Here is a 57671-nt window from a genome sequence, read left to right as displayed (position 1 = left end):
TACGTCACAAACCTCCCAATTCTCTAGAGAATTGAAAAGTCTACTCCCTGTATGCTCCAACTCATCAACCTATATATGCTCACTTTGGCCTATCTAAACATCCAATCTGCACCCGTATTTGGCACAAAAAGCCCGTTTTTATGTCGAATGAATGTCGAATTATGTCGAATGAATGTCGAATTATGTCGAATGAATGTCGAATTATGTCGAATGAATGTCGAATGAATGTCGGATGAATAATAGTTGGAAAGAATATAAATGCCTTAATATCAGATAAATACAAAGGCTACTATGTCGAATGTCATTTGTTTTTATGATTTCACGAGTTATTATCGTCAAAATTCGTCGAGTGGTGTCGTCGAGGGCTGCGACGGTAAGAGTCAAATTTCCAGAGTGCGCTCGTTTCTTCTTGCTCATGAAGTGTCTGTTCATAGCCCACGGAGTCTCAAAATAAACAAAAACGGTTTCAAAATAAACAAAAAATGAATCTTTTTGTGTTCTGTGCATTGTTATTTGGGAAAATTGATTATCTTTGCAAACAGATATTTACTTTTTGATTAGAAACTAAAATTATTATTATAACTAACGAAATGAAAACAATAAAGAGATTCCTGTGTGGCGCGATGCTTTTGATGGTGACCGTCATTGGTGGCAGTTGCCTGACCTCATGTAATAGTGATGACAATAATGCTAAGTCGGAAATGACACTTGAGGACGCCCTGAAGAATGAGACCATTGTGGCTCTGACTTTTAATGTGAACGGCGAGGACTACTATGTGGCCTTCGTCAGGGTGGGCGACACCTACGAATTGCTGGACTATGACAAGGTGGCGTGGACGCGTGGTGACGAGCCGGCCATCTCGGAGAAGAACTGCGACTTCTCGATGGAGCACGACAAGGCCAACAACCTGCTGAAGTTCTACGTGAATGAGAAGAAGACCTCCAAACTCATATTCGCCGCTATCTTCAACATCAAGGAGAGTACCATGGAGGTGATACCTGGCGACTCGGATATCAAGGTGACGGGCCTGAAGATGAAGGTGTCTAACGTAGAGATTACCAAACTGTTGAAGGACGTTTCGGGAGAAGTAACCCTGGCCGATGCACTCGTGAAGGGCGCCAAGGTGGAGGTGGCCTATTACTGGGGTGGAAGCAAAGAACCAACCCTCTTCACTTTCATCAACGAAGGTGGAACATTCTCTTGCAAGATCACTGGCAACAGTCCAGATACCTTCGAAAGGGGTAGTCTGAGGTCGGAGGGCAACTTACTCCGTTTCAGTGCTATCAACTATGATTTTTATAGCTCCCTCGAGATCGACTTCAATACAGTGACTAACTCCTACAAGTTCTTCACGGTCTTTCATGACAATTACGACTCCTTCAAAATCAGCGTGAACGGCACCGACATCACGTCGAAACTGACCAAGGAGTAAAACAGAAACTTGATTATCTTTGCAAACAGATATTTGCTTTTTGCGTGGAAATTAAAATTATTATATAGCTAATCAATATGAATGATTATAAAGTTACTTTGAATGGTAAGACTCTGATTATCGAGCTCGGTAGGGCTCTTAATACTGCTAATGCGCCGGCCTTGCAGGAAGAACTCACCAAGTATGTGGGACAAGACATCGAGAAGGTCTATTTCGATGCCTCGGAGCTGTTGACACTTTCCAGTAGTGGTCTTAGGGTGGTTTATTACGCCAAGCTAAGGTTGGGCAACAAACCCGAAATAGCATTCGTGAATTGTGCCAAGGAGATTTATTCTGTACTGAAGATGATTGGCCTGGCTCCTTCTATTAAGTTTCTGAAGGCAGAGAATCGGAGGACTTTACACAGCCAGTCGACCTTCGACGATTTTGCTGCTCATAACGATGTGGTGTGCTACTCCATGAAATTGGGAGAATGCGAGGATTGACGAACGTGTATTGAGGTAAGGCCATGACCCGATTGCATTTTCAACCAATTCAGGGCAAGACGCCCGACATCATTGATGCCATCCTTCAGGCAGAAGAGGTGGCGTCGGTGGGTGAATTCTGGAATGTGCTCAATGTGGTGGCCGAAGAGCTTGTGGTGAATGTCGTCAGCTATTCCCATTCCGACTACCTCGATGTGGACATCATACGCGATGAGAAGAGTATCACACTGCGTTTCCACGATGGTGGCGTGCCGTTTAATCCGCTTAAGAAGGATCCTCCTGATTTCTCGATACCGTTTGAGGAACGTGAAATCGGCGGGCTTGGAATCTTCATGGTTAAAGAGTATATGGATACCGTGGACTACGAATATACAGGGGGAGAGAATATACTGACAGTCATGAAATTAATTGAAACCAAATAACTATGTCATATCTGAAAAAGTATTAACACATAAAACGAATGGCTTATGGAAACAAGATTCAAGAAACGTGCCAAGATCTTTGACATTGTCATAACCTCAGTGGCAGCAATCCTTTCGGTGGGCATGATGCTCTATGGCGTGTTTTATTTCGGGCTGAGCGAATCATGGCCCGAACTGACTCTCAACATGTTCTATATCGCTTGTCTTGTGATGATCGGGATGTATTTCTTCAACTACCGTATCACCACCGACCAATTCAACTACTGGTGTTCTATCTCAGTTGGTATTACGGTGCTGCTACGCGATATCCTCTTTGCGCCACCCTTGGCTTTCTACGCACTCCATCTGTTGTGTCTTGCCCTCTCGGTGCTGTTGCTCTGTACGCTCACCTATTTCTATGCACGCAAGAAATGGAAGAGTTACTCCAAAAGCGACCTCTGGATGATTTTCATCATCGATGCGCTCATTGCCATACTCTACAACATCGCCATCTATCTTGAGCCCATCGACGAGTACACCAACTATCTGCTTACGGAAATCTGGATTCGTCCCACTATCACCTATGGACTGGTGGCTTGTTTTGTAACCGAAGTTGGTAAATAAACATTGCCGCACCCACATCTGGCGCCAGGTATGACTGCATTTATAACCGTACAAAGCGTCCCGCCCTCAGATCCGTAACTTTATGTATAACATTAATATAATTATAAGATTTATGAAAAGAAAACTAATGTATGTAACGATGGCCATAGCGGCCATGACTGCACTGAACAGTTGCAGTGAAGATGGCTTTGAGAAAGCCTATGATGAGAAGACCTCACTCGACTCACCGTACCTCTTCTCTGAAGGCTATCAGGACACGATCGTCGTTTCCTACGATTTGCCTACGCCGGCTACCGACTGGCTGGGTATGGTGAAGGATGATACAAAGGTGTGTAAGTTGAGCATCCCCGGCACTCATGACACCATGACCGGCATGGGATTCTATCAGCCCGGGCTGAAGTACATCTTCAATATGACGGCCATCAGTCAGGTATCCACACTTGAGGAGCAGATGAACAGCGGTTTGCGTTTCTTCGACATCCGTCCTGTGGTGAGCACCGACACCATTGCCAAGAAGAAGATTCTGCGCCTGACGCACGGCATCAGCGAACTCGACGTTACTTTCGAGCAGACTATCGACTGGCTGCAAGCCTACCTGAAGGCCCATCCGTCAGAGTTCTTCATCGCCAAGCTGCAGTTCGACAACGGTTTTGAGGATCAGAAAGACTTGTTCTCCCTGCTCAGCAATGTATTGCATATGCCGAAGTACCAGGGACTGTTTATCGAGAACTGGCGTCCGGACATCACCGTGGGTGAGATGCGTGGCAAGATACTGTGGCTGAGTCGCTTTGACTTGCGTCCGTATAACGCAGCCTTCCATTACCCCATCGTGTATTGCAATTGGCCCGACGAGGATCCCGACATTAAGGAGGATCTTGATCTCGAGGCCCAGCGTAGCTGTGCCATGTATAACATGAACGATACCACGATAAAGGCAACGCTCTATAAGCAGGACTACTACAAGACCACTACCGAGAAGCGGATGAAGAACAAGCAGAAGACGGTTATCGACATGATGCACAGTGCCCGAGAGGTGACTGCCAAAGACGATAACATCTGGATTGTGAACCACTGTTCGGCCTATACCGAGGTGTCACCACGTGGATACATTACCAATGCCGCCAACCTGCACCCGTTGGTCATTGAAGACCTGCAGAAAAACGAGGGTACCGTGGGCATCATACCGATGGACATGGCCTGCCACGACTATGTACACTGTATCATCAATGGTGGTACGCCCTACACCAGCGACTATCTGTACGGATTCCATCCGTTGAGCCTGTCGCTCACCAACCTACTTATCAAGTCGAACAAATCATACTTCAAATAAAATATGACAAAGGATATGAAACACTATATAGACAAACTCATCATTCTCTTAGCGGTTATGTTTGCGGCAACTGGGTCTAAGGCTCAGAATGTGGACAAATTACATGCTCAGGACGGCCTGTTCAACCACCTTTCGGTGGGTCTGAACACTGGATTTGCAGGCTCTGGTGTTGACGTGGTGATGCCTGTCCACAAGTTAGTGACGGTCAGGGCTGGCATTGCCGGATGGAATATTGGCGACATTAAGTTCAACGCCATCAACACCGCCGCGGAAATCAATCAGATGCAGATGGTGGAGGATGATGCCGTCAAGCGCTCACAGATGGTGGATAAGGTGGAACTGGCCATCAAGCCAAATTTCTGGAACTTTTATGTCCTGGGCGAGATACATCCCTTCAGGAACCAGCCTTTCTACTTCTCGGCAGGTCTGTTCATCGGCAGTCAGAACTTCGTCCACTTTCAAAACACCAACGAGAATGCCCTGGGCTTCCTCTATGATGCCAATCAGAAATTACAGGACTACAACAACGTCTTCCGTACGAACTATCCGCCCATCGGACTGAAGTTCGGCGACTATGTGTTCACTGCCGACGAGGATGGTAACATCGACGTACGCATGAAGACCAATGCCGTGAAGCCCTATCTTGGTATAGGTCTCGGCCAGCATCTTGCCAAAACCCATCGCGTCAGTCTGGCTGTCGATTTGGGCCTTTTGTTCTGGGGGACGCCGAAATTCCTGCTTGACAGCGGAACAGAGATCGAGTCGACAGGCAAGAGCTCCGGTCTCCTCGGCACACTGTCATGGTTGAAGGCATGGCCCAACCTGCAGATACGAGTAGCTTACAAGATTTTTTAGGATATTATCTAATATGTTTCTATTCTCCGGATATCGTCTTCGAAAGTAGATTTAGACTTTGCCCTCGACTTGAGTTTTGAGCGGTAGGTGTAGATCGTGGTGATACTTGAGCGGAGAATATCGGCAATCTTCTGATTGTCTGTGATGTTCAGACGAATAAGTGCGAGGATGCGGAGTTCGGTGGTGAGCTTGCCACCCTCTTCGTGTACCTCAAACTTATTGTCGTCTGTCAACAGTTGGTTGACTTCGGAGATAAAGGTGGGATAGATGTTCAGGAAGGCAGTGTCGAAGTTCTGGTGGAACAGATGTATGCTCTCGTTGAGTGGCTTCTGACTTTTCAGTTCGGTATACAGGAGCTCTAGCTTTCGGTCGCGTGCCAACCGGTTCAGCACTTTCGAACGCTCCTCGTTCTTAATAATTAGATTACTGCTCAGTTCCAGGAAACGTCCGATATACTCGTCTTTAATACGATTACTCTCCTTCATCTGGTTGTTCATGCGCTCTATCTCCTCGTTATGGAGCGACAGTTCAGCGTTCATCTTGCTAATCTTGATATTTGCCTGATGTCGCTTTTTGATGAGCGATAGGGTATAGATGACGGTGCCTATCAACAACAGCGTGATAAGCGACAGAACTATCAATAGCAGATTGGTGCGATGTTGGGCCAGGGCACGCTCCATGTCATAGGCTTGTGTAATCAGTGGTGAGATGCGGGCAGCCTGCATACTGCGCAGTCGGCTGCCGTATTGTCGGGCGTCGTTGCTGGCACAGAGCAGGTATTCATAAGCCTTCTTGAAGTCACCTCGGTCGAGCAATATGATGGACAATCGGCGGAGGGAATTGTTTTCAAGGATAGCTCCTTTCATATCGCTGATGGCACTCAGTAGGAAGTAGCGCTCCTGAAGCTGGGACTCGCCTTTCTTCGAATAAAAATAAGCCAGTGTGCTGGTAACGATACTATAGCGTCGTTCTCCCTGCTTCAGATTCCTCATATAGGCCTCAAGCATCCTGATGGCCCCGTCGTTATCACCTTTTTCACTGATATAGGTGGCCTGATTGAAGATATAGTCGTACGAATCCTTGGGGGCTATCTGCAGGATGAGCTGCCGATAGTATTGTGAGCTATCGGTATATTCCTGGAAATAGGGTGTGTATTCAGCCATTTCCGAACGGTAAAGGTTCAGTTCGCCGCGCTGGTTGTAGTATTCCACCTTGCACTCTGTGCTCAGTTGGCTGATGTCTATCTGATCGAGCATACGGTCGGCCTTATCGAATAGCCCGGATACTGCCAGGATATGGGCCATGCGTATCAGGCTACCTGCTGCCATGTTGGGATTGTCCAGCGATTGCTGAACATCCACATTCTTTTTAATATAACAGAGAGCCGAGTCGAAGTTAAAGGCCAGATACTCATCATACAGTTTGTTGTTCAGGCTAAACTGCTGCTCAGGTGTGAGCATGAGGTTGTTTATGCCATCCGTAATCACCTGTATGCGGCTTTTCTTCTGGGCAATGATTTCCGACTGGTGCTCAATCAGACTGTCGAGCGTTTGATACAGGATGCCTAGTTCTTCTGCACGTTGGCTAGCCATTGTCAATGCCGGGGCCATGACAATGAACATGTTTAGTAATATGTGTCGATGTTTCATCATAAGAGTTAATTATTGAGGGCAAAGTTAAGAAATTAATCTGATATCTCCAAATTCCAGATACGTGAAAACTGCTTTTTCGGGCTCTTTTGGGCTTGCAATCGTTTTGATTTATAGAGAGTCTTTAAATTGTAAAATACTGATTATCAAGTAACTGCGTTTTGCATGATTTTGATTTTTGCTTGAGCTGCTTGATAATTCTTGATTTAGTCTCTACCTTTGCAGCCGAAATCTTGAAATAATAAAAATCTGTTTTCGATATGAATAAGTTAGGATTAAGTTTGGTAATATTTGTTAGTAGTTGTTCCACTGCTGTCAGCAGCGCGAAAGATGTTTTGGTTAGTTCACCTGATGGTGCCGTGACGGTTACTGTCGGCGTGAAGAATAGTCAACCTTATTATACCATGAATTACCATTCTAAGATCATAGTTCCGCCCTCACACCTCGGATTCCAAGTCGACAGTAGTTATATCGGCAACCACGTGAAGATGGTTGGTAAGCATTATGCTACGAATGACGAGACTTGGGTCCAGGTTTGGGGTGAGGACGAGCAGGTACGTAACCATTACAACGAACTGACGGTTGACTTTCAAGAGCAAACTGGAGAAAAAAGGAAGATGAACGTTCAGTTCCGTGTGTTTAACGACGGTATAGGCTTCCGTTATATTTTACCAGAAAGAAATAAAGGTGAAAGGTATTGTGTTCAGGAGGAATTGACCGAGATCGCCTTGGCGCATGATGCCAAGGCCTGGTCGATTCCGAGTAACCACACCGAGTACTTTGAAGGTATCTATACTTGCGATCTCCTTAGCAAGAAAGATACGGTATGTACGCCCCTCACCATTGAATACGAGGACTCGCTGTTCCTGGCCATCCATGAGGCGGCCCTGAAAGACTATGCGAGCATTAACCTGACGCCGCGTACAGTAGAAAAAGGCATCAAACTCCTGACAACACTGACGCCCTGGCAGAGTGGGGTAAAAGTGTACGTCGAAGGAGAGCTGAAGACGCCTTGGCGCACGATTACCATCGGCAAGACTGCTGGTGAACTGATGACTTCGCGTCTGATGCTGAACCTGAATGAACCAACACAAATAGAAGATACGTCATGGATAGAGCCAGGCCGTTATATTGGCATCTGGTGGAGTATCCACAAGAAGCAGAATACCTGGGAGATGGGTCCTCATCACGGTGCTACCACAGAGAATGTGAAGCGCTACATCGACTTTGCTGCCCGTCACGGCTTCAGTGGTGTGCTGGCCGAAGGCTGGAACCCAGGCTGGGGACAGGGTGAGCAGGTAACCTACCTGAAGAGCTATCCCGATTTCGACATCAATGAAGTATGCCGTTATGCCCGGCAGAAAGGTGTGCGCTTCATTGGCCACATGGAGTCGTGGGGACGCGCCAGTCTGATAGAGCAGGAGATGGATGAGGCTTTCGCTTGGTATCAGAAGTTAGGTATCCGCGTGGTGAAGACCGGATACGTGGGGCATCTGATGGATGGTAAGGAACTGGCTAAGTCGCAGTACGGCATCCGTCACTATCGCAAGGTGATAGAAACGGCCGCGAAATATCAAATTATGATAGACAACCATGAGCCTGCCATGCCCACGGGTATTCAGCGCACATGGCCCAACCTGATGACCCAGGAGGGTGTACGTGGACAGGAGTATAACGCTTGGGACCGTCGCGGTGGCAATCCGCCTAGTCATACCGTGACACTGCCCTTTACACGTGGTCTGGCTGGACCTACCGATTTTACACCGGCAATCTTTAATTTCTCGGAGATTGTACCCGGTACCCATCCACACTCTACACTGGCCAAACAACTCGGAGAGTTTGTGGTAATCTATAGTCCACTGCAGATGGCTGCCGATGCCATCGAGAATTATGAGGGACAGCCGGCACTCTCGTTTATTGAGAGCTGCCCTACAACCTGGAGCAAGACTCTGGTACCCAATGGAGAGATTGGACAATATATCACCGTGGCCCGCAAGGAGCGCGGCGAGAGTGGCAGGTGGTTTATCGGTAGTATCACCAACGAAACCGCTCGCCAGATAGCGTTGCCGCTCAGTTTCCTCGATGCCGACACCTCTTATCGCGCCATCATCTATGAAGACGGTCCGCAGGCCGATTACGAGTCCAATCCCTATGTCATGACAATCCGTCAAATAGAGGTGAACAGTCGGAGCGTGTTGCAATTGAATCTGGCCCGGAGCGGTGGGGCTGCCGTTAGGATTGAGAAATTATCTTATTAAACTATTTTATAATTAAAAACCCAAGTAAAATGAAAAGATTAATGAAGAGTGTCGTCATGGTTTTGACGATCATGCTGTTTGCCTTGGATGTCTCTGCACAGACCACCATCAGTGGTCATGTGAAGGACGATACCGGTGAAGATGTTATCGGTGCCAGTGTCGTGGTCAAGGGAACACAAAATGGTACTGTGACCGATTTCGACGGTCGATTCCAACTGAAGTGTGAATCAGGTGTCACACTTGTCATCTCCTACATTGGCTTCACCCCGCAGGAAGTGAAAGCTGCCCATAACATGGAGATTACTCTGAAAGAAGATGTAGCCCAACTGAATGAGGTCGTTGTGGTGGGCTATGGTTCACTGGCGAAGAAAGAGATCTCAAGCTCTGTCGTGCAGGTGAACAAAGACCAGTTCAACCAAGGCGCTGCCAGCGATGCCATGGCCCTGATTGCCGGTAAGGTGACAGGCTTGAACGTGTCGGCAACTGCCGAGGCAAACCCCAATGCCATGACCGATATTCAGGTACGTGGTGCTGGTTCGCTGACAGCCTCCAACGGCCCGCTGATTGTAATCGATGGTATTGCCGGTGGTGACCTGCGTAACATTGCTACCCAAGATGTAGAGTCGATTACCGTTTTGAAGGATGCCGGTTCGGCTGCTATCTACGGTACGCGCGGTGCCAACGGTGTCATTTTGGTTACGACAAAGAAAGGTTCGGGCACTGCTGGTGTCACTAATGTGACCTATGACAGCTACATTGCTCTAAACGTGGCCAAACCTCACCCTGAGATTCTGTCGACCGATGAGTTCCGTCGTTCGCGTCGCGGCCAGGATTATGGTGCCGACACCGACTGGTGGGATGAGATTACACGTCCTGTGAGCTATAGCCTAAACCAGTATATATCTATCGACAGCTCTACCAAGAACGGCTACTTTGGTCTGTCGGCCAATTATAAGAAAGGTAATGGTCTCGACATCGTGAGTGGCCGCGAGGAGTATGGTGCCCGTTTTGTGGGCGAGCAGCGTGTGCTGAATAATCGTCTGCAGTTTAATGCCTCGCTCTCTGGCCGTAAGGTACATGAGGACTGGGGTAACAACGGCCTGTTCGACACGGCTCTGACCATGAATCCCACTATCCCCGTGAAGAATCCCGACGGCTCTTATTATCAGCCCAACTCTCCGACAGATATCCATAATCCGGTGAATGACCTGAAGGAAAATATCTCACAGGGCGATCGTATCTACCTGTTGGGCAATGCCGACGTGAAGTTGAATATCCTGCAGACAGAGCAGCACAACCTGAACACCTCGTTGAGCTATGCCTTGCAGTACAACGACCAGAAGTCTAATTTCTATACCCCCTCTACATCAAGCGAATCGTTCTGGAACGGTTATGCAGGCCGTGCCAACGTGAATTATCAGAAATGGTGGACCAACCGTCTGGAATGGCTCGTGAACTACACCCTGACCCTGAACCAGCATCAGCTGAAGGCTGTACTAGGCTATTCGTGGGAGCGTTCCAAGTGGGAGCAGAGCGGCAACGAGAACAAAGACTTTGTGTATGATTCGATGGGCTGGTATGGTATCGGTAATGGCACGGCCCTACAGGAAGGCAAAGCTAATCTCTGGGGTGGTTCTTCAGAATCGACACTTATAGGCTTCTTTGGCCGATTGAACTACAATTACAATGACATGCTGTTTGCATCGGCCTCTTTGCGTCGTGAGGGTAGTACCAAGTTCGGGGCCAACACCAAGTGGGGTAGCTTCCCCTCTGCCTCTCTCGCATGGGAAATCACCCAGACACCTTTTGCCGAGGGCGTGAAGACTATCTTCCAGAGTCTGAAACCCCGTGTCTCGTATGGCGTGACGGGTCGTTCGGACTTCGATGCCTACCGTTCCTTGTCAACCTATAGCAGCTATGGCGCCTATTTGATAGATGGTGAGTGGATCAATGGCTATGCCCCTTCACTGAACGCCAATCCCGACTTGGCATGGGAGAAGTCGACAGCCTTCAATGTGGGTCTTGACTTCGTGGCAGCCAATAGTCGTCTGCGTGGTAGCGTGGAGTACTTCGATCGTCGTTCGCAGGATCTGCTCTACAATTATACAGCTCCTCAGCCGCCGTTTATCTACAGCACCATCCTTGTGAACGTGGGAACGACCAAGAATACGGGTATTGAGGTGTCTCTCGACTACGACGTGCTGGCTAAAAAGGACCTGAAGTGGACTACTGGCATCAACTGGAGTATGGGTGAGACGAAACTCACAAAACTGTCGAGCGATGTCTACCAGATGGCCTACCTTGACCTGTATCAGAAACCAGGACCTGGTAGTAGCGAGTACTTCTTCCGTGTGGAAGAGGGTGGCAAGATTGGTCAGTTCTATGGTTATGAGCATGCTGGTATCGACGAGAATGGACTACTGCTGATTTATGACAACGAAGGCAATAAAGTCAATGCCTCACAAGCTGATCCCTCGTACAAACGTAACATCGACAATGGTGCCCCCAAGCATTTCCTTTCATGGAACAACTCGTTTAGGTATAAGAATTGGGATCTGAGTATGCTGTTCCGCAGTGCCTTAGGTTATCAGATCTTCAACATGCGTAAGTACGGCATGGGTCTGCAGGGTGCAGGTACCGACAATGTGCTGCGTACGGCCTATACGAAATACGGCAATGTAATGTCGAGTGGTGGTATTATCTCCAGCTATTTCCTGGAAAACGGTGACTATGTGAAGCTCGACAATGTGACCTTGGGCTATAACTTCACACCAAAGAAGCGTGAGCTCATAGAGAGTCTGCGTGTCTACCTCACAGCTAAGAACCTGTTTACACTCACAGGCTACGAAGGCAACGATCCCTCAATTGTCACCTCTACAGGTATTACCCCGGGTATCGACACCAATAGTGCCTATCCGCAGGCCACTCAGCTTAGCTTGGGCGTGACGCTGCGCTTTCACTAATTGAAAACTGATAATTGAAAAATGAATAATATGATGACCATTAAATGCAAAATATTCGGTGTTGTCTGTCTGATGGCAGGACTCACCGCTTGTACTGACCTCGACGAGAAGGTGTACGACCGTATCGATGCCAGTGTGTACTATCAGAATGAGGCCAGCGTAAAGGGTGCCGTGGCTGCCATCTACAATCAGACATCTTCAACCCTGGCTGGTGAGAACTTCTTTCACCTCTCAGAATATCCTGCCGACCAGATTACCTGGCGCGTATGGAACGGTGGACAGTGGGGATGGGACGAGGCCATGAAGACCGTACTCTCGTGGCACAACTGGACGTCGGAATCTACCATTATCAACAACGCATGGAAAGGAGCGTGGACGGCCGTAGGACTGGCCAACCTGCTGCTCAACGACCTCGAAGGCCTCGATGCCGCCAGTCTGGGCATCTCTCAGGAAAGGCTCGAACAGTATGTGGCAGAGGTTCGTACGCTGCGCGCCTGGAATTACTACTGTATCTTCGAACTCTGGGGTGGAGCACTGCCGCTGAATACTTCGGCCAGCAGTGAGGTGCCAGGAACAGCTGATGCCGACTGGAATACCTCTTGTAAGATTATCTATGACTTCATCGCTACTGAGCTCGACGAAACAGTGAAGGCGTTGGCCAAGGAAGACGGCAGTCATGCTACCGTGAATCGTGCTAACCAGGGTATGAACCGTATGCTGAAAGCCCGTTTGTTGCTGAATGCAGAGGTGTTTATCGGGGAGAATCACTATGATGAGTGTGAGGCACTGTCGAAGGAGATTATCAATGGTACTTACGGTTCGTATGGTCTGGACAGCAACTACCGTAACCTCTACAGTATCGACAACGTGAAGAGCCCAGAGGTGATCTTTGCATTAGCTGCTGAAGACGGACAGGGTGCTGCCAATGCCATCTCCAATGTCCGTACGATGGTGGGCATGTGGTATGGTTATGCCGACTACTTCGGACAGTCATACGATGGTATCGGTGCTTGGAACTGTGTCTGCCTCGTGCCTTCATTCGACAATTCGGGTAATGTGCTGCCCACAGGTGGTACCGACCATCCTGTCTGCTTCCTTGATGCCCCTTACGGTGATAAGCTCGGTGCGCCCTATGAGCGTTTCGACAACCGTGATATCCGTAAGCAGAACTACGTGTACGATGCTGCATCGAAGACCCACGGACCGGGTATGTTCCTGAAGGGAGAGGTCCGTGCAAACTTTGGTAAGGGTGATGTCCTGTTGGCCGATGCCGACCGCGATGGTCAGGCTCTGGTGTACGTGGATCAGTTGGGTACCTTCCTTAATCAGGGCCGTAACCTCGAGACGGTGATGAATCCCCGTTGGGGCGAGACCAACTCTGGTGTCCGACTTGTGAAATATCCGCTCTATCCCAACGACGATCAGGGAGGCTTCAAGAGCATCGACGATGTACAGTTCCGACTGGCCGAGGCTTATTATAACATAGCAGAATGTGAGATGCGCAAGGGTAACAGCAGTGAGGCCAAGAACTATGTAGATCAGGTACGTCAGCGCTACTTTACCAGCAGCAACCGGGCGGCTGCCCTGAGTGTACCCGGACCTGGCTTCACCAACTTCGACATGGACTGGATGCTCTCTGAGTGGGGCAAGGAATACCTGGGCGAGGGCAACCGCCGTCGTACCGACCTGCGCCGATTCGACAAATTTACCCAGGGTACCTGGTGGTTCTGGGGACGTGCTACAGAGGATGGCGTCAACCTGCCTGCCACACGCGATCGTAAATACGAGTGGTATCCGTTGCCACAGTCGGCACTTTCTGTAAATCCCGGACTCGTTCAGAATCCCAACTATTAAACAAACCAATTCAATAAATTCAGAATATTATGACCAAGAAATTATATAGTCTGATGCTTACACTGCTCGCGCTGTCAGGACTGATGAGCAGCTGTTCTAAGCAAGATGACATCGTATTCGATCATGAGCGTCAACAGTTTGAAACACGGGCAGACCGTATACTGTTGGAGTTTATTGCCCCCTTCGGCACGACTGCCGATGAGGAAATCTACATCATTGGCGCTTTCAATGGCGACAGTACCGCTATTGGACAGCAATCCTATCTGCTGACGAAGGCTCCCAACAGTGATGTCAAGTGGGGCGTCTATCTGGATCCAAACAGCTTTGTGGGAGGAAAGAGCCTGGCCGACGGATTCCGTTTCTACTCTGCAACACAGGGTATGGAGCAGACCGTCAAGGGTGAGAAGGCTATACATAACGACAATCCCAGTGTTGGCACTTTCACCAACGTTTGGGGACAGCGCTGGGAGAGTTACTACTGGCAGGGCGGTGAGGCACCGGAGCCCGCTCACGACGGATTCTGCGTCTATGTAGACGACCAGACCGGATGGAATGCACTGACCCTCTATATGTGGGGCGACGTCAACAACCTGAATGGAGGCTGGCCTGGCATGTCGGTTACAGGAACCTGGAATCACGATGGCGTCAGTTGGAAATACTTCGACATGGGTGCCGCCAATAGCGGCCTGAATGAAAACCTCATTTTCAACAATGGTGGCAATGGTGTGCAACTACCCGACTTCAACTTCACCATCGACCGTAACATCTATTTGCGTATCACTGCCGATGGAGTGGAGGAGATTGGTGCTGAACCCAAAGTAAAACATGACGGTTTTGCCGTGTTCGTTCTTGATGATACAGACTGGGATGTGCTGACCCTCTACATGTGGGGCGACGCGAATAACCTGAATGGCGACTGGCCAGGTATGCAGGTAACGGGAGAGCAGACCATCAATGGCCAGACCTATAAATACTTTGATATGGGCGAAGCCAACACAGGTCTGAACGAGAACCTGATCTTTAGCAATAACGGTTCCAGTCAGTTAAGTGATTTCAACTATACAATCGACCATGATGTGTATCTGCATATCACTACATCGGGTGTAGAGGAAATACAACCTTAATTAGAGTTAATTATTGAATCGTGGGTTGGCTGCTCTGTGAAGAGCGGCCTGCCCTTTACAAATGATAATATATGTATATGAAAAGGATTTTTCTTTATCTTTTGGCTCTTCTGCCTATTCACCTTTTGGCTGCAGACTACGTAGAGGTCATCAACACAGCCTCGGTGAAGCATGAGGCAGGTCGACGCGTCATCTACGAAATGAATGTCGGATCGTTCACATCCGAAGGTACCTTCTCTGCTGCAGGCCGTCAACTCGGCGAACTGAAGAAGCTGGGTATCGACATTGTCTGGCTCATGCCTATCTATCCCCGTGGCGGTGGTATCAACAGTCCGTATGCCGCTATCGATTTCCGGCAAACAAACGCTGCCTATGGTACTATTAGCGACTTGAAGAACTTCGTCAGTCAAGTTCATAACCTGAATATGGAGGTATGGCTCGACTGGGTTCCCAACCATACCGCTACCGATGCTACTTGGGTAACAACTCATCCGGAGTATTACGTGAAGAATGGGTCAGACTTTATGCACCCTAATAACTATGGAGATGTCTATCAGTTGGATTATAGCAATGCCGACTTGTGTAAGGCGATGACCGACTGTCTGAAATTCTGGATCGACCAGACTGATATCGATGGCTATCGTTGCGACTATATCAGTAGCAGTTATATCCCTGCCTCTTATTGGCAGACAACCATCCCGGAGATTAAGAACTATAAGCGTGGTAAGACGATCACTTTCCTTGGCGAGGCTAACATCGTAGGCGATGCAACCCGTCTGAAAACGGTAGGTTTCGACTATGACTATGCCTGGAGTTTCCAGACTTCATTGGTGAGATTTGGTGGTAGCGGTGTTTATACTGCCTCCCTGAAAACCAATGTCGACAAACTGATTACTGCCCAAAGCGACATTAGTTTTGGTCGTATGGTCTATCTGACCAACCACGACCAGAACTTTAATGAAAAAGAAAAAACACTGACAGAGAAATATGGTGAAAACCGTTATCCTCTGACCGTACTGGTAGGAACGGCGTGGGGTATGCCTTTGGTCTATAATGGTCAGGAGGTTGGTGGCAATCAGGCTTTGGACTATTTCCATGATACGAAAATCGATTGGACCTTCCCCGATGCAAAGATGTACCATACACTGCGTACATTGTCTGCCCTTAAACATGCCGTGCCCGCCTTCCAGGACGGACCAACCCTTGACACCCATCATACGCTGACCTGGCTTCTCTCTGACAGTCAGAATGTGCTGGCCTATACCTGCCAGTATGGCGATAGTGAGGCATTAGTGGTGTTGAATTTTGGTACAACGGCAGTCAATGCAACAGTCAGTGGTATTGCTGCAGGGGACTGGAGCCTATGGCTCGACAGTCAGACCATCAGCGAGGGTGTCAGTCGAAAACAAGTCAGACTGAACGAAACAAACAACTTCGAACTCGAGGCCAAAGGCTATCAGGTGTACGTTAAAGGCACTTTCTCTGAAGAAAGCTCGTCAGAGCAGTCATCAAATATCAGTCGTGTACTGGATAGCCATTTTCCTAACGACACCATCTACTCTCTGAACGGGCGCGTGATGGATCATTGCTCGCTGATGCCCAGAGGGATTTATATCCAGAACGGTAAGAAGATTATTTATCGTAGGCGTGGACTGGATAATCGGTTGTGAAGTGCAGACCTCGGCACTCCTTGCGCTCGAGGGCCCATCGGGTGATGAGGTAGCCCACATTGATCATGTTACGCAGTTCACAGATATCCTTTGACGCTTTGACGCGCTTGAAGAGACGCTCGGTTTCTTCGTAGAGCATATCAAGACGGTCCCAGGCACGATGCAGACGGAGGTCAGACCGGACGATGCCCACGTAGTTGGCCATAATCTGGTTGACCTCCTTCACGCTTTGTGTAATGAGCACTTTCTCCTCGTTGGTCATCGTGCCCTCATCGTTCCATTCGGGTACCTTCTCGTTGAAGTCGTAGTAGTCGATATGCTCCAGCGAGCTTTTCGCTGCCGTATCGGCATAGACTACAGCCTCTATAAGTGAGTTGGAAGCCAGACGGTTGCCGCCATGCAAACCTGTGCAAGAGCACTCGCCCAAGGCATAGAGGCGCTCGATGGAGGTCTGACCGTTGAGGTCGACCTTGATACCACCACACATATAGTGGGCTGCAGGGCGTACGGGGATATAGTCGGTGGTGATGTCGATGCCGATGGAGAGACACTTCTGATAGATGTTGGGGAAGTGTTTCTTCGTCTCGTTAGGATCCTTATGGGTGACGTCGAGACAGACGTGGTCGAGACCGTGGATCTTCATCTCCTTATCGATGGCGCGGGCCACGATGTCACGTGGTGCCAGGGAGAGACGTTCGTCATATTTCTGCATAAACTCCTCACCATTGGGCAGCTTGAGGATGCCGCCATAACCTCGCATGGCCTCAGTGATAAGGTAGGCTGGGTGGGTCTCCTTGGGATTATGGAGCACCGTGGGGTGGAACTGTACAAACTCCATGTCGGCCACTGTTCCCTTGGCGCGGTAGACCATGGCAATGCCGTCGCCGGTGGCGATGACGGGGTTGGAGGTGGTCAGATAGACGGCTCCGCAACCACCAGTACACATCACGGTAACCTTCGACAGATAGGTATCAACTTTCTGTGTGTCTGGATTGAGTACATAGGCACCATAGCAGTTGATATATGGTGAACGCCGGGTCACCTTTGCACCAAGGTGGTGCTGGGTGATGATCTCAACCGCAAAATGGTTTTCCTTGATGGTAATATTCGGATTGCTCCTCACAGCCTCCATCAGTCCGCGCTGGATCTCTGCACCTGTATCGTCGGCATGGTGGAGGATACGGAACTCAGAGTGCCCGCCTTCGCGATGGAGGTCAAAGCTGCCATCAGCCTTACGGTCGAAATTCACGCCCCAGTTTACGAGTTCCCGGATTTGTTCAGGTGCCTGACGCACCACCTGCTCCACTGCAGCACGGTCGGAGATAAAGTCCCCTGCAATCATCGTGTCCTCGATGTGCTTGTCAAAATTGTCAAGCTCGAGGTTGGTGACAGAGGCCACGCCCCCCTGTGCAAACGAGGTGTTCGCCTCGTCAAGCGAGGTCTTGCAGATCATACATACACTACCTTTATTGGCGCGTGCCACCTTCAAGGCATAGCTCATGCCGGCTACGCCGGCACCAATCACGAGAAAGTCGTATTTGTACACCATATTCTGATTTGTTTTTATTATTTGGTGCAAAGGTAGTTAAATTTTCGATAATATTTGCATCAAGAGGATTTTTTTTGTATCTTTGCACCAAAACCAAGACACAATGACAATGATGAAGAGACTTTGGCTAATCATTCTGATGCTGGCTCCGCTGGCTGTCTCCGCCCAACAGGTGGTGGTGAGCGGCATTGTGAAGGATGACAAGACGGGCGATATTCTGAAGCAAGTGAGTGTTTCTGCCGGCCGTGTGTCGGTGGTGACAAATGAGGACGGTGTCTTCGTGCTGAAACTCGACCAGAAGCCTGGGGCTATTACTGTGTCGCATATTGGTTATAAATCGCGTAAGGTGGTGCTGGAAGAGGGGAAGACAGAGAACCTGAAGATTCGTTTGGTACCCACAACCATCCAGTTGCGCGAAATTGTGGTAAGGACCAACAACCCCAGAGAACTGGTGGACATTGCCATCAAGAAGATTCCCGACAACTACAGCCGTGTGCCTGAACTGCTGCAGACCTTCTATCGCGAGACGGCCATGAAGCGCAGACACTATATCTATGTGGCCGAGGGCGTGGAAGATATGTACAAGACACCCTACAACCGCAGCATTAACAGAGACCGTGTGTCGATTGTCAAGGGTCGCAGACTGCTGAGTCAGAAACAGGGCGACACGTTGGGTGTTAAGGTCTTGGGTGGTCCTGTGCTGCCCGTACAGCTCGATGTGGTGAAAAACCAGGAGATGCTGCTGAATCCAGAAGACCTCGATGCCTACGAATTCACGATGGGTATTCCCGAGTATATCAACGACCGTATGCAGTATGTGGTCAAGATCACACCACGCATGTCGAAGGAGTATGCACTGTATAATGGAACGCTCTATATCGACAGCGAACGGCTGGCTTTTACACGTATTGAACTCGAACTCGATATGAGTGACAAAGATAAGGCCACAAGGACAATGCTCGTCAAGAAACCCTTTGGTGTGAGGTTCAAGCCCCGTGAACTGTCGTGTGTGGTTGATTACCGTTACGAAGACGGTGTGACGCGTATCAGTTATCTGAAGAATATCTTCCGTTTCAATTGCGATTGGAAGAAACGTCTCTTCAGTACCTCGTTCACGGCAACGTGTGAGATGGTGGTCACCGACAGTCAGTCGAAGGACGTGCAGCCCATCGCCAGCCGTAACTCGTTCGATTCGCGCGATGCATATTATGACAAGGTGGAATACTTTATGGATCCGGAATACTGGAGCCAGTATAACATTATAGAACCCTCAGAATCGTTAGACAAGGCCATCAAGAAATTGGTGTCCACATATCGGAGAAACTGAGGAAGGTAAAAATAGTAGAAAGGTAAAAACAAAAAGTGAAATTCAGATATATTGCAACTCTCTTTGTGGCAACCTCTTTTATCAGTCTGCAGGCGCAGACGGATCGGACGGCTGCGGATACAACAACAATAGATACAGCGGCTGTGGTATTGCCATGGCCGCAGAACGTACAGGCACGGCTCGACACGCTGATGCAGGACCCTTTGCTCGAACGGACACAGTTGGGATTGATGGTCTATGACCTTACGGCCGACTCCATGCTCTACAGCTACGGGGCAAAGCAGACCCTGCGCCCTGCCTCAACCATGAAACTGCTGACGGCTGTAACGGCCCTCGATCAGCTCGGAGCCCGATATCGTTATAATACCTCGTTGCGCTATACGGGTGAGGTCAAGGACAGTGTGCTCATGGGCGACCTCTACTGTGTGGGTGGCCTCGACCCGATGTTTGAAACCAAGGATTTGAAAGCCTTCGTGCAGAGTGTAAAGGCCCTGGGCATCGACTCTATTCATGGCAATCTCGTGGCAGTGACTAACTTCAAGGAAGAGAACCTCCTGGGTGAGGGCTGGTGCTGGGACGACGACAATCCCCAGCTGGCACCCCTGCTCGTCGATCGTAAGGATGAGTTTATGAGTCGCTTCATGCAGGGCCTGCGTGACGAAGGTATTGCGGTGGATGGTGCCTGTATGACGGGCTCTACACCCAAGGATGCTCTGATGCTCAGCTCTTGTAGTCATAGCCTGAAAGAGATTCTGGAGCCTATGCTCAAAGAGAGCGACAACCTCTATGCAGAATCGTTGTTCTTCCAGATAGCCGCCTCAATGGGTAAGCGTCCTGCTACAGCAGCCCATGCTCGTCAGCTGATTAAGAAAACATTAGGCAAGGCAGGCATCAGCGACATCCAGTATCGGATTGCCGATGGTAGTGGCCTCTCTTTGTATAATTATGTGACACCTGAGCTGATGACAAAGTTGCTCATCTATGCCTATCGTAATCAGAGAATCTTCATGGACCTCTATACGGCCCTGCCCATCGCAGGTCAGGATGGAACGTTGAAGAAACGTATGAAGGAGCCGTTTGTCAATGGTAAGGTAAGGGCCAAGACGGGTACGCTGTCAGGCATCTCGTCGCTGGCAGGTTATGCGATGACGCCTAATTTCCACATGCTGGCTTTCTGTATCATCAACCAGGGTGTGATGAAGAATAGCGATGGTCGTGGCTTTCAGGATCTGGTATGTGGAGCACTGTGTAAATAGTTGAGAGATGATGGAGCAGATTAAGTTTTTTTTGGAGCGTGTGATTGGTTTGACGGGCCTGAGTAGTGATTATATTCCGATGGTGCGTTATGCTATTCTGGTGATAGCGGCCTTCCTGTTAGCATGGCTCACTGGGTGGCTATGTCGGAAATTCGTGGTGCCTGTGGTGCAAAAGATTACGGGTAAGACCGATGCCACATGGGATGATGTCATCTTCAGTCGGAAAGTACTTGACTCCGCTTCCCGTATTCTGCCTGCCATCGTCATCTGGGGACTCCTGCCCCTCGTGTTCTTCGAATATCCGAAGGTGGCTGAGCTAGTCGGACGTCTCACGGCCATCTATTTCGTTGTCATGACCGTGAGAACCACTATCGTGTTCATCGACTCGTTCAAGGAACTCGACAACGGGACTCGTTCCACGCGCAGACAGTATCTTTATAGCGTCTGTGGAGTATTGAAGATCCTAATGATCTTCGTTGCAGTCATCGTGGTGATAGCCATCGTGGTCGACAAAGACCCGTCGACGCTCTTTGCAGGGCTGGGTGCTGCCTCTGCCATCCTGATGCTCGCCTTTCAGGACACCATCAAAGGATTGGTGGCAGGCATCCGTCTGACATCGAATGAAATGCTGCATGTGGGTGATTGGATTACTGTTCCCTCTGCAGGGGCCAACGGTAAGGTGGAGGAGATCACGCTCACCACTGTTAAGGTGCGCAACTTCGACAACACCATCATCACCGTGTCGCCCCAGGCCCTCGTCGATGGCTCGTTCCAGAACTGGCAGGGGATGATGGCAAATGAAGGTCGTAGGCAGGTGAGGAAGGTGTACTTCGACTTCCGCTCGCTGAAGGTTGATGACGATGATGTGGCTAACATCACGAAATATCGCCAGCATATTGAACAGTGGCTGAAACAGCACCCGAAGGTGGTAGCTGAAAAACCTGTCCTAGTGCGTCAGGCTGAGGCCACCCAGGCAGGCTGCTGCGTGGAGTTCATGTTCTGGCTGAAGGCTCAGAACGCCCTTGATTTCGAGCACGACACCAGTGACATCATGGAGTATATTTTCGCCAAGGCTTCCAGCTATGGCCTTTGTATCTATCAGCAATTCCCAGAACAGTGAGTTTCGCCCAAAGTCTTTTAGAGTGGTTTCGTGAGAACGGTCGCGACCTGCCCTGGCGACAGACGAAGGATCCCTATGCCATCTGGCTCTCGGAGATTATCCTTCAGCAGACGCAGGTCAAGCAGGGCTGGGACTACTGGGAGCGTTTCATGCACCGATGGCCCACTGTTGAGGCTTTGGCAGCAGCCACCGAGGATGAGGTGTTGCGCGAGTGGCAGGGCTTGGGCTATTACAGTCGTGCCCGTAACCTCCATTATGCAGCAAAGCAGATTGTGGCTCTCGGCCATTTCCCTAATACATTAGACGAGATTAAACAGCTTAAGGGCGTTGGCGATTATACCGCTGCTGCCATTGGCAGCAGCGCCTTCGACTTGCCTGCTGCCGTGGTCGATGGCAATGTCTATCGTGTTCTCGCCCGTTACTTTGGCATCGACACCCCCATCAATACCACCGAGGGCAAGAAAGTCTTTGCGGCGATGGCGCAAGAGCTGTTGCCTATTGGCAAAGCTTCAGACTACAACCAAGCCATTATGGACTTTGGGGCCATTCAGTGTACGCCACAATCGCCCCGTTGCCTGCTCTGTCCGTTGGCAGAGAGTTGTGAGGCCTTGCATGCGGGTAGGGTGGCAGAGTTGCCTGTCAAACAGAAGACTCTGAAGGTGCGTGAGCGCCACCTTATTTATATATATGTGCGCTGTAAGGGCTATGTGGCCATCCATCGTCGTGGCCCAGGGGATATCTGGCAAGGTCTCTGGGAACCTTATTTAATTGAAAATGGAAAATTGAATATTGAAAATTTGAATCCGCAATCTGTCCTCCCCAACTTTCAATCTTCAATCTTCAATCTTCAATTAATCGCCAAAGGCGTGAAGCACGTGCTCACCCATCGCATTCTCTATGCGGACTTCTACCTTTGGGTAGTCGATGAGCGTCCAGTGCTCCCAGATGACTATATGTGGATAAAAGAGTCGGAACTCGACGATTACGCCAAACCACGACTTATTGAAACCCTTATTGCTACTATTTAATTCTTATGAAAAGTTTGAAAACCTATTTTCGCCCTATGTTTACTTTTGGTGCTTTCAACCGCAAGGTGCAGAGAGCCGTCATGTACAATACGGCCCGCGGCACATGCTACACATTTGAGGGCGTATCGGCTCTGCTGGTCAATGAGGTACTGGCAGGTAAGAGGGAATGTCCTATTAACACGATGCATATCGCTGATGTGACAGGTGCCACTGAAGAACAGGTCGTCGCGTTCTGCCGTGATACTTTGATGCCTGTAGGACTCGTTCACGACCATGTGTTCAGTGACGAAGAGTGGAAGCTGTATCGAAAGGACAATCCACCCTGCATGGGTGCAATGGGCTATGAACCTGCGGGCGATTATAGGGATTCCTTACCTGAGGAACTTCATGTCTCACTGACTTTTGAACTCACCTATGCCTGCAGCGAGCGTTGTCTGCACTGTTTTAACGAAGGCGCTGCCCGTAGCGACCTGCACGAAGAGCACCGCCTGCGCCCTGACATGCTGACGCTGGATGATTACAAGCGTATCATCGATGAAGCCGTAGAATTAGGAATACCTGAGGTGACCGTCACTGGCGGTGACCCGTTCAGCTATCCCCACTGCTGGGATATCCTTGAGTATATGCACGAGCGCAATCTGGCTGTGAACCTGTTCACCAACGCCCTGGCGCTCAACAGCAGCGAGAAGATACGCCGTTTGGCCCGCATGGGGCTCCGACAGTTGAGTGTCTCCATCTACAGCACCGATGCTGAGGTGCACGATCAGATAACACGCCGTCGCGGCTCGTGGGAACAGTCGATGAAGGTGCTGAGGGAGATGGCTGAATGGCCTGTGCCCCTGAACCTCAAGACCCCCGTGTTCCGTCTTAACACCCGAACCTATTATGGGGTGCGCGAGATAGCCCACCAGCTGGGTGCAGAGAATGAGGTGTCGTGTGTGCTGTCACCTGGTGCCGACGGCGACATATCCTTGATCGAACATCTGCAGACGCGTCCGGAAGCCCTGCGTATCATCTTGATGGACCCGCTTGCGAAGACTCATGTGTCTGCTGACGGGAAAGCCGACGGCTATGAGCTTGGCAGCAAGCATGGGTTCCCATGTTCTGCCAATAATATTATTATCGTTTCCCCCAGTGGGGTGGTCAGTGCGTGCAGCAATATCCCCATCACCTTTGGCGATGTGCATCATGCATCGCTTAGGGATGCCATCATGAGCCCACAGCGCCAGCAGATGCTCCAGGCCGATCAGAAACAGGCGTTCCCCGTCTGTGGCCAGCACGACTATTGTCGGTATTGCTGTGTGCCCTGTTATGCTGGAGAGGCATTGGAAAAGCATGCCGACGGCACTTTCGCGCTCAGAGAGATACAGGGTGACGAATGTATGACAGCCCAGATCCGTATGGAACTGTGCAGGCAAATTGAACAGGGCATCGATCCGCTTGGTGGCAGAAGCATCGAGGAATGCCTGGCTGCCCAGCCTGTAGAAGAAGTGCCTGTGTTCCGTAAGAAGATCAGGTGTTGATTTAACGTAATGAATATGTACTGAAAAACTTGATATCATTTGGAGTTTTCCCGTTTTTTATTTATTTTTGCAGCCGATATAAATAACTAGGCATTATGCATAAGATATTCTTGCGTACCTTATTATATATAATAGGTGTAACGTTGTTGGCTTCATGTACTGAAGAGAAGGTATATAAGATCGGGGTGGCACAGTGCTCAAAAGGACCTTGGCGCGAGAAAGTGAACCAAGAGATGTTGGCTGCCCAGCATTTATACGAGCACGATGTCAAGGTTAGCATCGCTAATTCCGTCGATGACCCTGAATTACAGGCTCGTCTGATAGATAGTCTGGCTCAGACAGACATTGACCTGATGGTGGTTGCTCCCTATGAGGATATACAGATTATCAATGATGCCATTGCCCGGGTTCTTAAGGCTGGTATCCCTGTAGTCAGCTTTGATCGCAAGACCAGTGCAGACTATACGGCTTTTATTGGGGGCAATAATGTCGAGGCTGGTTATATAGTGGGGCAATATATTGCTTCGATAGTCAGAGGCCAGAACCAGCCGAAGGGCAGGAAACCTTTGGTGGTCGAGATTACAGGATTGCTGAGTAGCACACCAGCCCTTGAGCGTCATCGTGGTTTTGAATCAGCCATGAAAGCTCTACCAGAGGTGGAGTATGTTTGTCGGAAAAGCGATTGGTCGAGTGACGCATCCTGCAATATTGTTACGCAATTGATTGATTCGCTCCGACGGTCTGACGCTAGCCAGTTGGACAACACCTATGTGTTCTGTCACAACGACGGTATGGCAACGGGGGTGTATAAAGCTGTGGTAGAACAAAATGTTGAGGGTCGTATTAAGATCCTGGGTATTGACGGTATGCCAGGCGAGGGACTGGAGTATGTAAAACTGGGGCATCAGATAGGCACCTATTATTATCCTACTCATGGTGAAAAGATTATCAGGCTTGCACTTGATATTTTGACAGGTAGACCTTATGAACGCGAAAACCCGTTACTGGGTTTTGTCGTCACGCCCGACAATGTAGATCTGGTTATGACAGAGGCTGCAGAACTGATGGAGCAGAATGATGATTTGGTGACCATTCATGACAAACTGGAGAACTCAATGGTGCTTTACAACACACAGCATAAGGTACTTGTGGGCAGTTTTGTGACGATCGCAGTTCTGGTCTTGGCTATTATCATGATATTGTTTGCATTGTGGCTGACGAAGAAGAATATACGTAAACGTCAGAGCATGAATGTGGAGCAGACGCTGTTCTATACCGATGCCAGCAATCGACGGCTGCATGAGATATTCGTAACGCCTGCAGAAGATATGCCAGCCCCTAAGAGCCAGGATATGCTATTCGCAGAACAGTTGAATGAGGCAATCCTAAAGAATATGTCAAATCCCAATCTGAAGATGGATGATCTTGGTGAGGAGATGGGACTGAGTCGAGTGCAGCTCTACAGGAAAGTGAAGGCCATAACAGGTCAGACGCCAGTGGAACTGTTACGGCAGATGAGATTGCAACAGGCTTACGCATTATTGGCATCAACCACGAAGACGGTAGGTGAGATTGCATACGAGGTGGGCTTTGGCACCCCAGGTTATTTCTCAACTTGCTTTAAGAAGCAGTTTGGTAAGTATCCAACAGAACTGAGAGCGGAGTAACATCCGCTCTTTTCCTTTATATAAAGGGTAGTTGACGTTTTTGACATAATAGTCAACGATTGTTACATGAAACAATTTTGCTAGCCTCTGAACGATATTTGCTATATCCGCACGTATTATTATTGTACTTTTGCGGCAGATTTTAATTCACAAAAGTACTAACAATTTTAAACGATCAACAATGGAACAACTAAAGAAACTTTTTCTGAGTTTGTTTGCTTTCCTGACGTGTACTGTAATGTACGCGCAGAGTGGGATCAGTGGTACGGTGGTCGACGCTACAGGCGAAACGGTCATTGGAGCCACGGTGATGGAGAAGGGTACGTCGAACGGTACGATCACCGATTTCGATGGTAACTTCACAATTAAAGTAAACGAGGGGACTATCCTCGTAATCTCTTACATTGGCTATCAGACACAGGAAGTCGCTGCCCATCAGGGTATGAAGGTGACACTCAAGGATGATGCCGAAGTGCTACAGGAAGTGGTGGTGACAGGTTATACCACTCAGCGCAAGGCCGACCTGACGGGAGCCATCTCGACAGTAAGTGTCGATGAAATGGCCAAGCAAAACGAGAACAACCCGATGAAAGCCCTCCAGGGACGTGTGCCAGGCATGAATATCACGGCTGATGGTAATCCCTCTGGTGCAGCAACAGTACGTATCCGTGGTGTGGGAACCCTAAACGACAACGACCCGCTTTATATCATCGACGGTGTACCCACAAAGGCTGGTATGCACGAACTGAACGGTAACGATATCGAGAGCATTCAGGTGCTGAAGGACGCTGCTTCGGCAAGTATCTATGGTTCACGAGCTGCAAACGGTGTGATTATCATTACCACCAAGAAGGGTAAGGAAGGTAAGGTAAAGGTGAATTTCGATGGAAGTATTGCAGCATCTTTCTATACCAATAAGATTGAGACGATGAATGCCAGCCAATGGGGACGTGCCTATTGGCAAGCCTCAGTAAATGACGGCGTGAACCCTGGCAATAACAACCTTGGATATAATTATGATTGGAGTTATGATGCCAAGGGTAATCCTGTACTTAACAATATGACGATGAACATGTTCCTCGATGAGAACGCCACTGTACGTGCTGGTGATACCGATTGGTTTAAGGAGATTACGCGCACGGGTGTCATTCAGCAGTATAATGTGTCAGTAAGCAATGGCTCTGAGAAGGGTAATTCTTTCTTCTCTATAGGTTACTATGATAATAAAGGTACCATTAAGGACTCCTGGTTCAACCGTCTTTCTGGCCGTGCCAATGCAGACTATAAACTGATTGACGATCTGGTAACCATTGGTGAGAACTTCACCATCAACCGTACGAAGGGTGTTGATGCTCCTGGTGGTGTGTTGGAGCACGCTCTGGAGTTTAACCCCAACTTCCCCATCTATGCAGAAAACGGCAAGTATGCTCAGGCTCTTGGTGCCTACTCTGAGCGCGAGAATCCATTGAGCATGATTTCCAATGCAAAGGACAATGAGTATACCCAGTGGCGTATGTTTGGTGATGTGCATCTGAGCATTACTCCATTTAAGAACTTTATGGTTCGCACCACTCTAGGTATGGACTACACACAGAAAGAGCAACGTTTCTTCACCTATCCTATTGCCAATGGTAAGGTGATGCGTACCGACAGTGCCGTAGAGGACAAGCAGGAACACACCATGCGATGGATGTGGAATGCCATTGCTACTTATAATCTGGAAATCGGTAAACATCGTGGAGATGCCATGATCGGTACTGAGTTGAACCGTATGGACTACAAGATGAGCAGTGCCAAACGCTACGAACTGGCTATTCTGAATACCGACTATATGTGGCCGTCGGCAGGAGCTGGCCGTCAGCTGGCCGAAGGCTTTGGTGAGGGTTTCTCCCTCTTGTCATTCTTCGGAAAGGTGAACTATACTTATGATGATAAGTATCTGGCTTCAGTCACGATTCGTCGTGACGGTTCGAGCCGATTCGGTACCAACAACCAATATGGTACTTTCCCCTCTGTCAGTGCAGGTTGGCGCATCTCCCAGGAGAAATTTATGGAGGGTACAAGAGGTTGGCTCGACAACCTGAAACTGCGTTACTCTTGGGGACAGACCGGTAACCAGGAAATCTCGAACACAGCTCGCTATACTCTCTATAAGTCGGTTGTGTCTACAGGCCTTTGGGGAAGTGGTCAGGCTGGCTCCTCTTATGATATCGCTGGTACCAATGGCGGTTACGACCTTCCTAACGGATATGTGCGCAACCAGCGTGGCAATGATGACATCAAGTGGGAGACTACGACACAGAATAACATCGGTCTTGACTTCGGTATCTTGCGAAATGAGATCTATGGTAGTTTCGACTGGTATAGCAAGAAGACCACCGACATTCTGCTCTTAATGGAAGGTATTGCTGCCATGGGAGAAGGCTCTGGCCAGTGGATCAACGCCGGTGAGGTAAAGAACAATGGTTGGGAACTCACAGTAGGCTATCGTCATAGTCTGTCTAACGATTTCTCATGGGATATCAGTGGAAACATCAGCAAATACGTCAACGAGATTACCAAGCTGCCAGAGACAGTAGCCGCCAACGGTAAGTATGGTGGCAACGGTGTAAAGAGCGTTGTGGGTCATGCGATGTTCTCACAGGTAGGTTACATCTACGATGGTATCTTCAAGAGTCAGGAAGAGATCGACAATCATGCTATACAGGAAGGCGCCGGACTTGGCCGTATCCGCTATAAGGATTTGAATGGCGATGGCCGCATCACTGAGGAGGATCAGGATTGGATCTATGATCCTACACCAGCCTTCACGTGGGGCCTGAACATCTATCTGCAGTATAAGAACTGGGATCTGACCATGTTCTGGCAGGGTGTGCAGGGTGTTGACGTTGACTGTCGTGGCTATAAGTCGCAGACCGATTTCTGGGCAAACTCAGCCATCAACGTGCCTTATCTGAATAAAGGCGTGCGTTTGCTCGACGCTTGGAGTCCTTCCAATCCTGGAAGCGATATCCCTGCACTCACCACATCGGATACAAACAATGAGGGTCGCGTATCTTCATATTATATTGAAAATGGTTCATACGCTAAATTGCGTACTATCCAGTTAGGATACAATATGCCGAAACAGGTGACCGATAAGTTGCACTTGGATCGTATTCGCTTCTATGCTTCGGCTCAGAACCTGGTGACCATCAAGAGCAGCAAGTTTACAGGTGCCGATCCTGAGAACCCAGGATTCAACTATCCTATCCCACTCAATCTTACTTTCGGACTCAATGTTTCATTCTAAAATATAGCAACGATTATGAAAACGATATATAATATTATCTGCACAATCTGCGTTATCTGCGGTCTTACTGCCTGCTCGGATTTCCTTGAGGAACAAGTGCCACAGGCTACGCTGACTCAGGATGAGGTAAAGAATCCTGAGTATATCGACAACGTGCTGATCTCAGCATACGCAGGTCTGGTTACCATAGAGGACATGAACGCCTCATTCTCACTATGGAACTACGATACCCGTTCTGACGACGCCTATGTAGGTGGCTCAGACTTTTCTGATGGTGAGCCTTTCCACCGTCTGGAAAAGAGCTCAGGTGTGATGACTACCGACTGGCCATTCAGCTCTATCTGGACTCGTTTCTATAATTATCTCTCACGTGTCAGTCTCTCGCTCGATATTCTGGCTAGTGCTGACCAAGGGAATGCCACCATTCAACAGCGTACTGCTGAGATGAAGTTCCTGCGTGCCTACGGACATTTCCAGCTGAAGCGTCTGTTCAAGAAAATCCCATTCGTGAACAAACCTAATATGACCGAAGAGGACTACAACAATCTCTCGAATACAGAATACACCAATGATGAGGGTTGGCAGCAGATCATCAACGACCTTGAGGATGCTTATGCAGTTCTTCCTGCCACACAGACTGAAAAAGGCCGCCCCACCAAGGCTGCATGTGCTGCCTTCTTGGCTAAAGTCTATCTCTATAAGGCATATCGTCAGGATGATGCCAACTCAAATCAGGTGACAGCCGTGAACGAGGCTGACCTGCAGAAAGTGGTGGATTACACCAACTCTGCTCTCTATGCAGGATACGGTCTGGAGCCCGACATGCATAATAACTTCCGTCCTGAGGAGCAGTATGAGAATGGCAAAGAGAGCTTATGGGCCATCCAGTATTCAAAGAACGATGGTACCGTATATGGTAACCTGAACTTCTCCAATCGTCTGATTGTGCCATGTATTCCTAAAGTTCACGACTCTGGCTGCGACTTCTACAAGCCTTCTCACAACCTTGTGGATGCTTATCGCACCAATAGTGATGGTCTGCCTCTGCTTGACAATTATGCTGATGTCGATTACACTGTTGGATCAAATCAGACTGTCGATCCTCGCCTGTTTGTGACAGTAGGAGTGCCTGGTACTCCCTATATGTTCAATCCCGGTTTTATGATTAGCGAGAGTAATGCATGGAGTCGTTCAGGTGGTACTTTCGGATACTTCGTATCGCTGAAGCAGAATGTGGATCCTGCCCTTTCCGACAGTTATCTCTTCCTGTGCGATTCGCAGTGGGCAAGTTCAATGAATCGCATCGTATTCCGCTATGCTGATGTGCTGCTGATGCGTGCTGAGGCTCTGGCACAGCTGGGACAGGCTGCAGAGGCTATCACACTCGTCAATCAGGTTCGCGACCGTGCTGCCAAGATGGCAACCAATAGTGTCGTTTCGAACTATCCTACTAAATATAACGTACACTTCGCTGTAGGCAAGTACAATGGCTCTTATTCGAAGGATGCTGCCATGAAGATCATCAAGATGGAGCGCCGACTGGAGCTCGCACTCGAGAGTGAGCGATTCTTCGACCTCGTGCGCTGGGGCGATGCTGCTACAGTCATCAATAAGTACTATGCAAGTGAGAGCGAGAAGATGAACTTCCTGGTTGGATCACAGTTTACTGCCAACAAGAACGAGTATCTTCCTATTCCTTGGGAGCAGATGGCTGCCTCTAACGGTCACTACACGCAAAACTGCGGACAGTGGTAATGCAAAATGTAAAAATGCAAAAATGTAAAAAATTAAAGTTATGAAAACGATATATAGCATTATCTGCGCATTATGCGTAATATGCGGGTTAGCTGCCTGCAGCGACGATCATACGGGTAGCATGGACGTGAGTGGTTCATGTCTCGTAGAGAAGTTCGTGCTCAATGGTCAGTATGAAGGCATCATCAGCACAGAGAAACGATTGGTGAAGGTAAAGGTGCCTGCTGATTTTGATCAGAAGGGTAATATGGAAATTACGAGTCTGACAGTTTCGCCTGGCGCTGAGACCAATTTGAAGGTTGGTGACCATGTCAATTTCGATGCCGACCGTAATCTGCACATCAGCAATGGTGACCTCGTGATGGACTATCAGGTAAGCGTTCGCAACGACGAGGCTCTGATGTCGCTCTTTATTCTGGAGGGTGTGAAAGGCGCCATTAACCAGCAGGACAAGACAGTCACTGTGAGTGTGATGGCTAACAGTGGTATCGACCTGAGCAACGCTACTTTCGAGGTGGTGTGCAGTGAAGATGCTACCTGTAGTCCTGCCAGTGGCACGAAAGGTAACTTCACAGAGCCCTTCCAGATTACTCTGAACGACAATACTGCCACAAACGTATATACAGTATATGTAACGCTGATTGCCGATCCTATAGCTTTGTTTGTCGGCGATGCTGAGAACATCGAGTTGTTGAACGATGAGGAGAAAGCAGCAGCCAAGTGGCTGACAGGCAATATTGCCAGTGCGGCCTATGCATCATGGAACGACGTGGCCAGCGGAAACATCTCTCTCGAGAAATGTAAGTTGATATTCTTCCATCGTCATTGCTCTTCTTATGGCAACTATAACGGTTTTGCTGAGGCTGAGAGTGGTGCTATGACAGCTCTGCCAAAGATGAAGGAACTATGGCAGAATGGTGTAGGCTTCGTGCTGGGACGCTCAGCAGTGAACTACGCTATCGCACTCGGCGCTATGCCTGAGGATGCTTATCCCAACAATGTCTGGGGTGGCGGAGGTGGCGAAGGCTCCGACCTGATGGGCGAAGACCCGTGGCATTTCTATGCCTACGACATTACTCATCCGTTGTGGAAGAACCTGAAGACCTATCCTGGTGCTGCCGAGAATGCAGTATACACCCTGGATAACGGATATACCATCTGTAACACCACGTCTCAGTATGGCTTCTGGGATACCTATCAGGGAGGCAAGGACGCTGTAGAGGCTAAGACTGGCGGTCGTGCTTTGGGTGGCGACAACAGCGTATCGTCATGGGAACTGAAGGCTGCAAATGGTGAGTTTGGTAAGGGTGGTATTATCTGCCTTGGTTCCGGACTCTTCGACTGGAACTCGCCCACGCCATACGAGTCGAACTATCACGACAATATGGGCACCATCATACTCAACGCATTTGATTACTTGACGAAGTAAAAAGAATTAATGAAAAATTGAAAATGAAAACGATTATGAAGACAATGATATATTCAGTATTCGCACTCATGCTGTCAGCCTCTGCGCTGACGGCATGCAGCGACGACGGGTTCAGCGGCGATCCTGCCAAGGACTGGAACGGCACGACCACATTCTTCGCTCCAACAGACGCTCAGGGGTTCGGAACGTATTATACGCCTGCAGACGGACGTGTTGGCGACCCCATGCCATTCTACGATCAGAAGTCTGGCGACTTCAAGGTGCTTTACCTGCAGGAGTACATTAATAATATGACATTCCGTTTCCACCCCATCTGGGCTGTTACAACCAAAGATGGTGCCAACTATGAGTCGCTGGGTGAGATGCTCCCATTCGGTAACAACGATTTCGAGCAGGATGCTGCCCTTGGTACAGGTTGTGCCTATGAAAAGGATGGTACGTACTATATCTATTATACAGGCCACAATGGTAACTGTAAATATCGTGAGGTTGTCATGCGTGCCACTTCAACAGACTTCAAGACTTGGACAAAGGACGAGCTTTGGACGCTGAAGGGTCCTGACTTCGGCTATTCTGGCAATGACTTCCGTGATCCACAGATATTCGTAGCCGACGATAACCTTTATCACATGATTATCTCTACTTATCCTGTCAATGGTGGTGACCCCGTCTTTGCCGAGTTTAAGTCCAGCGATCTGAAGAACTGGGAGCATGTTGGCCGTATCCGTATGATCTGGGACCGCTTCCTGGAGTGTCCTGATATCTTTAAGATGGGCAACTACTGGTATCTGGTTTACAGTGAGAGCTTCCGTACCAGTTGGAGTCGTAAGGTGAAGTACATGGTCGCTTCAAGCTACGAGGAATTGAAAAGCTGCTTCAACGATGGTCCCAAATGGCCTGCCGATGGTCATGAGGGCGTACTCGATACCCGTGCCTTCTATGCTGGTAAAACCGCCTCTGACGGTACCGATCGATACATCTGGGGTTGGTGTCCGTTCCGTTCTGGTGCCGATATCCACGAGAAGAATATCAATGTAGGTGCAGGCGACGGCAATGAGCCCAACTGGAGTGGTGCATTGGTATGTCACAAACTCATCCAGCACGCCGATGGTACTCTGACACTCGGTGCTGTACCTGCCATGGCAGCAAAGTATAGCACAGTTGTCGATGCAAAGGTGATGGAGTCGAATGGCTATAGTAATGGAACTTTGTCTGGCGATGGTGCCTATGTGCTTTACAACCGTCTGGGTACTGCCAACCATATTTCTTTCACCGTGAAGACTTCAAACAACTGGGATAAGTTTGGTATCTCGTTTGTGCGTGGCACAGATTCGGATAGGTATTATACGATGGTTGTTAATCCTGAAAATGAGGATAACAGGAAAGTAAACTTCGAGCAGGAAGGCTCAGCAGGAAAAGGATTCGTCGAGGGTGTCGACGGCTACTGGTTCGCGCGTCCTGCAGACAATGTCTACAACATCGACATCTATACCGACAACTCGGTTCTGACCATGTACATCAACGATGTCTGCGCCTATACCCAGCGTATCTACGGCATTCAGAAGAATTGCTGGAGTATCAATAACTATGGAGGCTCTATTACTGTCTCAGATGTGAAAGTCAGTCAGCAATAAGAACGATACAGAAAACAGAAATCCCCAGCCAATAGAAATGGTTGGGGATTTCTGTATTAAAGATATGATAGAATCATTTGTTTTTCAGATACTCGGCGAAGATTCTCGCGGCGCTCTCTACCTTGGCAGCGCAGGGGCGCGTCTTGTAGTACTCGGCTGTACGGGCAGAGGCGATGTAGCTGTTTGGTGCCTTCTCGTAGCCATTGATACCTAAGATCTCGGCACAGATCAGACTGCCATTCTCTGCCTTCGACTTGGCCAGCAAATCCTGCACCACCTTGTAGCAGGCAGATTTGCCCTCGCGGTCGCTGCCCTCCGTCTGACCACAGTCAAGTCCCACGAGCATCACGATCCCCGATACGGCCCCACACATCATCCTCAGACGACCAACGCCCCCGCCAAAACCAGCGGCGATACGTTTGGCCATCGTCTCGTCGAGACCATAAAGGTCGGAAAAGGCTGCCACCACACTTTGGCAGCAGCCATATCCGGCCATGAAATTATCGACAGCACGCTGTACGCGCTCGTCCAATGTCAGACTACTCTTCATCTGCTTTCCAAAGTTCGTTTAGTTTCTTCTGAATGGCCGGGGCGAGAGCAGGAATCTTGTGGGCTTGCTCAAACTGGCGGATATTCTGATAGTTCATCTTGATCTTGTTGTCCTTCTTCAGTGCCTTCAGCTCGTTTTTGTCGACATAAGCCCGATCGATGGTGAACACCTGTAAGGCCATGACGACATGTACATTCCTACCGTCCTTCTCAGTTTTGTCAAAACTCGTCATATACTGCATCATCATGAAGTCCTCAGGCGAGTAATTGCCGTTCTCGTCGATACGGAAGACGAAGTAGTCATTGTCCTGCTCGTTCTTCTTTTTGGCATCTCTTTTTTCTCGCTTGGCCAACTCCTTTGTCTTGCCTGTGGCTTCGAGTTTGTCATTGTACAGTTTTGACATATTGACAGAGTAGCGACGCTGACCAGTAGACTGGTTGTCGGTGATGTAGCCTACCGTGCCCTTGAAGTCGCTGATGCGCTTCTTGCCCGGGCCCTCGTCAGTGATCTTCACCTTGTTGGCTTCGTAGCTTTTCTTCAGCGACTCTTCTATCTTCTTCATCGGCAACTCACTACGTTTGTTTAACTTGCTACCCACAAGGGTATTGAGTACCGTTTTTAAGATACTATACTTGGCTTTCGAGGCGTTGCGAGTGTTTGCAGAGAGCTTCTTGGTCTTGCGGTCGATGACATTGTCCGTCAAGCCCACACGATAGTAGACCACGCCCAGGCTATCGTCATAATAGAATATGCGGTAGTAGGTCTGGGCATACACATAAGGCTTCTTCTTCACCACAATCTCGGGCAGACCGAAGTCGGCATCCTCAAGAATAATACTGCCACTCTTGCCATTCACCTTGTAGAGCTTCGACTTGTAGGCCACATGACTCACGGCAATGGTATCGGCACCCTTCACGTCCTTCAGAATACCGTCAAGATCGGTAATGCCGATATATTTCGCATCAGTAGTCAGCACCGACACATAGGGAATCGGTTGCCCGTCCTTATCTATAGTACGAATCTGCTGTGCCACAGAGGGCACAGCAGACAGTATAAAGAGTAGGGTAATAAGCTTCTTCATCATTACTTGATGCTTCTTATTCTGCAGCCTTGAAGCTCTCGAGGTCCTCCACCTGGAAGGCCTTGATGTAGGCTGACTTACCATATACATCCTCCTCCGTCATGCGAACATAGACGTTGGCGCTCTTCTCGAACATCTCAGGAGCCTTGGCAGCATCGCGGATGATGAGCAGGCTCATCACGAGCTCAGCCGTCATATCGTACAGACGACGAGCCAGGAAATCCTGTGCATCCTGATTCTCCAGAGCCTTCACGTTGGCAAGAGCCTCCTCGTAAACGGGGATGAGCTTCTCCACACGGGCCTTCAGGGCAGCATTAGCCTCTGCGGGCAGGGCAGCGAGCATATCCTTGATGTTGTTCAGCATCGTGCCGTTGGTGATATAACGGATGGCGGCCACCACCTGCAACTGGGTCGTACCCTCGTAGATAGAGAAGATACGGGCATCGCGGAACAGGCGCTGACTCTTATACTCCATGATGAAACCTGAACCACCGTGGATGCTGATGGCATCGTAGGCGTTCTGGTTGGCATACTCTGAGTTCATACCCTTAGCCAGTGGTGTGAAGGCATCAGCCAGACGCTGATACTTCTTCAGCTCCTGCTTCTCCTCAGCGGTGAGGGCACGATCGCGGGCAATATCCTCGAGGCACTTGTAGACGTCCACGTAGCAGGCTGTCTCGTAAAGGAGTGAACGACCAGCATCGAGCTTGGCCTTCATACGGGAGAGCATATCATATACAGCGGGGAAGTTGATGATCTTATCACCAAACTGCTGACGCTCCTTGGCGTAAGCCAGTCCCTCGTTGTAAGCCTCCTGCTCCACACCTACACTCTGTGCAGCGATACCCAGACGGGCACCGTTCATCAGGGCCATCACATACTTGATCAGTCCCAGACGGGTGCTACCGCAGAGCTCTGCCTTGGCGTTCTTATAGGTCAGCTCACAGGTGGGAGATCCATGGATACCCAGCTTGTGCTCGATGTGGCGCACGTTCACGCCACCCTGGCGCTTGTCGTAGATGAACATCGACAGACCACGTCCGTCCTTCGTGCCCTCCTCAGAGCGGGCCAGCACGAGGTGGATGTCTGAGTCACCGTTGGTGATGAAACGCTTCACACCGTTCAGGCGCCAGCAGTTCTCCTTCTCGTCGAAGGTGGCCTTCAGCATCACGCGCTGCAGGTCAGAACCGGCATCGGGCTCTGTGAGGTCCATACTCATACCCTCACCAGCGCAAACGCGTGGGATATACTTCTGGCGCTGCTCCTCGCTACCGAACTCATACAAGGTGTCGATACAGCTCTGCAAGCTCCAGATATTCTGGAAACCGGCATCAGCAGCCGAGATCATCTCACTCAGCATGGAGAAGATGGCGTTAGGCAGGTTCAAGCCGCCGTAACGACGGGGCATACTTACGCCCCACAGACCAGCCTTGCGGGTGGCGTCGAGGTTCTCGTAAGTCTTAGAGGCGTAGATCATACGTCCGTTCTCAAGGTGTGGACCTTCAAGGTCAACGCTCTCAGAGTTCGGCTCGATGATGTTGGCAGCCACGTCGCCGGTGATGTCGAGAATCTGCTTGTAGTTCTCGATGGCATCGCCCAGGTCAACGGGGGCGTAATCATATTCTTTCGCATCAGCGAAACCCTTTTCTTTCAGCTCAACGATACGAGCCATCAGGGGGTGGTTCAAGTAGAACCCGATCTCAGGATGATCGCTATAATAGTTTGCCATAATTACTTCGAATTTTGCTTATAGTATTTAATGAGTTTGGGAACTACCTCTTCCACAGTACCAACGATCACGTAGTCTGCAATCTTGTTGATAGGGGCATCGGGATCGCTGTTCACAGAGATGATGATACCAGAATCCTGCATACCAGCGATGTGCTGGATCTGTCCGGAGATACCGCAGGCGATATACACCTTCGGATGAACGGTGACACCGGTCTGACCAATCTGACGGTCGTGGTCGAGCCATCCAGCATCCACAGCGGCACGACTACCACCAACCTCACCATGCAGCACCTTGGCCAAGTCGAACAGCAGGTCGAAGTTCTCCTTCGAACCCATACCGTAACCACCAGCCACCACGATGGGCGCACCCTTCAGGTTGTGCTTGGCAGCCTCTACATGGTGGTCGAGCACCTTCACGACGAAAGCCTCAGGGCTTACATACTTACTTACCTCGGGATAAACCACCTCCTTCTTGCACTCACCCTCGTAGATAGCCTTCTGCATCACGCCAGAGCGGACGGTAGCCATCTGAGGACGGTGGTCGGGGTTCACGATGGTAGCCACGATGTTACCACCGAAGGCAGGACGAATCTGATAGAGCAGATTCTCATAGCTCTTACCCTCCTTCTTATCCTCATACGGACCGATCTCCAGTTCTGTGCAGTCAGCAGTCAGACCAGAGGTCAGCGATGACGATACACGGGGACCGAGGTCACGACCAATTACGGTAGCACCCATCAGACAGATCTGAGGCTGCTCCTCCTTGAAGAGGTTCACGAGGATATCCGTGTGGGGCGCTGAGGTGTAGGGGAACAGGTCCTTAGCGTCGAACACAAACAGCTTGTCGACACCATAAGGCAGAATCTGATCCTCCACCTTGCCCTTGATGTCTGTACCAGCCACCACGGCGTGGAGCTCCACACCTAATGTATTGGCGAGCTTGCGACCCTTGGTCAGCAGCTCCTGAGATACTTCCTGTACCTGAGTACCTTCTATTTCGCAATATACAAAAACATTATTCATATCTCTTAACCAATAATCTTCTCTTCCAACAATTCTTTGATCATTCCCTCGATATCAGCATCTGAAGCCGTCAAAGTTTTCGACTCCTTAGCCTGGAACACGATGTTCTTGATGGCCTTCACCTTCGTGGGCGAACCATTCAGACCACACTGCATCACGTCGCCATCTACATCAGCCACGCTCCACTGGTTCAGGTTCAGCTCGGGACGCTCCTCATACAGATAATCGTAGGGAGTACCCTCAGCCGGACGCTCCATGGGGCAGGTAGCACGCTTGTACTTCATCACCAGCTTGGCGTTCTGGGGGCGGCAGGGGGCAGCACTTCCGTTCACGGTAATCACTACGGGCAGGGGAGCCTCTACGGTCTCCACACCTCCGTCGATCACACGCTTCACGGTAACCTTCTTAACTCCATTAACTTCCTTAACTTCTTTAACTTCTTCAACATAAGTTACCTGGTTCAGACCCAGCTTCTGGGCCACCTGAGGACCAACCTGGGCGGTATCACCGTCGATAGCCTGACGACCACCAATCACGATGTCCACATCGCCAATCTTCTTGATGGCCGTAGCCAGTGCGTAAGAGGTAGCAAGGGTATCGGCACCTGCGAACAGACGGTCGGTGAGCAACCAACCGGTATCAGCGCCACGATAAAGTCCCTGACGGATAATCTCACCTGCACGTGGAGGACCCATCGTGAGGATTCCTACTGTTGAGCCTGGATTCTGCTCCTTCAAGCGAAGGGCCTGCTCCAAGGCGTTCAAATCTTCTGGATTGAAGATGGCGGGTAGGGCAGCGCGGTTAACGGTTCCTTCAGCCGTCATGGCGTCCTTACCCACGTTACGGGTGTCTGGCACTTGCTTGGCCAGAACAACAATCTTTAAAGCCATATTATTAATAATGTGTAAAAATGATATCCTTTTTCCAAAATCGGCTGCAAAGGTAGTCATTTTTGTGCATATGGCAAAATAAATTGCACAAAATCAGCCAAATTGTGCACACTTTGGCTGTTTTGTGCAATTAGTTTTGGGCTTAATTGATGATTATCAAGCCTATTCGAGTCCCTGCCACCTTCCTTGGATGGTCTTACACTGTGTGTATAATGAAGGACAATTGAAAATCTGATAGAGTGGCTGGTTAGGCTGTCGGATAATCTCCACGGAGCGCTGTTCTGTGTCCCAGCCCTTACCCATCACATAGACATACATCACGCGTCCCGACCCTGAGATCTGCATCTCCTGATGCTTGTTCACGCTGGCCTTCATCTCCACCGTATAGGGGCGTTGCGGCCTGTAGCCGTTCTGCGGTGTGGCTCCCTTCAGCACAGCGGCAGGCAGGTAGCGCTGGTTGTAACTGTCGTTCTCAGGGGCATAGGCCGACGTACCATACTTATCCTTCAGGCGCGAGATGACGGAGTTCACGTTCGAGGGGTAGTTGATCAGTTCGATACACTGCTTGCCCACCTCGCGGTCTCTGCCGTAGATCTCCATCGCCATCACCATCATGGCAGCCGTACCGTGAGGGGTCTTGCCTAGAAACTGCTTATAGACCGTCTCAAACTCCTCATAGTCTGAGGGAACATTGGTAAACGTCACCACGCCTGTGGCCTTCTTGTCATAGTGTTTGGCCGTGAGCGTGCCCTTCTGGGTGTAGGTGTGTCCACCGTAAGTCCAGGTCTTCAGCTCTGCCTGGGCCATGGTCTGCAGACAGAATGCCATCAGCAGCCATGCACTGCAAAATAGAATCTTCTTCATATTGGTTCTTGGTTTTATTAATCCGTGGGTACAAAGTTACGATAATATTTTGAAAATAAATGCGAATTCAAAAAAAATGTGTACCTTTGCAGCCAATTTCTAAAGCGTGGAAGTATGACTAACGGAATTTATACGATTGTGCTGCTCATCATGAGCAATGTGTTTATGACCTTCGCCTGGTATGGCCATCTGCGCCTCCAGCAGTCAGGCATCTCCTCCAACTGGCCCCTCTATCTGGTCATCGCCTTCTCGTGGATGATTGCCTTCTTCGAATACTGCTGTCAGGTACCTGCCAACCGTATCGGGTTCATCGACAACGGAGGTCCCTTCAACCTCGTGCAGCTCAAGGTCATCCAGGAGTGTATCTCACTGGTGGTCTTCGCCGTCATCGCCAACGTCATCTTCCAGCACGAGCAGCTCCACTGGAACCATGCCGCCGCCGCCCTCTGCCTCGTCGCCGCCGTCTACTTCGTCTTCATGAAACCATAGCGCCTCCCTCTAATCTGTCATCCCGAGGCGCCCCCCGTTTCTTGTCATTCCGAGCGCTCTTCCCTTTGTCATCTCGACCGCTCCCCGTTTCTTGTCATTCCGAGCGCCTTTCCCTTTGTCATCTCGACCGCCCTTCCCTTTGTCATCTCGACCGAACGGAGTGAGTGGAGAGATCTCTCCATGCGCTTCGCTCAGTCGAGATGACAATGGAGGGGAATGCTCGAGAAAACCTAAATAAATATTAATTTATTTGGTATTCTGCTCGATTTGCACTACCTTTGCACCCGCTTAAGCGAAAATCGACGTACTGGGGAAGGCGAATCTCAGTTATTGTAGAAATAATTTGCCCCTCCTAGGGGTGTAAGTATATCATTTTAAAAGATTTTAATGATTAAAGTTTATGGTTTTTGCCCATCGTGATGATGCGCCCCCTATAGTTTTTTATAAAAAAATTTTGAAATATTCCTCTGTCACTGTGAAGTGGTGGGGGATTTTTTGTACTAAAACAGGGCGCCTGAACTTAATCAGACACCCCGTTTCCTTTGTCATCGTCTACATACCCATGCACGAGGTTGCGCCCAGTGCCGTGAGTACGGCCGTGATCACCGACGCTATGATCTGCAGCGTCCACTTCAGAGTTTCTCTCTTTGACATAAATTCCTCCTTTCTGCCTTAATGTTCTACATCATTGTCATCTCGAGCGCCCTTTTGTCATCTCGAGCGTCCTTTTGTCATCTCGAGCGAAGTCGAGAGATCTCTCCATGCGCTCCGCTTAGTCGAGATGACAATTGGTAAAGGCGTTCGGTCGAGATGACAGACTCGCTCACTCGCCGTTTCCAGGCGATGCGGTGGCGACTGCGAACGAGCTGATGGGAATCTTCTCCTGATAGGTTCGCTCCTTGCCATCGACGACCTTCTTCTTCGACTCCACCACGTAGGCGGCCTTGAAGGTACACTCGTCCTTCAGCGCGCGCGAGGTTAGCTTCTCGCCCTTCGAGTTCTCGGGGACGAAGCGCAGGTGTACGCCTCCAATCAGGTTGTCGAGTCCGAGCGCCAACGACTGTTCTACGGTGTCCTGGGCCTTTCGGCCCGCGGTCTCAATGGTGGGGGCGAACGTTCCGAAGCCATCAAGCTTCACGGGCTGACCTTGGATTATCATCTCCTTCAGACACGCCACGATGTTCTGCAATACGAGCACTGCCATCGGATAATCTACGAGCTTTCCGTGCTCTGCGAGATGTTTTGCGAAACCCTTCAGGTTCAGGGATTCCTTGCTGTCTACCTCAGGGAAATACTTCCCGTAAGAAGAGCTGTACTGATTCTTGTTCTTCCGGAGATTCACCGGAAATGCAATTACTTCACTTGCCATTTTTGTTTGTTCCTTTCTTTTTTAAGTTTTTAAATAGTTTGTTTGTTCTCTCATGTCAATTTGGATCCTTTTGACGATGCAAAGTTACGAAATATTTTGCAATCTATCAAACATAATTATTGCTTGAAAGTACTTATGAGTAATTACGAGTACTTATTAGTACTTATACCAAATAATTTGCGCTTTTCTTTTGGTAATCTCACCGATTTTTAGTACCTTTGCAGTGCTTTTTAGAAAAACAACCAATCTTATCTATCTATTATGCAAACATCAACCACTATGGGGCGCATGGAACTCGCCCAACTCTACTTTCCTTACATCCAACCACGTTCAGCATGGCAGAAGCTTAAGCCACTGCTCAGTGACGATCCTGTTCTGGCACACTTGGTAAAGTTACGCCGACGGACGTTTCTTCCAAACGAGGTCTCCATGATCTACCAACACCTAGGGCGCCCATAAGGGTGCCCTTCTTCGGTCCCTGAGCTTGTCGAAGGGTGTCGAAATGTTTACCCGTAGTAAACCAAAGGTTTACATGGAGTAAACTCCTACTTTAGTCGGAGTAAAGTAAAAATCCACGCGGTTACGCGGTTACGCGGTTTCATTTTGTTTTTCCGATTTTCAGCCCAGCTCCGAGAAGAGGGAGAGAAGAAGAAGGGAGAGATTCAAAACATCTATATTATTTATTATATATTATATATTAATTTATTATATATTATAATATATAATAAATCTATAAGACCCTTTTCACACCCAAATACCAAACTACGAAATCCAAAATGAAACCGTGTAACCGCGTAACCGCGTGGAGAAATTGATAAAGATAGTTAAAGTTTCAGGGCTGTACCGACCTTTGGTACAGCCCTTTTATTATATTTGCAGCGTGAAAAGAATGATAATGACATGAAACTGATAAAAGGAGAATTCAAAGAGAGGCTGGATCTGCTGTTTGCACCGTCCATCAAGGCAGGGTTCCCATCGTCAGCAGATGATTATCTGCGAGACAGCCTCGACTTCAACAGGGATATGATCAAGCATCCCGAGGCTACCTTCTATGGGAGGGTGGATGGCGACAGCATGATCGACTTGAGCATCGCAGAGGGCGACATCGTGGTCATCGACCGTGCCTTAGAGGCGGAGCATGGCGACATTGTGGTTTCGTATATCAATGGCGAATTCAATGTGAAGCTCTTAGACCTCACCCATAAGAAGGAGGGCTATATCGAGTTGAGGTCGGCCAATCCCAAGTACCCCTCCTTCCGCATCGACGAGTGTGACAACTTCGAGGTGTGGGGCGTGGTGGTATGGACCATCAAGAAGTGGAAATAGCCCCATGTACGGCATCATCGACTGTGACAACTGCTACGTATCGTGCGAGCGTGTGTTCCGTCCAGACTTGGAGGGAAAGCCCGTTGTGGTGCTAAGCAACAACGATGGCTGTGTGGTGGCTCGGAGCAATGAGGCCAAGGCGCTGGGCGTCAAGGAGGGCACACCTTATTTCATATTGGCAGAGCAGTTTGGCAATGAAAAGATAGCCGTATTCAGCAGCAACTATGAGCTGTATGGCGACCTGACGGGCCGTGTGGTAAGCATCATCGGCAAAGAAGCGCCAGCCTACTTCCGCTACTCCATCGACGAGTGTTTCGTCTATCTCGACGGCATGGATCACCTCAACCGATGGAGCAGCGAGAACAAAGCGGAACTTGATCCAGCTTTGTCGAGTCGCGAAAGAGGAAGAGCAGAGCTCAACCTGCAGCGATGGGGCGAGCACCTGCATAAGAAGATCAGGAAGTGGGTGGGGATGCCCGTCAGCATCGGCCTTGCACCCAACAAGACCCTCGCCAAGATTGCCTCGAAGCTGGCCAAGAAATACCCCGACTACAGGCACTGCTGCATCATCGACTGCGACGAGAACCGCATAGCTGCCCTGAAATGGTTGCCCGTAGATGATGTGTGGGGCATAGGCAGACGGTATGCCGAGAAGCTGCACGCCCTGGGCTGTCAGACGGCCTACGACTTTGCCCAGCATCATAAGACATGGGTTCGCCAGACCTTCAACAATATCAATATCGTCAGAACCTGGCAGGAGCTGAATGGCGAGGATTGCGTGCCCAATGAAGAGCTGGCCAAGAAGAAAAGCATCTGCACCAGCAGGTCGTTTAATGGCATGATCAGCGACAAGGACACCCTCAGGACGCATATCTCCAACTATGCCAGCCGCTGTGCCGAGAAGCTGAGAAGACAGGATACGGTGGCCTCCATCGTGGGTGTGTTTGTCAGCAGCAACCCCTTCAGGGAAGATCTGCTGCAATACTGGAAATACGACGAGGAGAGGCTCATCACCCCTTCCAGCTCCACCATCTCCATTGTCCAGGCGGCAGGCGAGGTGCTGGACAGGATATTCGTTCAGGGCGTGCAATACAAGCGGGGCGGGGTGATCGTCATGGGCATTGCTCCCAACAACCCCATCCAGCAAGACCTCTTCGATGTGGATGCCGAGCAGATCCAGAAGCTGAGCAGACTCGACCAGGTGGTCGACCGTCTCAACAAATGCTACGGCTCCGAGACCATCGTCATCGGCGCCCAGCAATACACCCAGCCTGGCGGGAAGGGCAAGGCCGATGTCTTCTCCAACGCCATGAAACAAGACCACAAGAGCAAGAACCCCACCACCCGCTGGAGCGACATCATCAAGCTGAAGTAGATGACATTTTCAACTAGTCATTGGATATGAGGCACCTGGGTTGAATGATTTTTCTCCATTGATATTTGTATAATTCCAAAACTTTTCGTACTTTTGCCATCAGTACAACGAATTAAAGCGGAGTTCAATCTCTAAAATAGTTTGGTAGGGCATCAGTAATGGTGCTCTACCTTATATTTTTAAGTGGATTTTTCGTTTTGTAGGGCTTAAATATTAAAAATTTCACAAAATTTAAGCATAATCCATTGTTATATGAAATAATATGCGTACTTTTACAACGAGTTTCAAGTACCCTACGTGTAGGAGTGCGTTTTAATGGCTCAACATAGGAAAAGAGCGATTGATATTATCCTTCCTCAGAAACGTGGAAATTTCTAATCAGCAAGGGTAATGGCAATATGCTCACGTTTGGGATTATTGTACCCATTTATGGGAATGATATACCTCAATGCGTGGGCTATTGCTTCATTATTAGCTGATAGGTAATCCACGACCTCTGGGGTGATAGCAAGTAATAGTCCCACGTTCTTTAATCTATTAACCGCTGGCTTCTTGGGATTGGTTGGCATGAATATTACTAATTAAATAAAACAAATTTATGAAAACAATTAGATTATTTGGATTAATAATGCTCACAGCCTTGGTGTTTTCTGGCTGTAGTAAAAGTGATGATGATAATAGTGAAAAAATGCGTGCCAATGCCAAAGGAATTTATTTATATGGACCCGAAAATAAAGAAATTGACCTTTTTCTATGGATAAATAACGATGTTGTGCTATTTCTCAGTGATCAAGAAGAATATCTTAATTTAAATGATTGGAATTTAGATCCATATGCTTATCATCCGCTCACTAAGGAAACACTCTATCAAATAGTATGTGAAGAATACGGTTTAACAATGGAAGATCTTGCTCAGTATAAATCTTATTATAAAGAGGATTGGCCTGAGATAAGAATGGGTGAAAGAAATTTGTCAAAGTACAAATACATTGTGAATTATTATCATGATATTATCCTGTTTAACAGAACATCAAGTGTAAATTATTAGTTAAATTTTGAACTGAAATGAAAAATATTAGATTAGTGGGAATGGCTTTATTGGCCTTATTTATGAGTGTTAGTTTTTCCGCTTGCGGAGGTAGTGATGATGATGAACCTCAGCCCTCGTCTAATCCCCTCATAGGCACATGGGAGATGACGGATATTGATGGAGATGATTACATTTTGGAATTCAAAGCAGATGGGACTTTCTACCAAGCAGAATTTTATGGTAAAACAGAAAAAGTGAAGATTTCTTATAAAGGCACATATAAGATTCTATCTGTAAGTGGTAATACATATGAAGTTTCTTTTATTTCAAAAGAAAAGCAGAAAATGAGTGGAGAAATCGTAACTGACAACGAAACAGTAACAAGATTTGTCACTCTCTCTGATAATAATAATACACTGGCTATTTCAGGATCAAGTGACATTTGGAAAAGGAAGAAGTAACATTTTGAGTTTTTGGTAAGGTTGAAACATCAACAAGTAACAGGGAACGGTTTTGTTACATCTATGTGTTGGCATTAATATTACTAATTAAATAAAACAGAGTTATGAAAACATTAAGATTTATTGGAGTTGCACTTTTTACAGTGCTTATTAGTGTTGGTTTCTCTTCATGTAGTAAGAGTGATGATGACAATGGTGGAGGTGACACATCTGCTTCGATTGAAGGTACTTGGTACTCTACTTCACAAACATGGTACAAATGGGATAAGGAGAAAAATGCTCCCAATTATTCTGATTCATACACGATTAATGAAAAAGAAACGTTTATTTTTACCAAAAACGGAGATGGCTATAAGTTGAGATATATTCATCCAGAAAAAGGTAGCAATGGTAAAACTACAGAAACTGTGTTAGATTTAGTCCCCTATGGGAATAATGATTATAAAGCAGGGAATAATCGCATTGTCTTTAAATCTATCAAGAACAATTCTTCAGAATTAGAGTGGTGGGATGGTTACTATCGTAACAGTGGTCCAAGTGAATATGGAATTGTTAATCTAACCAAATAATTTGAAGCAATGAAAACAATTAGATTCCTTAGAGTTGCACTTCTTACAGTGCTTATGAGTGTTGGTTTCTCTGCTTGCGGAGGTAGTGATGATGATAATGGCGATTCTTCATCTAACCCTCTTGTGGGAACTTGGAGAGCAGAGTATGATGAGAGAGGGGAGCTACGATATTGTGAGTTTACCTTCAATGCAAACTTTACATGGTCAATGGTAGATTATAGAAAAGATAAGGAAAAACCCAGCAATCCTGATAATAGTGGGACATATGTAATAAAGGATAATACTATTACGATAACCGACTCTAAAGGATACGTTGATACAAGTAGATTTACAATCACTGATGGCAATAAATTAGTGTTTTTAGATGGCGAACTCTTTACCTACTATAAAATTAAGTAAAGAAACGTCATTCTAATGATTATGTAGATGGGCACATTAGTATGGGCATATTACCGATAATATAATTCAAATAATAAGAAAATCAAAGGGTAGCACCACAGTTTGCTACCCTTTATTATTGCATATAAGTCCATTCCGATTAGTTATCCACATATCGTTACAAATGGCTTGGAGTATCAAAATAAATAGTAGCTTATGTATGGCTCTGGTGATAAAGAGTACGATTACATGCGAGGAATTGACCCAGCTTCTGAAGATGATATGGAGAATCATGATGACGAGTGGTGGAATTATTAAATAATGGAGGATTAGCTTATGTTTCAAGGAGCAATAATTGTTTTCTGCCTTTTAATTATTTTTTTGGCTTGGGCAATAATGCCTTGGTGGTTCCTGCCAGTGACGATTACTTATTTCATCATTGTGGAACTCTTTAGAAAGCGTAAGTTTTGAATGAATTATATATTTGGGTTTATAACAGTCACTAGGATAGGCGTATGGGGCATATGGCAAAACTATTGAAGGTATTGAAGAAGATCTGTCTAGGTTTGAAAAAGAAATCAAAGTCAGAACAACAGGAAATACCGTTCTTCCAACGCAACAGAACATTGGAGGAAATCAAGGCAGATCTGCGCAGGTTCGCCCATTGAACGCATAGTCATGGATGGTACCTGGGTATAGGTGCTAGTTCCCCAAAGATAAATAAAGAACGAGGCTTGCATCCCTGCAGGCCTCGTTCTCGTTCAAACAAATCAACTTAATATGAAAAAGAAAAACTACTAACTAAATAACTAAAACCAAAAGCAATATAAAAAAATTATCTGATGCAAAGGTAAGGCGATTTTGGGCTAATCCCAAAGGATTAACCGATTTCTTCGTTCGTTTGTTGCGACAGGGTAGGTGATTTGCGACAAAGGGGCAGAAGGGGCTTTGTTTTTGTCGGAAGGGCAACGCGTGGGATGACAAACTTCACTCGAGATTAAAAATAAAAGCATTTTTTTTTGTATTCTTCTCACTTATACGTATCTTTGCACCCAACAAGAATGTTGAACTCTAAATTTGATAGTATGCAAAGCATTGAATCTGGCAACAAAGGAGAGATTGTGATGTACCAACCGGATGAAACCATTCGGCTGGAAGTACGAGTTGAGAATGAGACTGTGTGGCTGACACAAGCACAAATCTCATCGCTATTCCAAAGGGAACGTTCTGTAATTACAAGACACATTAACAATGTCTTTAAAGAAGGGGAATTGGAAAAAGAAAGCAATGTGCATTTTTTACACATTGCAAATTCTGATAAACCAGTCCAATATTATAGCTTAGATGTCATTATATCAGTCGGGTATCGTGTCAAATCACTAAATGGTACTAAATTTAGTTGATCAGAGGGACAGGTCATTGATTTCTTTCCATAAAAACTTGCGAATTACATTATTTATATGTATCTTTGCAGCGAAATAAAAGATCAATGACCTGTCCCCTTGATCGACTATTTTATTATTATTGCTTGAATCTGACATATACCTCTCCAGTTCTTTGTAGAATTCAGGAATCCGCCATAACCATCATAGCCGTCGTATGTTGAACCAGGAATCACATGATAGACAGAACCATCGGAAAGAAAACATGTGGAAAATTGCGAACTAGGAGCAAAGGGGAATACTACATATAATGACTCGTTTGAACTCACCCATTCCCCTTGAACAATATTCAAGAACATAGGATTGCTTGCGACGTATTCATGTAACCATGATGGTAGATCCTTCATTTTAACAGGCAGCCATGGGACTGTTATCTGGAAAAACCGAAGAGAGTCAGAATAGGATGAGGTTTCTTTTAGCAAATATTTAGTACCATTATTTAATTCCACAATCTCACCATCATATTCCTCCTGAGAATCATCACCACTACAGCCTGCCAGCATAGTAGTCAGCAGAAATATGGGGAATATAGCTAATAACCTTTTCATCATCATTCTATGTTAATTATTGGTTTCGCGATAGTCATGGTGCAAATATAATGGTTTTTATTGAGATTAGCAAATAATTGAGGGATTTTTTTAGTCGCTGGGACAGGTACTTGGGTATAACGGCTCCTATGACTCAGGTACCTGTCCCAGTGACTAAAATTTAATCGATGGTAAACGGACAAATCAACCTCATAAGGGTATAAATATATTCCGAACAAAAGATGGAAAGACTATGAAGGTGATCGATCGATAAATCGTCAGACACAGGGATGTTGATGGGCTCTTATTTGAAATATTGTTAAACCCAGCCTATAGGAATTAATATATCATAAAGTCTTTTTCATATATTGATTCTTTTTTTTATATTTGCAGATGATTATTAAATTATAAAAGAAGATGAAGAAAGAATATAAAGGCATTAGTGTAAATGCGGTAAAAGTCAATTTGGGAAGTCCTATTGCGGATTCATACGAGGGGTCATATGCAGAACAATGCTCTCAAGAATGGCAAGAAAGTCATCGATACGACAGAGATGACGATTGAGGTCTATGAAAATTGACATCGGCAGAGAAAAGTATTTCGAAATAGCGAACTTATCCTTTAATATAAGCAATAGGTGTCCCTTTTGCTTATTATTACCTTCGTTCACCCCCTTTGAAATTGCTAAAGAACAGAATGTAGATTTTCATCTATCCATTGCAGTAGATGACCAAGAATCTATAATGCAGGAAAACCAATTGGTTACACATTTTAGCACTTCTTTTGGTAATGTTAATGTGTACATAAATAAAACTGGTTATCTTTATGAAATAACTAATAATATAGAATCCCTTGGCGTTATTTATGCAAATCAGAATAATGATAATGCGCAATTAATCTTGCACACAACTGATTGTTTAAAATGTCAGCAACTGGCAAGTTCTTCTGTTTTCATGTTGTATGCTTTAAATTCTGTCAAAAAAGAGTCTTTAATTATTCACGCTTCAGTTTCAATATTAAATGACGAAGCATACATTTTTTATGGTCCTAGTGGTGTTGGAAAAAGTACGTTATCTGATAATCTATGTGCTTTTTTCCCTGAGGCATGGATCCTGAATGATGACAATCCTGTAATCTTTGTTAATTCAGAAGGCTATGTGTGTGTTAGCGGATCACCTTGGAGCGGAAAACGAAGATTCTACATCAATAAATCATATATTGTTAAAGGGTTTTTCTCAATAAAACAACATAAGAGAAATAAATTGATATTACTTGATAATAGAACGTTTCTTCAAGAAATCATGCCATCGTGCTGTCGAAATGCATTTAACTCTGTTGATATTTTGGATTTTGTAGACTTTGTTTACGATATTGTCACGAAAACACGCGGCTATATTTATTTCACACAGGATTCTTTGGATGCAGCAGAATACTTGAAGAACAAAATTAGCGAAAAGCATCTAACTAATCAACAATTCCTTTCACTTGTTATGTTTGCTTTTAGTAATAATTGTAATGTTCGATTCGTTGTGAATGGGAATAGTATGTATCCGACTTTTAAACATGATAAAACGAAAGTAATCATATCAAATAAAATAGATAAAATACGTGTAGGCGATATTATTCTTGCAAAATATCAAAACAGATGTATCTTGCATAGGGTTATGAAAATCAATATTGATAAAGTTACGACAAAAGGAGATGGCAACAAATCAACGGAAACAATAAAGTTGAGTGATATAATTGGAATGGTAAAATACTGGGAAGATGAATAAGTATTATTTTAGTCATGACGTTCTTTTACATCAGATGAAAGATGAATTTGTTTTTTTTAAGATAATAAACAATATCATAGATATTTCTGAAATTGTCTTCGTTTCTGACATTGTAGCAAATTTCTACAAATACAATCGAGATAGCATCTTTACGATTGATGAATTTACTAATTTTATATGTTCTGAATATGAAGTATCGTTTTCTACAGCAAAAAGAGACGTAGAAGACATTGTTAGCAAGTTAGAAGAAACAAAAATTATAATTTGCGAATAGCTGATAACAACAACATAATTGATAAGGAGTGGATAATATAAAATGTCATCCATATTTATTGCTGCTTAACAGCATTCTCTTCAATAATTTAATCCAAATAATAAAATGGACTGGATAACTCTTCTATCTCTTTCTCTGTCAGATTCTCATTTCCAGATTGATCCATCTCTACAAATTTTTGCACGATTTCCGTTTCTTTATCCTTCGTGACGGTAATGCCTTTATATTCACCTCTTTTTATCAATTCAGTATCTATATATACTGCCTTGCTATCAATGGAAAGATAGTACTTGATATTATAGGTGTTATCGGTATTTTTCCATATAGCCTTGTATATTCCAACGGACTGATTGAAATCTACATAATACAGACTGCCATCTAACTTGCCTTCAACATCAGCCTTGGACATCTTATAAAAGAATTTATGTTTCCCTTGTTCGTCTCGTTCATATGATCCAACATATATATAATCTGGAGTGATGGCAACCATGGAACGGAAGAAAGTATAATCAGCTGCACTAACACGCTCATGGTTTTTCCAAGTTTTGGCAAGTTCTTGGCTCTTATTGTTGTCAACACGTGTAAGTTTCTTAAATCTAAATAGATTATTTCGGAACTTAAGTGACTTCAACTCAATACTCTCAACAACTTTTTTTTCTGCCTTACATTTAACTGGCACATGAAGTTCTACATCCAACTCGTCTATCCGATTGATATCAATTTTATTTCCCTTAAATAGTTCCATTACATTAGAAGCTTCCCTTATATTAAAGATGTGACTATCATAGTCAGCTATAAGTGTGAACTTCGTATATTCAATGCTCTTCTGGCTAAAAGAGAGAAATTTATACATCAAGCAATAATCGCCTGTTTCACGAATACTCCAATACGAGCCGTAGTCGTCTTCCCACACTCCCTGAATGTCGTATGCATCACAGAACTGTCGATGACCAAATAATAGACTATCGTTAATGTCTGTTAGTGATGATGGGCTTAATTCTGATGACAATTCGTCTATGATTTTATGGAGCGACACAATCAAAGAATACTTTGTCATTTGCAGCGTACCGTCTTCTATCTGATTATGTATAGTCGAAAGTGTATATGATTCGGTTGTGATACTAACCTTATTATGATAGTCACGTATGAATTGGAGCATAACGGAAAAAGAATCCTTAATGCTATAACTACCTGGAGACTTTCCATATTCGGGAAGCGCACCAAGAATAATAAGTATCAGAATGCCAATGTCTGCAGAATCCCATATAATAAGCTCTTCATCTTCATTAATGCCCAAATAATGGTCAATAAGTCTGATGCATATTTCGTGTGTTCTGTCTTTGAACTTCCTAGGCGATCTTGTCAAGCTCCCTTTCTGCATCTTATAAAGTAGCCAAGTGAGTTTATATTTATCAAGCACTTCCTCTAAATTAACGTCTGAATCGGCACTTTTCCTTGCGTCTTTATCAAGAAGGGAAAAAGTTCTGTCAAAGGCTTTCAACTTATCCGTTGCTTTTTTTAATAAGACATCGGCTTTATCCTTAGGCGCTTTAATATCTGATGGTGTAACGAAATAATTATGACCATTCAATAGCAACCGATATTCGTTTTCCAGCTGATAGCCATCTACAGAATCATAGAGATTCATTTCAGAACCATATGCATTTAGGCCTGTCTTTATGTCAAGACCTATCACTTTCCGAAAATCACTTTTTGAATTATGCAATAGTAAGCATTGCTCAACATCATGCAGTCTATGCTCCATTACAGTTTCGCACAGCTCATATAGCTTTTGGCAGAGGTCCACTTGATTTTTGCTCATCTTTTTCCGTATTATAATACGCAATTTTGCTCGAAGTAATTTTTCTGCTGCAAAGATAGCAAAAAAAACTTGTATTCATTGCTAGTAAGCGATAATTTTGCAATCAGAAAATCTGGAATAGTTCTGGATTAAGAAATAAAAGATGAAGAATATGGAGAAATGAAGGATCGGTTTAAGATTCAAATCTGGATACTTAACCAGTTGCTGACAAGTGGTGGTATGACGTATCAAGAATTGAGAAGTAAATGGAGTGAATGCTCACTGAACGACAAAAAGAGCATTTTGGCAAAGAGAACGTTTGAGACATACAGACGTGAAATTGAAGAGACCTTCGACATAGACATTATATGTGACGCATCTCGCAATTATCAATATCGGGTTGATCGTATTGACGATATCATAAATGATAAAATAAAAATTTGGTTATTAAGCTTAAACTTTTAAAAATAAAATTATGGATCAAAACTTATTTTTTCTGCATAATGCAGACAGTAGCGACCTTAAGGTTGAAGTTGATTACCTGACAAAGGACAAGGATGGTAACTTTAGATGGACGGAAAATCTGTCAACGACAGAGAACTACAAGTTGTATTATCCTGACAGATTGCAGTTGATGGCGGAAGATATCACTGAGGAACTGCAACGCTATGGTGGTAATACATTCATGAACATGCTGAGAGGACATGGTGTAGAGTATCGTGAGTTGCTAATTGATGTTTGTAAGAAGATGAAGGTCAACTTCAACAAGAAGGCTTCAATCGAAATGATAGAGTACAATCTTCTTCAGAAGATATTGTTGGATTCTCTGGAGAATATGTCAACAGAGGAAATGAAAAAACTCCTGGACGAGATGAACATCCCAAACCAAGGTTTTGGCAAACAAGCTTTCATCGCGGCTTTACAGATGGCGATAAAGAGAGGTGGCTTCTCTTCCTACAAGATGGCTGTTATTGTAGCTAATGCAGTTAGCAGAGCATTATTAGGCAGAGGTTTGACAATAGCTTCGAACGCAGCATTGACTCGCTGGTTAAGCATTTTTGCAGGCCCTATAGGATGGAGCGTAACTGCAATTTGGACAGCCATTGATATTGCTGGTCCGGCTTATAGAGTGACTATTCCCGCTGTGGTTCAGATCGCTTATATGCGTATCAAGATGAACAGCGAAAACGCTGATACGATGTCAGATGATGAATCTGAAGATTAAAATTCAAAAAAGTATTAACAATTTAATTTTTCTAATTATGACAACAGAATGTCCAAAATGTGGCATGGAAAATGCCTATCACAATGGTGTTTGTTATGTGTGTCCCGATTGTGATTATGAATGGGACGATGAACTCGACATCTATGATGACGAAGATTATTAGTAGTTGTTTTGTTCTCTGGACTCATGGGGACAGTCTCGTGGGTCGTAAAACGCACTTAAGCCTCGCAACTCTGCGAGGCTTAAGTGTAATTTCCACCTAAAGTTCCCAAGAATTGGCTGGAACTATTGGAAAGCATCAGTAATCATCTGCGTGGGCACACCTATTATTATTTATTCAAGTTTCGCAAGTTCCTAACTTGCCAGTTTTAATTGATAAAGTTCAACGAAATGACTGAGTTTGTCCGACCGATTCAAGAGCGTATCGAAGATTTCCTCATCCTCGATATTGAAGCACTCTGCAATCATGCGGACTACCTTATTAGTCGTAGGGACATCTGGGTATACCCAAGAATCTGTCCCCATGACTACTTTTCAATATCAGGCGCAAAGATAAGCCTTTTTATTCATACTTCCAAATTTTTCTGGTAGAATTTGAATTTATCCCGCATGCCCCAGGTGCCTCCCCAAAGACAAGAAATAAAGAACGAGGCCTGCATCCCTGCAGGCCTCGTTCTCGTTCTAACAAACAAATCAACTCAATATGAAAAAGAAAATCACTAACTAAATAACTAAAACCAAAAGCAATATGAATCAAAACTGATTCAAAGATACGGGGATTTGGGGCTAATCCCAAAGGATTAACCGATTTCCTCATTCGTTTGTTGCGACAGGGTAGGTGATTTGCGACAAAGGGGCGGAAAGGGCTTTGGTTTTGTCGGAAAGAGAATAAAAAGTGAAGATTTTGGCGAATAGATTTTGTTGTGTCAGGGATTATTATTACCTTTGTCCCCAACAAAGTGTTGAACTCTAAATTTGATAGTATGCAAAGCATTGAATCTGGCATCAAAGGTGAGATTGTGATGTACCAACCGGATGAAACCATTCGGCTGGAAGTACGAGTTGAGAATGAGACTGTGTGGCTGACACAAGCACAAATCTCATCGCTATTCCAAAGGGAACGTTCTGTAATTACAAGACACATTAACAATGTCTTTAAAGAAGGGGAATTGGAAAAAGAAAGCAATGTGCATTTTTTACACATTGCAAATTCTGATAAACCAGTCCAATATTATAGTTTAGATGTCATTATATCAGTCGGGTATCGTGTCAAATCACTAAATGGTACTAAATTTAGAAAATGGGCTAATGGCGTCTTAAAACATTATTTGTTGAAAGGGTATGCAATAAATCAAAGAATGTTTGACATTGAGCAGAAAGTGGTTGAACAAGGAATGGAAATAACTGAAATAAAGAAAAAGGTCGATTTCTTCGTCCGCTCATCCCTGCCTCCTGTTGAGGGCATCTTCTACGATGGACAGATATTCGATGCCTATGTACAGATCGTGAACCTTATCAAACAGGCCCATCGTTCCATAGTTCTTGTAGACAACTATGTTGATGAGACCACGCTCATGATGCTCAGTAAGCGGAATGCCAATGTGTCTGCCACTATCTACACCAAACAGACCGCCGAGCAGTTCCGATTAGACGTGCAGCGCCATAACCAGCAGTACCCGCCCATCGCAGTCAATATCTGCCAGCGGAATCATGATCGCTTCCTGATTATTGATGATGTGGTCTACATCTTTGGCGCATCATTGAAGGACGCAGGCAAGAAACTCTTCGCCTACATCAAGATGCAAGAGACTTCGGCTGACGAGCTGTTAAGCAGAATCAGATAAAGAAGATACGAAATAAAGGCCTATTTATTATTAGATGATTGTTGGTATCCCTCTGTCGTTGTGAAACGATGGGGGGATTTTTTTAACTTTGATAGGCTTTTGTTTGGTACTTTGAAAGATATTCATTAATTTTGCAGGCGATATCATAAGATATCAAGACATATTGAGTTTCGGTCGCTCTTGAAACGCATCTAAATTACCACAAAAAGAATAACAATTGATAGGACGACTGCCAAACTCAAGTTCCAAATCACGTGGGGCTTGGGATGGGCAGTTAATTTGTTATGGGCTGTGGTAGGCCCGATGCGTTTTCTGCGTTTGATCACCCCACGTGTGTTGGGAAACTGAGAGATATTAAACCGATTGTGTAACCCTCTAAAACTATAGGAGGACATTATGCGACATAGACAGTAAACAAAACCATTCATTTCCACCGGGAGCGGGCTCTTGGGTGGAAGCAACATCTAAACTTAATTATTTTCAACTAAAATACAAAATCTATGATTATTCAACTATTACCGGGAGCCGACTGGCTCCAACCTGCGGGGACTGATTGCACAGCGTGCAGCGGTTCCCAAATGTGTCGGCAGACACTCAGAAGTGAGATCCTTACTCTCATCGAGGCGTTGAACACCTACAATGAGCAGCAGACGGACGACGACGATTTTCAGACTGCTTACAAGGCGCTGTTCTTCGCCAGATGCATGGAAGGCATCAAGAATGACCTGACCACACATCTGGCCAATCTGGAGAAGAGAGACTTTGAGGAGTTGCTCAGCCCTGACTTTTTTCAGATCATGAAGGGAGTCCAGTGGCTGAAGGACACCAGACTGGAGGCGGAACTGCTGGCGATGAAAGATGTGGCCCTGAAAGCTTTCGGCATCGATGAAGAGGTGGACGGCCACCCGACCAAGACCGCTGCCGACCTCTATCTTTGGATGGAGCAGAACATCAAGGAGATAAGCTCGCTGTTCAGAGCCATCAGGAAGATAACCGCCCAGCTGCCGCCAGAGAGCTTTGCGGCATCCTATGAAAAGCAATGCATGAAGATAGACATGGAGCCGCTGCAGGAATTCTATAATGATATGATGATGAGCGTTGGCAAGCCGACATTCAATAGACTGCAGGCTTTCCGTACTAGGGTGGTGGCGGATTTCATCAATCTGGGTGTGATGAGATTTGCTCTTGATTCCGTAACAAAAGAAATAAATGAGGTGGATTTCGAGCGGGTGAAGGGAGAATTGCCACCTGGTTATGAGTTCCTGACTGACTTCAATGTGCATTGTGCCGTTTTCAGGAGGATGAGTCGATGGGAAGGTCTTTACCTGATCATCGACAAAGAGGACTATGGGAAGTATGTTTGTCTGCACATGTCGAAGATGAAGGTGGCTGAACTGTTGGAGTTCTACAAGGTGGAGAAG

Annotated in this window: 49 protein-coding genes and 1 pseudogene; 38 read left to right on the top strand and 12 right to left on the bottom strand. The window is 46.8% G+C overall.

All coding sequences use genetic code 11. The features are described 5' to 3' along the window. Nucleotides 1–590: 590 nt before the first annotated feature. The 6 genes from BMY16_RS14405 to BMY16_RS14380 all read left to right on the top strand — a co-directional run bounded on the left by BMY16_RS14405 (nt 591) and on the right by BMY16_RS14380 (nt 5128). Nucleotides 591–1433 carry a hypothetical protein gene (locus tag BMY16_RS14405; protein WP_139207248.1) on the top strand — a complete coding sequence of 281 codons (843 nt, stop codon included), beginning with the start codon at nt 591–593 and terminating at the stop codon, nt 1431–1433. Between the two features lie 77 nt (nt 1434–1510). Continuing rightward, the gene (locus tag BMY16_RS14400; RefSeq protein WP_091843898.1) at nt 1511–1918 is read left to right on the top strand and encodes an STAS domain-containing protein; all 408 of its coding nucleotides are present in this window, start codon (nt 1511–1513) and stop codon (nt 1916–1918) included. A 23-nt stretch (nt 1919–1941) separates the two neighbouring features. Further along, nucleotides 1942–2340, top strand: a complete 399-nt coding sequence (locus BMY16_RS14395; protein WP_091843896.1) for an ATP-binding protein — start codon at nt 1942–1944, stop codon at nt 2338–2340. A 45-nt stretch (nt 2341–2385) separates the two neighbouring features. After that, nucleotides 2386–2943, top strand: coding sequence for a hypothetical protein (locus BMY16_RS14390; protein ID WP_091843894.1), 558 nt, complete (start codon nt 2386–2388; stop codon nt 2941–2943). A gap of 112 nt (nt 2944–3055) precedes the next feature. Beyond that, nucleotides 3056–4273, top strand: coding sequence for a PI-PLC domain-containing protein (locus BMY16_RS14385; RefSeq protein WP_139207247.1), 1218 nt, complete (start codon nt 3056–3058; stop codon nt 4271–4273). Nucleotides 4274–4288: 15 nt separating this feature from the next. Next, the gene (locus BMY16_RS14380; RefSeq protein WP_139207246.1) at nt 4289–5128 is read left to right on the top strand and encodes a hypothetical protein; all 840 of its coding nucleotides are present in this window, start codon (nt 4289–4291) and stop codon (nt 5126–5128) included. Between the two features lie 8 nt (nt 5129–5136). Here BMY16_RS14380 and BMY16_RS14375 read toward each other — a convergent pair whose 3' ends face one another. Then, nucleotides 5137–6780, bottom strand: a complete 1644-nt coding sequence (locus BMY16_RS14375; protein ID WP_091843888.1) for a DUF6377 domain-containing protein — start codon at nt 6778–6780, stop codon at nt 5137–5139. Between the two features lie 257 nt (nt 6781–7037). On the opposite strand from BMY16_RS14375, the gene BMY16_RS14370 reads away from it, so the two are divergent. The 5 genes from BMY16_RS14370 (at nt 7038) to BMY16_RS14350 (ending at nt 16646) form a co-directional block, all read left to right on the top strand. After that, nucleotides 7038–9035: a glycoside hydrolase family 97 protein gene (locus BMY16_RS14370; RefSeq protein ID WP_091843886.1), complete on the top strand. Its 1998-nt coding sequence runs from the start codon at nt 7038–7040 to the stop codon at nt 9033–9035. Nucleotides 9036–9064: 29 nt separating this feature from the next. Then, nucleotides 9065–11998: a SusC/RagA family TonB-linked outer membrane protein gene (locus BMY16_RS14365; RefSeq protein WP_091843884.1), complete on the top strand. Its 2934-nt coding sequence runs from the start codon at nt 9065–9067 to the stop codon at nt 11996–11998. 30 nt (nt 11999–12028) lie between these two features. Beyond that, on the top strand, nt 12029–13852 hold the full coding sequence (locus BMY16_RS14360) for a RagB/SusD family nutrient uptake outer membrane protein (protein WP_091843921.1): 1824 nt from the start codon (nt 12029–12031) through the stop codon (nt 13850–13852). A gap of 29 nt (nt 13853–13881) precedes the next feature. Beyond that, the gene (locus tag BMY16_RS14355) at nt 13882–14976 is read left to right on the top strand and encodes a starch-binding protein (protein ID WP_091843882.1); all 1095 of its coding nucleotides are present in this window, start codon (nt 13882–13884) and stop codon (nt 14974–14976) included. Between the two features lie 77 nt (nt 14977–15053). Continuing rightward, a complete protein-coding gene (locus BMY16_RS14350) occupies nt 15054–16646 on the top strand; it encodes an alpha-amylase family glycosyl hydrolase (protein ID WP_170836130.1) in 1593 nt (530 codons plus the stop codon). Here the strand turns inward: BMY16_RS14350 and nadB are convergent. Further along, nucleotides 16609–18195, bottom strand: coding sequence for an L-aspartate oxidase (gene nadB / locus BMY16_RS14345; protein WP_091843878.1), 1587 nt, complete (start codon nt 18193–18195; stop codon nt 16609–16611). The genes BMY16_RS14350 and nadB overlap by 38 nt on opposite strands. Nucleotides 18196–18304: 109 nt before the next feature. Between nadB and BMY16_RS14340 the strand changes: the two genes are divergently transcribed. The 10 genes from BMY16_RS14340 (at nt 18305) to BMY16_RS14295 (ending at nt 34226) form a co-directional block, all read left to right on the top strand. Then, nucleotides 18305–19522, top strand: a complete 1218-nt coding sequence (locus BMY16_RS14340) for a carboxypeptidase-like regulatory domain-containing protein (RefSeq protein WP_170836129.1) — start codon at nt 18305–18307, stop codon at nt 19520–19522. 35 nt (nt 19523–19557) lie between these two features. After that, nucleotides 19558–20778, top strand: coding sequence for a D-alanyl-D-alanine carboxypeptidase/D-alanyl-D-alanine endopeptidase (dacB, locus tag BMY16_RS14335; protein ID WP_091843875.1), 1221 nt, complete (start codon nt 19558–19560; stop codon nt 20776–20778). A 7-nt stretch (nt 20779–20785) separates the two neighbouring features. Continuing rightward, nucleotides 20786–21898, top strand: coding sequence for a mechanosensitive ion channel family protein (locus BMY16_RS14330; protein WP_317614788.1), 1113 nt, complete (start codon nt 20786–20788; stop codon nt 21896–21898). Then, nucleotides 21895–22926 (top strand): A/G-specific adenine glycosylase, encoded by a 1032-nt coding sequence (gene mutY, locus BMY16_RS14325; protein WP_091843873.1) that lies wholly within the window; start codon nt 21895–21897, stop codon nt 22924–22926. The genes BMY16_RS14330 and mutY overlap by 4 nt, the downstream gene beginning before the upstream one ends. Before the next feature lie 14 nt (nt 22927–22940). Further along, complete coding sequence (locus BMY16_RS14320) at nt 22941–24449, top strand: radical SAM protein (RefSeq protein ID WP_170836128.1); 1509 nt, start codon at nt 22941–22943, stop codon at nt 24447–24449. Between the two features lie 95 nt (nt 24450–24544). Continuing rightward, nucleotides 24545–26116, top strand: a complete 1572-nt coding sequence (locus BMY16_RS14315) for an AraC family transcriptional regulator (protein WP_091843868.1) — start codon at nt 24545–24547, stop codon at nt 26114–26116. 181 nt (nt 26117–26297) lie between these two features. Beyond that, nucleotides 26298–29408, top strand: coding sequence for a SusC/RagA family TonB-linked outer membrane protein (locus BMY16_RS14310; protein ID WP_091843865.1), 3111 nt, complete (start codon nt 26298–26300; stop codon nt 29406–29408). Between the two features lie 15 nt (nt 29409–29423). Beyond that, nucleotides 29424–31163 (top strand): RagB/SusD family nutrient uptake outer membrane protein, encoded by a 1740-nt coding sequence (locus BMY16_RS14305; RefSeq protein WP_091843862.1) that lies wholly within the window; start codon nt 29424–29426, stop codon nt 31161–31163. A gap of 40 nt (nt 31164–31203) precedes the next feature. Then, nucleotides 31204–32592, top strand: coding sequence for a DUF4960 domain-containing protein (locus BMY16_RS14300; RefSeq protein WP_091843859.1), 1389 nt, complete (start codon nt 31204–31206; stop codon nt 32590–32592). Between the two features lie 35 nt (nt 32593–32627). After that, on the top strand, nt 32628–34226 hold the full coding sequence (locus BMY16_RS14295; protein ID WP_091843917.1) for a glycoside hydrolase family 32 protein: 1599 nt from the start codon (nt 32628–32630) through the stop codon (nt 34224–34226). Nucleotides 34227–34299: 73 nt separating this feature from the next. On the opposite strand, the gene BMY16_RS14290 is transcribed toward BMY16_RS14295, so the two are convergent. The 6 genes from BMY16_RS14290 to BMY16_RS14265 all read right to left on the bottom strand — a co-directional run bounded on the left by BMY16_RS14290 (nt 34300) and on the right by BMY16_RS14265 (nt 40365). Beyond that, nucleotides 34300–34776 (bottom strand): C-GCAxxG-C-C family protein, encoded by a 477-nt coding sequence (locus BMY16_RS14290; RefSeq protein ID WP_091843857.1) that lies wholly within the window; start codon nt 34774–34776, stop codon nt 34300–34302. Then, nucleotides 34766–35860 carry a peptidase associated/transthyretin-like domain-containing protein gene (locus BMY16_RS14285; protein WP_091843854.1) on the bottom strand — a complete coding sequence of 365 codons (1095 nt, stop codon included), beginning with the start codon at nt 35858–35860 and terminating at the stop codon, nt 34766–34768. The genes BMY16_RS14290 and BMY16_RS14285 overlap by 11 nt, the downstream gene beginning before the upstream one ends. A 13-nt stretch (nt 35861–35873) precedes the next feature. Continuing rightward, nucleotides 35874–37586: an Acyl-CoA dehydrogenase C-terminal domain-containing protein gene (locus tag BMY16_RS14280; protein WP_091843851.1), complete on the bottom strand. Its 1713-nt coding sequence runs from the start codon at nt 37584–37586 to the stop codon at nt 35874–35876. Nucleotides 37587–37588: 2 nt separating this feature from the next. Then, a complete protein-coding gene (locus BMY16_RS14275; RefSeq protein WP_091843847.1) occupies nt 37589–38611 on the bottom strand; it encodes an electron transfer flavoprotein subunit alpha/FixB family protein in 1023 nt (340 codons plus the stop codon). Nucleotides 38612–38616: 5 nt separating this feature from the next. Continuing rightward, on the bottom strand, nt 38617–39501 hold the full coding sequence (locus tag BMY16_RS14270; RefSeq protein ID WP_091843844.1) for an electron transfer flavoprotein subunit beta/FixA family protein: 885 nt from the start codon (nt 39499–39501) through the stop codon (nt 38617–38619). Between the two features lie 162 nt (nt 39502–39663). After that, nucleotides 39664–40365 (bottom strand): DUF6935 domain-containing protein, encoded by a 702-nt coding sequence (locus BMY16_RS14265; RefSeq protein WP_091843842.1) that lies wholly within the window; start codon nt 40363–40365, stop codon nt 39664–39666. A 114-nt stretch (nt 40366–40479) separates the two neighbouring features. Here BMY16_RS14265 and BMY16_RS14260 point away from each other — a divergent pair, with 114 nt between their 5' ends. After that, the gene (locus BMY16_RS14260; RefSeq protein ID WP_091843839.1) at nt 40480–40854 is read left to right on the top strand and encodes a DMT family protein; all 375 of its coding nucleotides are present in this window, start codon (nt 40480–40482) and stop codon (nt 40852–40854) included. 552 nt (nt 40855–41406) lie between these two features. Here BMY16_RS14260 and BMY16_RS15615 read toward each other — a convergent pair. Both BMY16_RS15615 and BMY16_RS14255 read right to left on the bottom strand, forming a co-directional pair. Next, a complete protein-coding gene (locus BMY16_RS15615; RefSeq protein ID WP_170835979.1) occupies nt 41407–41508 on the bottom strand; it encodes a smalltalk protein in 102 nt (33 codons plus the stop codon). 169 nt (nt 41509–41677) lie between these two features. Further along, nucleotides 41678–42223, bottom strand: coding sequence for an HU family DNA-binding protein (locus tag BMY16_RS14255; RefSeq protein WP_139207245.1), 546 nt, complete (start codon nt 42221–42223; stop codon nt 41678–41680). Nucleotides 42224–42484: 261 nt separating this feature from the next. On the opposite strand from BMY16_RS14255, the gene BMY16_RS16060 reads away from it, so the two are divergent. From BMY16_RS16060 to BMY16_RS14210, 9 genes and pseudogenes are all read left to right on the top strand, one after another. Continuing rightward, nucleotides 42485–42682: a DUF4248 domain-containing protein gene (locus BMY16_RS16060; protein ID WP_091843833.1), complete on the top strand. Its 198-nt coding sequence runs from the start codon at nt 42485–42487 to the stop codon at nt 42680–42682. A 441-nt stretch (nt 42683–43123) separates the two neighbouring features. Beyond that, on the top strand, nt 43124–43549 hold the full coding sequence (locus tag BMY16_RS14245; RefSeq protein ID WP_091843830.1) for a LexA family protein: 426 nt from the start codon (nt 43124–43126) through the stop codon (nt 43547–43549). A 4-nt stretch (nt 43550–43553) separates the two neighbouring features. Beyond that, entirely contained in the window at nt 43554–44924 is a 1371-nt protein-coding gene (locus BMY16_RS14240; RefSeq protein WP_091843827.1) for a Y-family DNA polymerase, read from the top strand. 598 nt (nt 44925–45522) lie between these two features. Beyond that, nucleotides 45523–45972: a hypothetical protein gene (locus BMY16_RS14230; RefSeq protein ID WP_091843822.1), complete on the top strand. Its 450-nt coding sequence runs from the start codon at nt 45523–45525 to the stop codon at nt 45970–45972. 17 nt (nt 45973–45989) lie between these two features. Beyond that, entirely contained in the window at nt 45990–46415 is a 426-nt protein-coding gene (locus BMY16_RS14225) for a hypothetical protein (RefSeq protein WP_091843819.1), read from the top strand. A gap of 104 nt (nt 46416–46519) precedes the next feature. After that, complete coding sequence (locus BMY16_RS14220; RefSeq protein ID WP_091843816.1) at nt 46520–46984, top strand: lipocalin-like domain-containing protein; 465 nt, start codon at nt 46520–46522, stop codon at nt 46982–46984. A gap of 9 nt (nt 46985–46993) precedes the next feature. Further along, nucleotides 46994–47383 (top strand): lipocalin-like domain-containing protein, encoded by a 390-nt coding sequence (locus tag BMY16_RS14215; RefSeq protein WP_091843813.1) that lies wholly within the window; start codon nt 46994–46996, stop codon nt 47381–47383. A 503-nt stretch (nt 47384–47886) separates the two neighbouring features. Beyond that, on the top strand, nt 47887–48030 hold the full coding sequence (locus tag BMY16_RS15610; protein ID WP_170836127.1) for a hypothetical protein: 144 nt from the start codon (nt 47887–47889) through the stop codon (nt 48028–48030). A 456-nt stretch (nt 48031–48486) separates the two neighbouring features. After that, nucleotides 48487–48759, top strand: a pseudogene (locus BMY16_RS14210) (DNA-binding protein); the annotation flags it as partial. Between the two features lie 113 nt (nt 48760–48872). On the opposite strand, the gene BMY16_RS14205 reads toward BMY16_RS14210, so the two are convergent. Further along, nucleotides 48873–49358: a hypothetical protein gene (locus BMY16_RS14205; RefSeq protein ID WP_091843810.1), complete on the bottom strand. Its 486-nt coding sequence runs from the start codon at nt 49356–49358 to the stop codon at nt 48873–48875. Between the two features lie 390 nt (nt 49359–49748). Here BMY16_RS14205 and BMY16_RS15605 point away from each other — a divergent pair, with 390 nt between their 5' ends. The 3 genes from BMY16_RS15605 to BMY16_RS14195 are packed head-to-tail and all read left to right on the top strand — an operon-like array spanning nt 49749 to nt 51380. Continuing rightward, entirely contained in the window at nt 49749–49895 is a 147-nt protein-coding gene (locus BMY16_RS15605; protein WP_170836126.1) for a hypothetical protein, read from the top strand. A 5-nt stretch (nt 49896–49900) separates the two neighbouring features. Continuing rightward, nucleotides 49901–51106 carry a hypothetical protein gene (locus BMY16_RS14200; RefSeq protein WP_091843808.1) on the top strand — a complete coding sequence of 402 codons (1206 nt, stop codon included), beginning with the start codon at nt 49901–49903 and terminating at the stop codon, nt 51104–51106. After that, nucleotides 51099–51380 (top strand): PqqD family protein, encoded by a 282-nt coding sequence (locus BMY16_RS14195; RefSeq protein ID WP_091843805.1) that lies wholly within the window; start codon nt 51099–51101, stop codon nt 51378–51380. The genes BMY16_RS14200 and BMY16_RS14195 overlap by 8 nt, the downstream gene beginning before the upstream one ends. Nucleotides 51381–51468: 88 nt before the next feature. Here the strand turns inward: BMY16_RS14195 and BMY16_RS14190 are convergent, their stop codons facing one another. Beyond that, nucleotides 51469–53202: a hypothetical protein gene (locus tag BMY16_RS14190; RefSeq protein ID WP_139207244.1), complete on the bottom strand. Its 1734-nt coding sequence runs from the start codon at nt 53200–53202 to the stop codon at nt 51469–51471. A gap of 454 nt (nt 53203–53656) precedes the next feature. Here BMY16_RS14190 and BMY16_RS14180 point away from each other — a divergent pair, with 454 nt between their 5' ends. The 4 genes from BMY16_RS14180 to BMY16_RS14165 form a co-directional block, all read left to right on the top strand. Beyond that, nucleotides 53657–54406: a YaaW family protein gene (locus tag BMY16_RS14180; protein ID WP_091843797.1), complete on the top strand. Its 750-nt coding sequence runs from the start codon at nt 53657–53659 to the stop codon at nt 54404–54406. Nucleotides 54407–54443: 37 nt separating this feature from the next. After that, on the top strand, nt 54444–54569 hold the full coding sequence (locus BMY16_RS14175; RefSeq protein ID WP_091843795.1) for a hypothetical protein: 126 nt from the start codon (nt 54444–54446) through the stop codon (nt 54567–54569). Between the two features lie 820 nt (nt 54570–55389). After that, entirely contained in the window at nt 55390–56250 is an 861-nt protein-coding gene (locus BMY16_RS14170; protein ID WP_091843792.1) for a virulence RhuM family protein, read from the top strand. A gap of 500 nt (nt 56251–56750) precedes the next feature. Continuing rightward, nucleotides 56751–57671: hypothetical protein (locus BMY16_RS14165; protein ID WP_139207242.1), on the top strand; the 921-nt coding region annotated here is incomplete at its 3' end.

It is taken from the genome of Prevotella sp. ne3005 (assembly GCF_900110085.1).
In the GTDB taxonomy this organism is placed as follows: domain Bacteria; phylum Bacteroidota; class Bacteroidia; order Bacteroidales; family Bacteroidaceae; genus Prevotella.
This window is presented reverse-complemented; position numbering and strand designations above follow the sequence as displayed.

What these genes read in the sequence shown, in the direction of transcription:
- BMY16_RS16060 (WP_091843833.1), top strand. Translation starts at nt 42,485, where the DNA reads ATGCAAACATCAACCACTATGGGGCGCATGGAACTCGCCCAACTCTAC.
- BMY16_RS14375 (WP_091843888.1), bottom strand. Translation starts at nt 6,780, where the DNA reads ATGATGAAACATCGACACATATTACTAAACATGTTCATTGTCATGGCC.
- BMY16_RS14315 (WP_091843868.1), top strand. Translation starts at nt 24,545, where the DNA reads ATGCATAAGATATTCTTGCGTACCTTATTATATATAATAGGTGTAACG.
- BMY16_RS14295 (WP_091843917.1), top strand. Translation starts at nt 32,628, where the DNA reads ATGAAGACAATGATATATTCAGTATTCGCACTCATGCTGTCAGCCTCT.
- BMY16_RS14310 (WP_091843865.1), top strand. Translation starts at nt 26,298, where the DNA reads ATGGAACAACTAAAGAAACTTTTTCTGAGTTTGTTTGCTTTCCTGACG.
- BMY16_RS14275 (WP_091843847.1), bottom strand. Translation starts at nt 38,611, where the DNA reads ATGAATAATGTTTTTGTATATTGCGAAATAGAAGGTACTCAGGTACAG.
- BMY16_RS14175 (WP_091843795.1), top strand. Translation starts at nt 54,444, where the DNA reads ATGACAACAGAATGTCCAAAATGTGGCATGGAAAATGCCTATCACAAT.
- BMY16_RS14245 (WP_091843830.1), top strand. Translation starts at nt 43,124, where the DNA reads ATGAAACTGATAAAAGGAGAATTCAAAGAGAGGCTGGATCTGCTGTTT.
- BMY16_RS14255 (WP_139207245.1), bottom strand. Translation starts at nt 42,223, where the DNA reads ATGGCAAGTGAAGTAATTGCATTTCCGGTGAATCTCCGGAAGAACAAG.
- BMY16_RS14365 (WP_091843884.1), top strand. Translation starts at nt 9,065, where the DNA reads ATGAAAAGATTAATGAAGAGTGTCGTCATGGTTTTGACGATCATGCTG.
- BMY16_RS14215 (WP_091843813.1), top strand. Translation starts at nt 46,994, where the DNA reads ATGAAAACAATTAGATTCCTTAGAGTTGCACTTCTTACAGTGCTTATG.
- BMY16_RS14370 (WP_091843886.1), top strand. Translation starts at nt 7,038, where the DNA reads ATGAATAAGTTAGGATTAAGTTTGGTAATATTTGTTAGTAGTTGTTCC.
- BMY16_RS14280 (WP_091843851.1), bottom strand. Translation starts at nt 37,586, where the DNA reads ATGGCAAACTATTATAGCGATCATCCTGAGATCGGGTTCTACTTGAAC.
- BMY16_RS14190 (WP_139207244.1), bottom strand. Translation starts at nt 53,202, where the DNA reads ATGAGCAAAAATCAAGTGGACCTCTGCCAAAAGCTATATGAGCTGTGC.
- BMY16_RS14385 (WP_139207247.1), top strand. Translation starts at nt 3,056, where the DNA reads ATGAAAAGAAAACTAATGTATGTAACGATGGCCATAGCGGCCATGACT.
- BMY16_RS14350 (WP_170836130.1), top strand. Translation starts at nt 15,054, where the DNA reads ATGAAAAGGATTTTTCTTTATCTTTTGGCTCTTCTGCCTATTCACCTT.
- BMY16_RS14260 (WP_091843839.1), top strand. Translation starts at nt 40,480, where the DNA reads ATGACTAACGGAATTTATACGATTGTGCTGCTCATCATGAGCAATGTG.
- BMY16_RS14230 (WP_091843822.1), top strand. Translation starts at nt 45,523, where the DNA reads ATGAAAACAATTAGATTATTTGGATTAATAATGCTCACAGCCTTGGTG.
- BMY16_RS15605 (WP_170836126.1), top strand. Translation starts at nt 49,749, where the DNA reads ATGAAGAAAGAATATAAAGGCATTAGTGTAAATGCGGTAAAAGTCAAT.
- BMY16_RS14220 (WP_091843816.1), top strand. Translation starts at nt 46,520, where the DNA reads ATGAAAACATTAAGATTTATTGGAGTTGCACTTTTTACAGTGCTTATT.
- BMY16_RS14355 (WP_091843882.1), top strand. Translation starts at nt 13,882, where the DNA reads ATGACCAAGAAATTATATAGTCTGATGCTTACACTGCTCGCGCTGTCA.
- nadB (WP_091843878.1), bottom strand. Translation starts at nt 18,195, where the DNA reads ATGGTGTACAAATACGACTTTCTCGTGATTGGTGCCGGCGTAGCCGGC.
- BMY16_RS14170 (WP_091843792.1), top strand. Translation starts at nt 55,390, where the DNA reads ATGCAAAGCATTGAATCTGGCATCAAAGGTGAGATTGTGATGTACCAA.
- BMY16_RS15615 (WP_170835979.1), bottom strand. Translation starts at nt 41,508, where the DNA reads ATGTCAAAGAGAGAAACTCTGAAGTGGACGCTGCAGATCATAGCGTCG.
- BMY16_RS14300 (WP_091843859.1), top strand. Translation starts at nt 31,204, where the DNA reads ATGAAAACGATATATAGCATTATCTGCGCATTATGCGTAATATGCGGG.
- BMY16_RS14195 (WP_091843805.1), top strand. Translation starts at nt 51,099, where the DNA reads ATGAATAAGTATTATTTTAGTCATGACGTTCTTTTACATCAGATGAAA.
- BMY16_RS15610 (WP_170836127.1), top strand. Translation starts at nt 47,887, where the DNA reads ATGGCAAAACTATTGAAGGTATTGAAGAAGATCTGTCTAGGTTTGAAA.
- BMY16_RS14395 (WP_091843896.1), top strand. Translation starts at nt 1,942, where the DNA reads ATGACCCGATTGCATTTTCAACCAATTCAGGGCAAGACGCCCGACATC.
- BMY16_RS14400 (WP_091843898.1), top strand. Translation starts at nt 1,511, where the DNA reads ATGAATGATTATAAAGTTACTTTGAATGGTAAGACTCTGATTATCGAG.
- BMY16_RS14330 (WP_317614788.1), top strand. Translation starts at nt 20,786, where the DNA reads ATGATGGAGCAGATTAAGTTTTTTTTGGAGCGTGTGATTGGTTTGACG.
- BMY16_RS14290 (WP_091843857.1), bottom strand. Translation starts at nt 34,776, where the DNA reads ATGAAGAGTAGTCTGACATTGGACGAGCGCGTACAGCGTGCTGTCGAT.
- BMY16_RS14360 (WP_091843921.1), top strand. Translation starts at nt 12,029, where the DNA reads ATGATGACCATTAAATGCAAAATATTCGGTGTTGTCTGTCTGATGGCA.
- BMY16_RS14240 (WP_091843827.1), top strand. Translation starts at nt 43,554, where the DNA reads ATGTACGGCATCATCGACTGTGACAACTGCTACGTATCGTGCGAGCGT.
- BMY16_RS14390 (WP_091843894.1), top strand. Translation starts at nt 2,386, where the DNA reads ATGGAAACAAGATTCAAGAAACGTGCCAAGATCTTTGACATTGTCATA.
- BMY16_RS14200 (WP_091843808.1), top strand. Translation starts at nt 49,901, where the DNA reads ATGAAAATTGACATCGGCAGAGAAAAGTATTTCGAAATAGCGAACTTA.
- BMY16_RS14405 (WP_139207248.1), top strand. Translation starts at nt 591, where the DNA reads ATGAAAACAATAAAGAGATTCCTGTGTGGCGCGATGCTTTTGATGGTG.
- BMY16_RS14285 (WP_091843854.1), bottom strand. Translation starts at nt 35,860, where the DNA reads ATGATGAAGAAGCTTATTACCCTACTCTTTATACTGTCTGCTGTGCCC.
- BMY16_RS14225 (WP_091843819.1), top strand. Translation starts at nt 45,990, where the DNA reads ATGAAAAATATTAGATTAGTGGGAATGGCTTTATTGGCCTTATTTATG.
- BMY16_RS14205 (WP_091843810.1), bottom strand. Translation starts at nt 49,358, where the DNA reads ATGATGATGAAAAGGTTATTAGCTATATTCCCCATATTTCTGCTGACT.
- BMY16_RS14340 (WP_170836129.1), top strand. Translation starts at nt 18,305, where the DNA reads ATGATGAAGAGACTTTGGCTAATCATTCTGATGCTGGCTCCGCTGGCT.
- BMY16_RS14265 (WP_091843842.1), bottom strand. Translation starts at nt 40,365, where the DNA reads ATGAAGAAGATTCTATTTTGCAGTGCATGGCTGCTGATGGCATTCTGT.
- BMY16_RS14270 (WP_091843844.1), bottom strand. Translation starts at nt 39,501, where the DNA reads ATGGCTTTAAAGATTGTTGTTCTGGCCAAGCAAGTGCCAGACACCCGT.
- BMY16_RS14180 (WP_091843797.1), top strand. Translation starts at nt 53,657, where the DNA reads ATGGATCAAAACTTATTTTTTCTGCATAATGCAGACAGTAGCGACCTT.
- BMY16_RS14305 (WP_091843862.1), top strand. Translation starts at nt 29,424, where the DNA reads ATGAAAACGATATATAATATTATCTGCACAATCTGCGTTATCTGCGGT.
- BMY16_RS14380 (WP_139207246.1), top strand. Translation starts at nt 4,289, where the DNA reads ATGAAACACTATATAGACAAACTCATCATTCTCTTAGCGGTTATGTTT.